The 57,671-nt window shown below is 33.8% G+C and carries 59 protein-coding genes and 1 pseudogene (1 of these 60 running past the window's edge); 31 read left to right on the forward strand and 29 right to left on the reverse strand.

What is annotated here, in order from left to right; genetic code table 11:
• Window positions 1-120: 120 nt before the first annotated feature.
• The 4 genes and pseudogenes from UMM65_RS08055 to UMM65_RS08070 form a co-directional block, all read right to left on the reverse strand.
• Window positions 121-525 (reverse strand): annotated as a pseudogene (locus UMM65_RS08055) (ClpP family protease); the annotation flags it as partial.
• Between the two features lie 50 nt (window positions 526-575).
• Window positions 576-3,497, reverse strand: coding sequence for a glycoside hydrolase family 3 N-terminal domain-containing protein (locus UMM65_RS08060; protein ID WP_321975991.1), 2,922 nt, complete (start codon window positions 3,495-3,497; stop codon window positions 576-578).
• A 143-nt stretch (window positions 3,498-3,640) separates the two neighbouring features.
• Entirely contained in the window at window positions 3,641-4,126 is a 486-nt protein-coding gene (locus UMM65_RS08065) for an ABC transporter ATPase (RefSeq protein ID WP_321975992.1), read from the reverse strand.
• Between the two features lie 2 nt (window positions 4,127-4,128).
• The gene (locus UMM65_RS08070) at window positions 4,129-4,905 is read right to left on the reverse strand and encodes an exonuclease domain-containing protein (RefSeq protein WP_321975993.1); all 777 of its coding nucleotides are present in this window, start codon (window positions 4,903-4,905) and stop codon (window positions 4,129-4,131) included.
• Window positions 4,906-5,102: 197 nt separating this feature from the next.
• On the opposite strand from UMM65_RS08070, the gene UMM65_RS08075 reads away from it, so the two are divergent.
• The 3 genes from UMM65_RS08075 to UMM65_RS08085 are packed head-to-tail and all read left to right on the forward strand — an operon-like array spanning window position 5,103 to window position 7,217.
• Complete coding sequence (locus UMM65_RS08075; RefSeq protein WP_321975994.1) at window positions 5,103-5,483, forward strand: hypothetical protein; 381 nt, start codon at window positions 5,103-5,105, stop codon at window positions 5,481-5,483.
• A gap of 25 nt (window positions 5,484-5,508) precedes the next feature.
• Window positions 5,509-6,429, forward strand: a complete 921-nt coding sequence (locus tag UMM65_RS08080; protein ID WP_321975995.1) for an MvdC/MvdD family ATP grasp protein — start codon at window positions 5,509-5,511, stop codon at window positions 6,427-6,429.
• On the forward strand, window positions 6,426-7,217 hold the full coding sequence (locus tag UMM65_RS08085; RefSeq protein WP_321975996.1) for a hypothetical protein: 792 nt from the start codon (window positions 6,426-6,428) through the stop codon (window positions 7,215-7,217). Before UMM65_RS08080 ends, UMM65_RS08085 begins: the two co-directional genes overlap by 4 nt.
• Window positions 7,218-7,323: 106 nt before the next feature.
• Here the strand turns inward: UMM65_RS08085 and UMM65_RS08090 are convergent, their stop codons facing one another.
• From UMM65_RS08090 to hemA, 11 genes are all read right to left on the reverse strand, one after another.
• Window positions 7,324-8,661 (reverse strand): dihydrolipoamide acetyltransferase family protein, encoded by a 1,338-nt coding sequence (locus UMM65_RS08090; RefSeq protein ID WP_321975997.1) that lies wholly within the window; start codon window positions 8,659-8,661, stop codon window positions 7,324-7,326.
• 110 nt (window positions 8,662-8,771) lie between these two features.
• The gene (gene hemF / locus UMM65_RS08095) at window positions 8,772-9,674 is read right to left on the reverse strand and encodes an oxygen-dependent coproporphyrinogen oxidase (RefSeq protein WP_321975998.1); all 903 of its coding nucleotides are present in this window, start codon (window positions 9,672-9,674) and stop codon (window positions 8,772-8,774) included.
• The gene (locus UMM65_RS08100; protein ID WP_321975999.1) at window positions 9,671-10,300 is read right to left on the reverse strand and encodes a hypothetical protein; all 630 of its coding nucleotides are present in this window, start codon (window positions 10,298-10,300) and stop codon (window positions 9,671-9,673) included. The genes hemF and UMM65_RS08100 overlap by 4 nt, the downstream gene beginning before the upstream one ends.
• 88 nt (window positions 10,301-10,388) lie before the next feature.
• A complete protein-coding gene (locus UMM65_RS08105) occupies window positions 10,389-10,940 on the reverse strand; it encodes a GNAT family N-acetyltransferase (RefSeq protein ID WP_321976000.1) in 552 nt (183 codons plus the stop codon).
• The gene (locus UMM65_RS08110; RefSeq protein WP_321976001.1) at window positions 10,937-11,716 is read right to left on the reverse strand and encodes an EI24 domain-containing protein; all 780 of its coding nucleotides are present in this window, start codon (window positions 11,714-11,716) and stop codon (window positions 10,937-10,939) included. Before UMM65_RS08110 ends, UMM65_RS08105 begins: the two co-directional genes overlap by 4 nt.
• Window positions 11,709-12,206, reverse strand: coding sequence for a DUF6973 domain-containing protein (locus UMM65_RS08115; protein WP_321976002.1), 498 nt, complete (start codon window positions 12,204-12,206; stop codon window positions 11,709-11,711). The genes UMM65_RS08110 and UMM65_RS08115 overlap by 8 nt, the downstream gene beginning before the upstream one ends.
• On the reverse strand, window positions 12,206-13,231 hold the full coding sequence (hemE, locus tag UMM65_RS08120; protein WP_321976003.1) for a uroporphyrinogen decarboxylase: 1,026 nt from the start codon (window positions 13,229-13,231) through the stop codon (window positions 12,206-12,208). The genes UMM65_RS08115 and hemE overlap by 1 nt, the downstream gene beginning before the upstream one ends.
• 27 nt (window positions 13,232-13,258) lie before the next feature.
• Complete coding sequence (hemL, locus tag UMM65_RS08125) at window positions 13,259-14,569, reverse strand: glutamate-1-semialdehyde 2,1-aminomutase (RefSeq protein WP_321976004.1); 1,311 nt, start codon at window positions 14,567-14,569, stop codon at window positions 13,259-13,261.
• A 75-nt stretch (window positions 14,570-14,644) separates the two neighbouring features.
• Window positions 14,645-15,610 (reverse strand): porphobilinogen synthase, encoded by a 966-nt coding sequence (gene hemB / locus UMM65_RS08130; protein WP_321976005.1) that lies wholly within the window; start codon window positions 15,608-15,610, stop codon window positions 14,645-14,647.
• A 108-nt stretch (window positions 15,611-15,718) separates the two neighbouring features.
• On the reverse strand, window positions 15,719-17,302 hold the full coding sequence (gene hemC / locus UMM65_RS08135; protein WP_321976006.1) for a hydroxymethylbilane synthase: 1,584 nt from the start codon (window positions 17,300-17,302) through the stop codon (window positions 15,719-15,721).
• A gap of 2 nt (window positions 17,303-17,304) precedes the next feature.
• Window positions 17,305-18,552 (reverse strand): glutamyl-tRNA reductase, encoded by a 1,248-nt coding sequence (gene hemA, locus UMM65_RS08140; protein ID WP_321976007.1) that lies wholly within the window; start codon window positions 18,550-18,552, stop codon window positions 17,305-17,307.
• Window positions 18,553-18,744: 192 nt separating this feature from the next.
• Between hemA and UMM65_RS08145 the strand changes: the two genes are divergently transcribed.
• Both UMM65_RS08145 and UMM65_RS08150 read left to right on the forward strand, forming a co-directional pair.
• Window positions 18,745-19,638, forward strand: coding sequence for an AraC family transcriptional regulator (locus UMM65_RS08145; RefSeq protein ID WP_321976008.1), 894 nt, complete (start codon window positions 18,745-18,747; stop codon window positions 19,636-19,638).
• Window positions 19,639-19,706: 68 nt separating this feature from the next.
• Window positions 19,707-20,210, forward strand: a complete 504-nt coding sequence (locus UMM65_RS08150) for a TrmH family RNA methyltransferase (RefSeq protein ID WP_321976009.1) — start codon at window positions 19,707-19,709, stop codon at window positions 20,208-20,210.
• Here the strand turns inward: UMM65_RS08150 and UMM65_RS08155 are convergent.
• Complete coding sequence (locus UMM65_RS08155; protein ID WP_321976010.1) at window positions 20,204-23,710, reverse strand: TraB/GumN family protein; 3,507 nt, start codon at window positions 23,708-23,710, stop codon at window positions 20,204-20,206. The two genes, UMM65_RS08150 and UMM65_RS08155, sit on opposite strands and share 7 nt — an antisense overlap.
• Window positions 23,711-24,141: 431 nt before the next feature.
• Between UMM65_RS08155 and hemH the strand changes: the two genes are divergently transcribed.
• Genes hemH through UMM65_RS08175 form a run of 4 tightly spaced genes read left to right on the forward strand, consistent with a single transcriptional unit; the run spans window position 24,142 to window position 27,056 of the window.
• Window positions 24,142-25,173: a ferrochelatase gene (gene hemH, locus UMM65_RS08160; RefSeq protein ID WP_321976011.1), complete on the forward strand. Its 1,032-nt coding sequence runs from the start codon at window positions 24,142-24,144 to the stop codon at window positions 25,171-25,173.
• Window positions 25,174-25,233: 60 nt separating this feature from the next.
• Window positions 25,234-25,611, forward strand: a complete 378-nt coding sequence (locus UMM65_RS08165) for a four helix bundle protein (RefSeq protein WP_321976012.1) — start codon at window positions 25,234-25,236, stop codon at window positions 25,609-25,611.
• A gap of 29 nt (window positions 25,612-25,640) precedes the next feature.
• The gene (locus UMM65_RS08170) at window positions 25,641-26,192 is read left to right on the forward strand and encodes a CopD family protein (protein WP_321976013.1); all 552 of its coding nucleotides are present in this window, start codon (window positions 25,641-25,643) and stop codon (window positions 26,190-26,192) included.
• 60 nt (window positions 26,193-26,252) lie between these two features.
• Complete coding sequence (locus UMM65_RS08175; protein ID WP_321976014.1) at window positions 26,253-27,056, forward strand: 3-keto-disaccharide hydrolase; 804 nt, start codon at window positions 26,253-26,255, stop codon at window positions 27,054-27,056.
• A 32-nt stretch (window positions 27,057-27,088) separates the two neighbouring features.
• On the opposite strand, the gene UMM65_RS08180 is transcribed toward UMM65_RS08175, so the two are convergent.
• The 3 genes from UMM65_RS08180 to recR all read right to left on the reverse strand — a co-directional run bounded on the left by UMM65_RS08180 (window position 27,089) and on the right by recR (window position 28,323).
• Complete coding sequence (locus tag UMM65_RS08180; protein WP_321976015.1) at window positions 27,089-27,256, reverse strand: hypothetical protein; 168 nt, start codon at window positions 27,254-27,256, stop codon at window positions 27,089-27,091.
• A 3-nt stretch (window positions 27,257-27,259) separates the two neighbouring features.
• Window positions 27,260-27,451 carry a hypothetical protein gene (locus UMM65_RS08185; RefSeq protein WP_321976016.1) on the reverse strand — a complete coding sequence of 64 codons (192 nt, stop codon included), beginning with the start codon at window positions 27,449-27,451 and terminating at the stop codon, window positions 27,260-27,262.
• A gap of 251 nt (window positions 27,452-27,702) precedes the next feature.
• Window positions 27,703-28,323, reverse strand: coding sequence for a recombination mediator RecR (gene recR / locus UMM65_RS08190; protein WP_321976017.1), 621 nt, complete (start codon window positions 28,321-28,323; stop codon window positions 27,703-27,705).
• 202 nt (window positions 28,324-28,525) lie between these two features.
• Between recR and UMM65_RS08195 the strand changes: the two genes are divergently transcribed.
• Genes UMM65_RS08195 through UMM65_RS08210 form a run of 4 tightly spaced genes read left to right on the forward strand, consistent with a single transcriptional unit; the run spans window position 28,526 to window position 32,055 of the window.
• A complete protein-coding gene (locus tag UMM65_RS08195; RefSeq protein ID WP_321976018.1) occupies window positions 28,526-29,995 on the forward strand; it encodes a sodium:solute symporter in 1,470 nt (489 codons plus the stop codon).
• Window positions 29,996-29,997: 2 nt separating this feature from the next.
• Complete coding sequence (pdxH, locus tag UMM65_RS08200) at window positions 29,998-30,645, forward strand: pyridoxamine 5'-phosphate oxidase (RefSeq protein WP_321976019.1); 648 nt, start codon at window positions 29,998-30,000, stop codon at window positions 30,643-30,645.
• A gap of 26 nt (window positions 30,646-30,671) precedes the next feature.
• The gene (locus UMM65_RS08205; RefSeq protein ID WP_321976020.1) at window positions 30,672-31,160 is read left to right on the forward strand and encodes a SixA phosphatase family protein; all 489 of its coding nucleotides are present in this window, start codon (window positions 30,672-30,674) and stop codon (window positions 31,158-31,160) included.
• Between the two features lies 1 nt (window position 31,161).
• Window positions 31,162-32,055 carry a Ppx/GppA phosphatase family protein gene (locus UMM65_RS08210; protein WP_321976021.1) on the forward strand — a complete coding sequence of 298 codons (894 nt, stop codon included), beginning with the start codon at window positions 31,162-31,164 and terminating at the stop codon, window positions 32,053-32,055.
• Between the two features lie 329 nt (window positions 32,056-32,384).
• On the opposite strand, the gene UMM65_RS08215 is transcribed toward UMM65_RS08210, so the two are convergent.
• Window positions 32,385-33,200 (reverse strand): sulfite exporter TauE/SafE family protein, encoded by an 816-nt coding sequence (locus tag UMM65_RS08215; RefSeq protein ID WP_321976022.1) that lies wholly within the window; start codon window positions 33,198-33,200, stop codon window positions 32,385-32,387.
• A gap of 44 nt (window positions 33,201-33,244) precedes the next feature.
• Between UMM65_RS08215 and UMM65_RS08220 the strand changes: the two genes are divergently transcribed.
• From UMM65_RS08220 to UMM65_RS08235, 4 genes are all read left to right on the forward strand, one after another.
• Window positions 33,245-33,499 carry a DUF4212 domain-containing protein gene (locus UMM65_RS08220; RefSeq protein ID WP_321976157.1) on the forward strand — a complete coding sequence of 85 codons (255 nt, stop codon included), beginning with the start codon at window positions 33,245-33,247 and terminating at the stop codon, window positions 33,497-33,499.
• A gap of 21 nt (window positions 33,500-33,520) precedes the next feature.
• Entirely contained in the window at window positions 33,521-35,266 is a 1,746-nt protein-coding gene (locus UMM65_RS08225) for a sodium:solute symporter family protein (protein ID WP_321976023.1), read from the forward strand.
• 15 nt (window positions 35,267-35,281) lie between these two features.
• Entirely contained in the window at window positions 35,282-37,189 is a 1,908-nt protein-coding gene (gene acs / locus UMM65_RS08230) for an acetate--CoA ligase (protein WP_321976024.1), read from the forward strand.
• A gap of 107 nt (window positions 37,190-37,296) precedes the next feature.
• Window positions 37,297-37,668 carry a hypothetical protein gene (locus tag UMM65_RS08235; RefSeq protein ID WP_321976025.1) on the forward strand — a complete coding sequence of 124 codons (372 nt, stop codon included), beginning with the start codon at window positions 37,297-37,299 and terminating at the stop codon, window positions 37,666-37,668.
• A 79-nt stretch (window positions 37,669-37,747) separates the two neighbouring features.
• On the opposite strand, the gene mscL is transcribed toward UMM65_RS08235, so the two are convergent.
• The gene (gene mscL / locus UMM65_RS08240; RefSeq protein WP_321976026.1) at window positions 37,748-38,194 is read right to left on the reverse strand and encodes a large conductance mechanosensitive channel protein MscL; all 447 of its coding nucleotides are present in this window, start codon (window positions 38,192-38,194) and stop codon (window positions 37,748-37,750) included.
• Between the two features lie 166 nt (window positions 38,195-38,360).
• Here mscL and UMM65_RS08245 point away from each other — a divergent pair, with 166 nt between their 5' ends.
• The 6 genes from UMM65_RS08245 to UMM65_RS08270 all read left to right on the forward strand — a co-directional run bounded on the left by UMM65_RS08245 (window position 38,361) and on the right by UMM65_RS08270 (window position 42,117).
• The gene (locus UMM65_RS08245; protein WP_321976027.1) at window positions 38,361-38,870 is read left to right on the forward strand and encodes a DUF3124 domain-containing protein; all 510 of its coding nucleotides are present in this window, start codon (window positions 38,361-38,363) and stop codon (window positions 38,868-38,870) included.
• A gap of 104 nt (window positions 38,871-38,974) precedes the next feature.
• Window positions 38,975-39,208: a thioredoxin family protein gene (locus UMM65_RS08250; RefSeq protein ID WP_321976028.1), complete on the forward strand. Its 234-nt coding sequence runs from the start codon at window positions 38,975-38,977 to the stop codon at window positions 39,206-39,208.
• 80 nt (window positions 39,209-39,288) lie between these two features.
• Complete coding sequence (locus UMM65_RS08255; protein ID WP_321976029.1) at window positions 39,289-40,011, forward strand: hypothetical protein; 723 nt, start codon at window positions 39,289-39,291, stop codon at window positions 40,009-40,011.
• 4 nt (window positions 40,012-40,015) lie between these two features.
• Window positions 40,016-40,279, forward strand: coding sequence for a DUF2024 family protein (locus tag UMM65_RS08260; RefSeq protein ID WP_321976030.1), 264 nt, complete (start codon window positions 40,016-40,018; stop codon window positions 40,277-40,279).
• A gap of 85 nt (window positions 40,280-40,364) precedes the next feature.
• Complete coding sequence (locus UMM65_RS08265; RefSeq protein ID WP_321976031.1) at window positions 40,365-40,985, forward strand: MarR family winged helix-turn-helix transcriptional regulator; 621 nt, start codon at window positions 40,365-40,367, stop codon at window positions 40,983-40,985.
• 49 nt (window positions 40,986-41,034) lie between these two features.
• Window positions 41,035-42,117, forward strand: coding sequence for an amidohydrolase family protein (locus UMM65_RS08270; protein WP_321976032.1), 1,083 nt, complete (start codon window positions 41,035-41,037; stop codon window positions 42,115-42,117).
• Between the two features lie 16 nt (window positions 42,118-42,133).
• On the opposite strand, the gene UMM65_RS08275 is transcribed toward UMM65_RS08270, so the two are convergent.
• The 5 genes from UMM65_RS08275 to UMM65_RS08295 all read right to left on the reverse strand — a co-directional run bounded on the left by UMM65_RS08275 (window position 42,134) and on the right by UMM65_RS08295 (window position 46,771).
• Complete coding sequence (locus tag UMM65_RS08275; protein ID WP_321976033.1) at window positions 42,134-42,742, reverse strand: hypothetical protein; 609 nt, start codon at window positions 42,740-42,742, stop codon at window positions 42,134-42,136.
• 156 nt (window positions 42,743-42,898) lie between these two features.
• Window positions 42,899-43,699 carry a hypothetical protein gene (locus tag UMM65_RS08280; RefSeq protein WP_321976034.1) on the reverse strand — a complete coding sequence of 267 codons (801 nt, stop codon included), beginning with the start codon at window positions 43,697-43,699 and terminating at the stop codon, window positions 42,899-42,901.
• A 271-nt stretch (window positions 43,700-43,970) separates the two neighbouring features.
• Window positions 43,971-44,522: a DUF4136 domain-containing protein gene (locus UMM65_RS08285; RefSeq protein WP_321976035.1), complete on the reverse strand. Its 552-nt coding sequence runs from the start codon at window positions 44,520-44,522 to the stop codon at window positions 43,971-43,973.
• 12 nt (window positions 44,523-44,534) lie between these two features.
• On the reverse strand, window positions 44,535-46,607 hold the full coding sequence (locus tag UMM65_RS08290; protein WP_321976036.1) for a urocanate hydratase: 2,073 nt from the start codon (window positions 46,605-46,607) through the stop codon (window positions 44,535-44,537).
• The gene (locus UMM65_RS08295) at window positions 46,604-46,771 is read right to left on the reverse strand and encodes a DUF5522 domain-containing protein (protein WP_321976037.1); all 168 of its coding nucleotides are present in this window, start codon (window positions 46,769-46,771) and stop codon (window positions 46,604-46,606) included. Before UMM65_RS08295 ends, UMM65_RS08290 begins: the two co-directional genes overlap by 4 nt.
• Before the next feature lie 67 nt (window positions 46,772-46,838).
• Here UMM65_RS08295 and UMM65_RS08300 point away from each other — a divergent pair, with 67 nt between their 5' ends.
• Both UMM65_RS08300 and UMM65_RS08305 read left to right on the forward strand, forming a co-directional pair.
• The gene (locus UMM65_RS08300) at window positions 46,839-47,747 is read left to right on the forward strand and encodes a 1-aminocyclopropane-1-carboxylate deaminase/D-cysteine desulfhydrase (protein ID WP_321976038.1); all 909 of its coding nucleotides are present in this window, start codon (window positions 46,839-46,841) and stop codon (window positions 47,745-47,747) included.
• A 1-nt stretch (window position 47,748) separates the two neighbouring features.
• On the forward strand, window positions 47,749-48,603 hold the full coding sequence (locus tag UMM65_RS08305; protein WP_321976039.1) for a glucosaminidase domain-containing protein: 855 nt from the start codon (window positions 47,749-47,751) through the stop codon (window positions 48,601-48,603).
• A 112-nt stretch (window positions 48,604-48,715) separates the two neighbouring features.
• Here UMM65_RS08305 and UMM65_RS08310 read toward each other — a convergent pair whose 3' ends face one another.
• The 3 genes from UMM65_RS08310 to ligA all read right to left on the reverse strand — a co-directional run bounded on the left by UMM65_RS08310 (window position 48,716) and on the right by ligA (window position 52,066).
• On the reverse strand, window positions 48,716-49,267 hold the full coding sequence (locus UMM65_RS08310) for a hypothetical protein (protein WP_321976040.1): 552 nt from the start codon (window positions 49,265-49,267) through the stop codon (window positions 48,716-48,718).
• Between the two features lie 115 nt (window positions 49,268-49,382).
• Window positions 49,383-50,069, reverse strand: a complete 687-nt coding sequence (locus UMM65_RS08315; RefSeq protein ID WP_321976041.1) for a lysoplasmalogenase — start codon at window positions 50,067-50,069, stop codon at window positions 49,383-49,385.
• Complete coding sequence (ligA, locus tag UMM65_RS08320; RefSeq protein WP_321976042.1) at window positions 50,069-52,066, reverse strand: NAD-dependent DNA ligase LigA; 1,998 nt, start codon at window positions 52,064-52,066, stop codon at window positions 50,069-50,071. The genes UMM65_RS08315 and ligA overlap by 1 nt, the downstream gene beginning before the upstream one ends.
• 258 nt (window positions 52,067-52,324) lie before the next feature.
• Here ligA and UMM65_RS08325 point away from each other — a divergent pair, with 258 nt between their 5' ends.
• From UMM65_RS08325 to katG, 6 genes are all read left to right on the forward strand, one after another.
• Complete coding sequence (locus tag UMM65_RS08325; RefSeq protein WP_321976043.1) at window positions 52,325-52,819, forward strand: hypothetical protein; 495 nt, start codon at window positions 52,325-52,327, stop codon at window positions 52,817-52,819.
• A complete protein-coding gene (locus tag UMM65_RS08330) occupies window positions 52,816-53,196 on the forward strand; it encodes a hypothetical protein (RefSeq protein WP_321976044.1) in 381 nt (126 codons plus the stop codon). The genes UMM65_RS08325 and UMM65_RS08330 overlap by 4 nt, the downstream gene beginning before the upstream one ends.
• A 132-nt stretch (window positions 53,197-53,328) precedes the next feature.
• Window positions 53,329-53,826: a hypothetical protein gene (locus UMM65_RS08335; RefSeq protein ID WP_321976045.1), complete on the forward strand. Its 498-nt coding sequence runs from the start codon at window positions 53,329-53,331 to the stop codon at window positions 53,824-53,826.
• Complete coding sequence (locus UMM65_RS08340) at window positions 53,823-54,107, forward strand: hypothetical protein (protein WP_321976046.1); 285 nt, start codon at window positions 53,823-53,825, stop codon at window positions 54,105-54,107. Before UMM65_RS08335 ends, UMM65_RS08340 begins: the two co-directional genes overlap by 4 nt.
• Window positions 54,108-54,514: 407 nt before the next feature.
• The gene (locus UMM65_RS08345) at window positions 54,515-55,639 is read left to right on the forward strand and encodes a hypothetical protein (protein WP_321976047.1); all 1,125 of its coding nucleotides are present in this window, start codon (window positions 54,515-54,517) and stop codon (window positions 55,637-55,639) included.
• Window positions 55,640-55,987: 348 nt separating this feature from the next.
• On the forward strand, window positions 55,988-57,671 hold the 5' portion of the coding sequence (katG, locus tag UMM65_RS08350; protein ID WP_321976048.1) for a catalase/peroxidase HPI. It continues 545 nt past the right edge of the window; only the first 1,684 of its 2,229 coding nucleotides appear in the window; the start codon lies at window positions 55,988-55,990; its stop codon lies off the right edge, out of view.

The raw sequence follows: 57,671 nt of genomic DNA on the forward strand, positions 1-57,671 counted from the left end.
GCTACAAGATAAAATTACTGAGATGGTAAACCAACTAACTCCTGAACTTATAAAATCTATCACCAGTTATCAATTATACACTAAAACATTTTTTGAGTATTTTTAAATCAGAAATGGTATTATAATTTCGTCCATCTGGATTTCAATATCTGAAGCTTGCCCTCTAGCACCTCCGCTGGGTTGGTGAATCATGACCCTAGCGTGAGGCAATACAAACCTTCTGCCCTTTTCGCCAGCTGAAAGTAAAATTGACCCCATAGATGCAGCTAAACCCGAACAAATAGTTGATACAGGACTTGTAATGCTCTTCATGGTATCATAAATTGCAAAACCAGAGGTTACATAACCACCGGGACTATTAATTATCAATTGAATTTCCTTACCCGGTTGGGTCATTTCCAAATACATCAACCTGTCAATAACATGTTTGGCAGAATTGTCATCAACTTGTCCCCACAAGAACACTTTTCTCTCGTTTAATATTTTAGAATCTATAATATCTTGAAGCTTTACATCATTGCTCATTTGTTATATTTTTATAGTTAGTTATTTGAATCTTTTTGAAATTTATTGAACTATTTATCTACAATAGCATCTTGAATAATCTGTTGAGCTACTGTTCTGATATTATATTTTACCAATCCTGAATTGGTTGCTGTAGGATAGACCCTATTGGACAAGAAAACATAAACGAGTTCCGTTTCTGGATCTGCCCAAGTATAAGTACCTGTGTAACCGCTATGCCCGAAACTTTTGGGTGATACACAACCACAGGTGGCCTTCTCTCTGGGGTTTATCTGAGGTTTATCAAAACCTAAACCTCTACGTACATTATTTTTCGAATAGTATCTTTTATTAAATTTCCTGATGGTTTCCCCTTTAAAATATCGCTTACCACCATAATAGCCCTCTTGCATGTACATTTGCATCATCTTGGCCACATCATTTGCATTGGCGAATAATCCGGCATTACCGTTAACACCGCCAAACATGGCTGCACCTTGGTCGTGCACATAACCGTGCAACAATTGATTTCGGAAATATAAATCGCGTTCCGTTGGCACAATTATTTGTTTTGGAAATTTTTCCAAAGGCTTATAGGTTAACGTAGTAGCACCTAAAGGCTTGTAAAAAAATGAATTATTGGAAACATCCATAGTCTGTTTATATTCCTTTTCAAAGTAATCTTTAAAAAGATAGAAAATAAGACCACTATATTTATATCGCTTTCTGTTTAACAAAGGAGCATCAGCAATGGCTTGATACATACTATCTTTATAATCCGTTCTTAAGTAGAGTTTGTTGGCAACCTGAATTGAAAATTCTTTTGAAGGGCTATGTCTGTAATATTTTTCAGAAGCTTTTTGGGTAGCACTGTCTATAGTACGCAAATAATAGGGTATCCACGACTGTAGCCTTGCATAATGAGATAAGGCTTCCTTTACGGTTATATCCTTTTTATCGGTTGTATCTAAAACCTTAAATAGTTTTCCAATAGGCGTATTTAGTGAAATTTTACCTTCTTCTTCGGCTTTCATAATCAATGGCAGACCTCCTAAAATTTTGGTAATCGATGCCAAATCGTATATATGATTGTTCTGAACCCTTGTTTCTTTTTTATCCGTATGGTAACCAAAACTTTTTCTGTAAATTACCTTTCCTTTTTTGGCAACCAACAACTGCAAACCTGGAGCCATTTTGGCTTTGACTACTTCTTGAGCCAATGAATCTAGACGCTCTAGTTTTTTGCTATCCATGCCCACTTCTTCGGGTACACCATAGGATAGTCTAAATAAATTGGTAGAATTTAATCCAGAACCGACGGCAAAATCATTATTTATGGAAACTGGTAATCTTCCTTTGGCACTTAACGCTCCAAAAATTTGTTGTGCCGAAACGTCTTGTGATATTTTACTATTCTGATAAGAGACCAAAATACTTTCTATATTTGTAAAAGTTTTTACATCCAATAAACTGTAAGCACTCGCAAAAACATCTAAAATAACACGGTTGTTCCTTGCAATTTCTTGCAACCAAACCAATTCTTTATTGGTGAATTTAAAACCTTTCCATGCACTGGCATTTGATTTGTGATAGCCAATAATCACCAAATTATAGGCTTTTAATTTTTTGATAACATCATCAAGGTTTTTTCCGGATATGACATCAACTTGGGTATAATCGTTAAGTCTGTTAATGAATGTAGTATTGTCATCATCACCCAATTTTACATAGGCTATTTTAGCTTCGGCTAAATCCTTTACGGGAAACAAATCCAGTTCGTTCTTTAACAATGTTGTGGCGTTTTCAACCAATTTGTAATGTAACATTTCAGCATCTTGTCCGTTGATGTCTTCATGTAAATTATTGAGTTCAATGGGTTTAAAATGCTTTAGTCCTGCCCAATATTTGGCTTTTAGTATTTTTTTGACCGATTCGTCCAATCGTTTTACCGATATGATACTATCTGCAACCGCCTGTTGCAGCTTTGCGAAAGAGGCCGGAATATCTTCTGGCATCAATAAAATATCATTACCTGCTTTAATTACTTCCAAATTGATTTCAGCAGAGCTGGAAAAATTTGCCGCCCCTTTCATATTTAGGGCATCGGTAAAAATTAAGCCTTTAAAACCCATTTTTTCTTTAAGCAGATCAGTTACAATATTTTTAGATAAAGAAGAGGGTAATTTTGCATTAGGCTCATATTCTGGTACGCTCAAATGTGCTACCATAACACTTGCCAAGCCGTTTTTAAACAATTCTTTGTAAGGGTATAATTCTACAGAATCCAATCGCTGTTTTGAAAATGGAATAGTGGGTAATGTTAAATGTGAATCAGCATCAGTATCTCCATGACCGGGAAAATGTTTAGCATTTGCCAATACATTTTGACTTTGCATACCTTTTGTAAATGCGATTGCTTTTGAGGCCACATTTTTTGGATCTTCACCAAAAGAACGGTTACCTATAATCGGATTAGCGGGATTGATATTTACATCGACCACAGGAGCAAAATTTACATGAATTCCGATACGACTGTGATGTTTACCCAACATTTCGCCAAATTCTTCAATTAAACTCTCGTCTTGAATTGCACCAAGCGTCATATTCCATGGAAAACGATAGGTATTGTCCAATCGCATATCTAAGCCCCATTCGCCATCAAAACCCACCAACAACGGAATCTTTGAGGTATTCTGGAAAACATTGGTCATCTGAATCTGTTTTTCGGGTGTACCCTGAAAAAATACGAGTCCGCCAATATGATATTTCTTTATCAAAGCATTTACATCCGCCTCATGTTGTGCATCTCTGTTGGAATAAGCAGGTATCATAAAAAGTTGGCCAATTTTTTCGTCAATGGTCAAAGTTTTCATAATACTATCTACCCAAACATTTTGACCATAAGTATCTAATTTATCCAAAGGATCTGCTACTTGTGCAAAACTAATAGTGGTTATAAAAAGAAAAATAACGGAGAGAATTCTGGTATTCATAAAAGAATAATATGTTTTTTATTTATTTTTTTAACCTCACCCGAAACTGCTGAAAAATGCAGTTTCGACCTCTCCCAAGTCCGCCTGCCGGACGGGCAGGGAGAGGTAATTTCAGAGGTCTTAAGGCAAAGCCTCAATAATTTTTAGTTTAAAAACTTAGCATGCCAACTTTTACTCGCTTCTACTTCCCAAGCGGATTGCAATTCCGCTTTAGAATTTATCATATTATTAAAAACGATAGTGTCAGCATTTATTTTATTTTGGGCAGCATATTTTTTAAAATCACTTAGATTGACTGTATTTATGTTTGAACCGTCTTTAAACGAAACCTTCATTTTATTTAACAAATCAACATCAAAAGCCTTTTCTATTTCTTTTATAATGTGTACCGAACTATCAATGGAACAACCCGAAACACCATTTTGATCTTCATCGACTGCCAGTATGATAAACTGATTGTATTCAATTTTATAGGAAGCTGTTAAATCGTCACCATGGCGTTTCCAAGAATTTACAAAATTTCTTAAATACTCAGAAATTTGTTTAACTTCTGGCTCGGTCAATGTTCTATCCGCTTGATAAACCCAAACTCTTGAAGTATTGGGCAACGCATTAAAATCTACATACATAATTAACTTAATTTATTATTAAAACTGCGTAATTTAATTGCAGTCAGCACTTTTTTGGTATATAATGGAAAATCGGCATTTTGTATCCAAGAATAATAACCTTTATCTTTTTCCAACACATCGGCTACCTTTTTGCCTTTGTACTTACCAAAAGTGAAAATTTCTTCTTTTTTTTCGTTAAACATTATAAACCCAGCAAAATCCGCTCTTTTTTTATGCGAAGAAAATTCATGTAAAAATTTAACATCATTTTCTAAATCGTCATATTTAGCCAATTGAGCTTTTAAAATCTCATAGGTTGCATTGGTGTCCGCTTCCGCTGAATGTGCATCTTCCAAGTCTTTATCGCAATAAAATTTGTACGCTGCACTTAAGGTACGTTGTTCTTTTTTATGATAAATTACCTGCACATCAATACCTACCCTATTTTTCATATCAAAATCAATACCAACCCGTAAAAATTCTTCTGCTAATAGTGGAATATCAAAACGATTGGAGTTAAAACCCGCTAAATCACACCCCTCTATTAATTGATTAATTTCTTTAGCCAGTTCAGCAAAAGTAGGTTCGGTTACTACTTTTTCGTTAGTAATACCGTGAATAGCAACCACCTCAGCGGGAATTTCAATTTCGGGATTTACCAACCAAGTTTTACTTTCTTTATTACCGTTTGGGTATACTTTTAATATGGAAATTTCTACAATACGGTCTTTGGCAATATTAATACCGGTAGTTTCCAGATCAAAAAATACAATAGGTTTATTTAGCTTTAATTCCATAGTTTCTGTTAGCAATTTTATGGCGTATAGTTACGTGAAAATTTTAAAACCCAAAGATACAATTTGTAACAAGATATTTTATTATTTAACATTTTGTTTGTTAGGAGATATTAACTAAATTTATGGATTCTACGAGTCGCTATATGTTATTTTAAAATAAGTTTAGACTCTTAGATGGATACAAAAAAATCAGAACTATGAGACCACTAATATTGGAATTTCAAGAAAACCCTAATTACATTGAATTTGATGAATCATTATTTGAATATTCGGAAAATAAAAACCTATCTGTAATGCGTGGCACTGACATACCTGCAATTTCATATTTAAATATGGGAACTGAAACGCACACAAGAGTAAATAACGAAGTTTCTGATTCAGATTCAGTTTTGAAAACTCTAATGGGAACTGAAACATTTACAAAAGTTCTAAATGAGAATACGGATAGTGATGATGATTTTAGAATGTTAATGGGAACTGAAACGCATACTTTTGTCTCAAATGAGCCAACAGATTCGGATATGAATTCCCAATCTTTAAAGCTTCTAATGGCAACACAATCCGTTGACAACCCCTAGAAAATATGATTCTGACAAATAAGATATGATATTAATTGTAACGCATAAAAATGATTTTACAGTTGATTATGTTATAGAAAAACTAAATAAAAAAGGAATTGACTACTATCGCTTTAATTGTGAAAACATTGACTCAAAGGAATATATAATTGAAATAGGAAGCCAAAATACATTTTCAATAAATAGCCTCGACAATATTACTTCCGTTTGGTTTAGACGAACCATGTTACCAGAAATAAACAACGTAAACAATGGAGAGAAAATATTTCTACTAAGAGAATATGATGCGTTGTTATCAAACATTTTCAACCTGTTCAAACTAGAAAAATGGTTAAGTAATCCAAAGTATATTTATATAGCTGAAAACAAACTAATTCAATTAAAAAAAGCACAAGAAATAGGTTTTAAAATACCTGACACATTGGTGTCGAATAGTAAAATTGCTCTTAAGAAATTTATCAAAAATCATAATAGTAACGTAATTATAAAACCCTTAAATCAAGGTAGAATAAATAATGGTAAAAATGTAAGAAATATATTCACAAACAAAATAGATAAAAATACAATTGATAAAATTAAAGAATACACATTAACGCCATCAATAATTCAGTCGTATATAGAGAAAGAATATGAATTAAGAGTTACAGTGGTTAATGATAAAGTTTTTTCAGCTAAAATAGATTCTCAGACAAATGAAAATACAAAAATTGATTGGAGAAGGGAAAAAATTAAATTTACTATATATAGTTTGCCAAATGCTATTTCCCAAATGTGTGTTCAATTGGTAAAAGAGCTAAATCTTTCTTTCGGAGCAATTGATTTAATAAAAACCAAAAACGGCTCTTACATTTTTTTAGAAATTAATCCAAACGGGCAGTGGGCTTGGATTGAATTTGATACTGGTTTAAAAATTTCCGATGAAATAATAAAATTCTTAACTTCATGAACTATTTTGAAAAATATTGGGGTTACATCGGGCTTATAAAACAAGATAAGCACAAGCCTAAGAAACATGTCTATACTTCAACAGACAAAAAAGCCCTTTTAATTAAACATTTAGATTACTTAAAAGAATTAAATGAACTTCACAGAGGTAGAATGTTAAATATTGAGAATAAGAATTCTCAACTTGTAGGTCAAGCAAGTATTGTAATTTCAATTTTCGCTTTATTTATCCCGTTATTGGCAACTTTTATTAACGACTTAAACGATTGGTTCTTAATTATATTGGTATTGTTTTTTGTTTTTGTTTTATTTCATTACATTTTAACTATTCATCACTCTATTAAAACTCTTATAATTAACAAATACCCATATTCCATGGGAACTGTCTCAAATATAACTGATGACAAAAGAGCTAAATCCGAAAAAGCGTTCATTAAAATGGAAATCATTGATTTAGTGAGTTCGATAGAACAAAATATTTCTGTTACAAGTAATAAAGGAGAAAATTTAATCTACGCTTCTCGTAATTTTAAATTAGCAAATATTCTTTTTGCTGTTTTTGCATTTGTGATAATAATATTAAGTTTTTTTATAAATCCCAAGCCCCAAGAGATAAGAATCGATGAAATTAATCCTAAAATAATAAATATAATAAAAAATAAGATCATTGAACAAAATACTAATAGATTAATGATAGACAGTATTATATTGGAAAATAAAAGAATTAATCTTGAAGTTGACTCTATAAAAAAGCTATATTCAACAAAGGTTGTAAACAATAAGAAATAATTACTTGTATAAAAGTTAGTTTCGTTTTCAAATAAAACCAAAACCTTTTTATTCATGTAGCAAACGATTAGGTGTAAAAATATTTTTATATTAAAAAATGGTTAAGTTAAAACTCCCTATTTACATCAAAACCTTCCAAATACTCGGCAACCCGTTTTATAAACATTCCACCCAATGCACCGTTCACCACTCTGTGGTCATAAGAATGAGATAAAAACATTTTATGGCGTATGCCAATAAAATCACCTTCTGAAGTTTCAATAACGGCAGGCACTTTACGTATAGCACCCAAGGCTAAAATAGCTACTTGCGGTTGGTTTATAATGGGCGTGCCCATTACGCTTCCAAAACCACCTACGTTGGTTACGGTATAGGTACCGCCTTGTGTATCGTCGGGTTTTAGTTTTCCTGTTCTGGCACGTAAAGCTAAATCGTTAACGGCTTTGGTCATGCCCATTAAATTCAATTGGTCGGCATTTTTAATTACAGGCACAATCAGGTTACCATCTGCCAATGCCGTAGCCATCCCTAAATTGATATTTTTCTTTTTAATCACTTTGTCACCATCAACCGAAATATTTATCATCGGATAATCTTTTATGGTCTTGGCTACCGCTTCCATAAATATTGGGGTAAAAGTTATTTTTTCGCCTTCCCTTTTTTCAAAACTGTCTTTTATCTTGTTACGCCAATTTACAATTTTGGTAACATCCACTTCAATAAAAGACTGTACATGTGCCGAAGTTTGTACAGAATGTACCATGTGCTGGGCAACCAATTTGCCCATTCTGGTCATTTCAATAATTTCATCATGTCCGTTTACAGAAACTGAAGCTACTGGTGCCTGTTTTTGAGATTGAACAGGTGACGAAGTCTCAACCTTTTTAGGCTTAACTGCTTTTTGAGATGTATTACCTCTATTGGCAACATAATCTAAAATATCATTTTTAGTAACCCTACCATCTTTTCCAGTTCCAGAAATGGCTTCCAATTCCTCCATTGAAATATTTTCTTTTTGAGCAATGGTCTTTACTAGTGGCGAATAAAACTTGTCAGAGTCTGTATTACTTACTTTTACTACAGGTTCTTTAATAGCTGTTACTTCTGCTATGGAATTTTCAATGGCCTTAACTTCTTGTCGTTTCTCTATTTTTTCTTCAACTTCTGGAGCTTCAACATTCGCTTCTTCTACTTCTCCATTACCTGAAGTTTCAATAATGGCCAGTGTTTCTCCAACTTTTACAACGGCATCAACATCATGTAATTTTTCAACTAAAATCCCTTCCACCTCACTTGGTACTTCAGAGTCCACTTTATCAGTAGCAATCTCAACAATTGCTTCATCCAGTTCAATAGTATCCCCTACTTCTTTTAACCAAGAAGTGATGGTTGCTTCTGCAACACTTTCGCCCATTTTAGGCAATTTCAGTTCAAATTTAGCCATCTGATTAACAAATTTAGAGTCTTGCAAATGTATAAAATAATAAAGTGTAATTTATCAAATTGATAAATTATTGATTTTTTTAAACCATAAAATTATTAAAAAATCAGCTGTTAGACCCAATCTTTGGGATTTTCTAACACATTGAGCAATTTTTCTTCTTCACTACCCTTTTCAGGATAATGATTGTACACCCATTGCACATGTGGTGGTAAACTCATTAAAATACTTTCAATCCGTCCGTTGGTTTTTAAGCCAAACAAAGTGCCTTTATCATGCACCAAGTTGAATTCCACATACCTACCCCTTCTAATTTCTTGCCAATTCCGTTGAGCTTCCGTATAAGTTAGTGCTTTTCGTTTTTCTACAATGGGTACGTAAGCCTCTAAAAAACTATCACCCACTTCGGTAACAAAATTATACCAGTTTTGCATAGATATTTGGTCCGTTTCTTTACAATAATCAAAGAATAAACCGCCCACACCCCTAGCCTCGTTACGGTGCGTATTATAAAAATATTCATCACAACGTTCTTTATATTTTTGATAAAACTCCTGGTTATAATTATCACAAGCCCTTTTGCAAATTCGGTGAAAATGCTTAGCATCTTCTTCAAACAGATAATAAGGTGTAAGGTCTTGCCCTCCGCCAAACCATGAATCGACTATTTCACCTTGTTTATTGTACATTTCAAAATACCGCCAGTTTGCGTGTACCGTGGGTACAAAAGGATTTTTAGGATGTAGTACCAAACTCAATCCGCAAGCAAAGAAATTGGCCTCCTTTACACCAAAATGTTGTTGCATGGTTTTGGGAAGTTCGCCATGGACGGCTGAGATGTTTACTCCGCCTTTTTCGAAAACGGTTCCATTTTCAATTACACGAGTTCTTCCTCCACCACCTTCCGGTCGTTCCCAAAGATCTTCTTTGAATTTGGCTTTGCCATCAACTTCTTCAAGTCTAGAAGTAATGGTATTTTGTAGGTTTTGTATGTAGTTGTAAAATTTATCTTTCATGTTATTGTCAGACTGATTTGTGAATTCTTCCGAAATATTCTTTGTTCTTCCTGCAAGGTCTCCAAGACCTTGTAGGTATTTATCATCAATTCTACCAGCTTTTTCTGATGTACATACATCAAATTTTCAATCGAATTAAATAAATTTATTGCCTCTTCTTTAGACAAAGAAAAATTATTCGGCATCGTTCCATCGACATAATAGCTGTAAGATGAATACGGATAATTTGTAAAATCTTGAGAAATACCATGATGCATCGGATTTGTATGAATATAAATAATTAAGTTTGTCAAATATTCTTCATTTTTTATCCTTTTTCTCCTGAAATGTTTTTCGAAAAGACTACCTGTTCTTGAATTTTGTTTATTGAAAGCCTTCGCATAAGCATTGAATAAATTTGAAAACGCTTGCGTGACTTTTTTTTCATCATCATCAACTCTCACAATAAAATGAAAATGATTATTCATTAAACAATATGAAAGGATACTAACTTTTGTAATCAAGTATTTATTGACCAACCTCAAGAAATAATCCATGTTTTCGGAATTATTAAAAATAGTACAACCATCAATTCCTCGATTATAAATATGATAATAATGTCCCTTTTCTAATATTTCCAGTTCCATTTATGTTATTGTTATGATTAAAGATTTTAGACCTACCAGGTTTTGAAAACCTTGCAGGTTAGGTCGGTTCAATTTACCTTTTTAAAACCTAAAAGGTCTTGGATACCTTGCAAGTTTTTTTATATAACTCCATATCTAGGGGTTCTTCGCCTGTAGGAGTAAATTCGTTTTTAAGCGTTTTAGTCCAGCTAAACCCACATTTTTCAGCCACTTTTACACTTGCTATATTATCTTTATGAGCAATAATTTGAAAATTTTTTAAGCCAAAAGTTTCAAAAGCATAATTTGACAAAATCTTTACAGCTTTGGATGTTAAGCCTTTACCTTCAAATGGATAACCTATACAGTAGCCAAATTCCGCTTGATGTATCTTCCAATCTAATTCTTTGATATATATAATTCCTGCGAGTTCTCGTGTTTCCGAATGTTTTAATGTAAAAAGAAATTCCTCTTTATTTTCGAATTGTTTTACTTTCTTTTCTACAAAGAGTTGTGATAACGTGGGATTCAAGTTTTGCTCTAATGTTTTTGGGAAGAAACGCTTTAATCGGTCAGTATTTGTAACAATAAAATCACATAGCTTCCAAGCATCTCCAGAATGTATTGGATTTATTTCGAAACCATCAAATTGAGCAATCATTCAGCTATGGTTTTATTATCTTTTAGTAGATTTTTGCTGGTTATTCGCTCAACGGTTCCAATAGAAGCTGCCGTAACCGAAAATGGCAATACCAATATAACACCAACAATGGGAATCATTAAAAATAGCATAAACACGATACCGTTACCGATAGCCAGGCCTTTATTTTGCTTTACAAAATTAAGACTTTCATTATAATTATAATGTCGCTCCAAGGTATAATCCATATTTCCAAACCCCGCGTAATAAGCCTGGATTAGAAATAACACAGTAGTAGTGAAAATATTGAAAACAGGAATAAAACTCAATAATAAAATTGGAATAGTAAATAATAATTCTTTCCCTAAATTCCGAACGTTAATTCTTATACCTCGCCAAAGTTGGTTACTGAAGGTTGTATTCCTATGATTATGATTTTTTGACAAAGAATATCCTGAAAAATGAGCTTCTATTTTTTCAGAAACAGGACTCATAAAAGGTGCTGACAATGCCATAATAATGTGTTTGTACAATATCAAACCCAACACAATAATTGACAAACCACCAATAATGCTGCTTATAGTTGTAAATGTTTCCTTACCCCATTCCCATCTCCAAATTTTTGCAATATAATATCCAATATTATCCGATAGTCCGTAAGCTAAAAAACCAATAATAATTGCGGTGATGATGCTGATTAAAATAGGAATGAAAAAATACTTCCAGAGTTTTAATTTTGAGATTAATCCAAAGGATTGAGTGTAGGCTTGTATGCTTTTTAATACATTCTTAATCATTTAGGTGCTCAATAAATACCAAATCGTTACTATATTTTTTAATATCCTCAACTGAATACACCATTTTCGCTTCTGCTACTTTTTCAATGAGAACATCTATAAATTGCTGTGTTGCTCTTTCGTCATTTTGAATAAAAATTTTTCTACCCACATGATTATTATGTGAGTCCATTTCTCTTTCCAACGGTTCATTTGGTGAAAATTCTTCGTGCCAGTCTGTAACTTGTTGGGCAAATCGGATCGCTTTTCTTGTATTGCCCCTCCATCTTGAACATTTTTTAGCGATTAAAATGTTCCAAAGTGCGTGCCTAAAGGCATTAGTAACATTGTTTTTATGATGCAATTTTCCATAGAGTTGATCGGAAATTTTCACAGTTTCGTAAGTAGCCAAAAACGTTGGAATCAAATTTAAAGGATGCCTTATAAACAAAAGGATAAATGACCAGGCATTACCCTTATTAATCAATTTAACAAAACCTAACTTATCCATTAACTATTATATTCTTTAACGGCATCGATAAATGCCTTCGCATTATCTAGCGGAATATTGGGCAAAATACCATGCCCTAAATTAACAATATACTTGTCTTTGCCAAAATCATTTATCATTTGGTGCACCATTTTCTTTATGATAGATGGTGGCGATAATAATCTTGACGGGTCAAAATTACCTTGTAACGTTATATTTCCACCCGATAAATAACGTGCGTTTTTCGGAGTAATTGTCCAATCAACCCCCAACGCACTAGCATTAGATTTTGACATCTCTTGCAATGCAAACCAACATCCTTTACCAAAAGCAATTACAGGTACATCGTCTTTCAACGCCTCAATAATCTGATTTATATATTGCCAAGAAAATTCTTGATAATCAGTTGGTGACAGCATACCACCCCAAGAATCAAAAATCTGGACTACATCAACTCCAGCTTTAACTTTAGCTTTTAAATACGCAATAGTTGTGTCTGTTATTTTTTGCAATAACTGATGAGCTGCTAAAGGTTGAGTAAAACAAAATGCTTTTGCTTTATCGAAATTTTTACTCCCTTGACCTTGCACCACATAGCACAAAATTGTCCACGGAGAACCCGCAAAACCAATTAAAGGAATATCATTATTTAATAATTCTTTAGTCGCTTTTATGGCTTGATATACATAGTCTAGTTCCACATTTACATCGGGTACAATTACGGCATCTACCCCTTTTTGATCTCTTACCGGATTTGGTAAATAAGGCCCAAAATTCGGTTTCATTTGTACTTCGATATTCATAGCTTGCGGAATTACCAAAATATCACAAAACAAAATTGCGGCATCCATTCCGTATCTTCTGATGGGTTGTACCGTAATTTCACTTGCCAATTCGGGTGTACGGCATCTTGTAAAGAAATCGTATTTCTCTCGGATTGCTATAAATTCTGGTAAATATCTACCTGCTTGACGCATCATCCAAACGGGTGGACGGTCAACAGTTTCTCCTTTTAAAGCTCTTAAAAATAGGTCGTTTTTTATCATAATTCAGTTTGGCTTGAATACTAAAACCTACAAGGTTTTGGAAACCTTGCAGGTCTTCGCCACTGCTTCCATGGCGTTATCAATTGCTTTTTCTGTTTTTTCTAGGTCTTTTTCGCTTAAAGCAGATGATAAAAACCATGCTTCAAATTGCGAGGGTGGTAAAAATATACCATTTTTAATCATTTCCCAGAAAAAAACAGCGAATTTTTTTGTATCTGATTGTTGAGCCTCTTCAAAATTAACAACGCTTCCTTTTTTAAAGAAAGGGTTAATCATTGAACCAAAACGATTGACAACAATGTCAACATTATGTTTTTCAGCTTTTTCAATTAACATGTGTTCCAACTTTTCAGCTACCTCAACAAATTGTTGATAAGGGTTTTGCTTCTTTAATTCCCTCAAAGTTGCAATTCCAGCTGCCATTGCTATCGGGTTTCCACTCAACGTTCCTGCCTGATACATAGCACCTAAAGGGGCAATCATTTCCATAATTTCATTCCTAGCTCCGTAGGCACCCACGGGAAAACCACCTCCAATTACTTTACCAAGACATGTAATATCAGCTTCAACACCTAATAATTCCTGAGCTCCACCAAATTTTGAACGGAAACCAGTCATAACCTCATCAACAATGAGTAAAGCATTTTTGCTTTCTAAATACGCTTTTAATTCTTTTAAAAAATCGCCTTCTGGCAATACTACACCCATATTACCAGCAATAGGTTCTATGATTACTCCAGCAATATCATCGTGTTTTTCAAAATGCTTTTTTACACTATCTAAATCATTATAATTGGCAATCAACGTATTTTTAACTGCACCTTCGGGTACTCCTTTACTTCCCGGCAAACTCAATGTTGCTAATCCTGAACCTGCAGCAACTAGCAAAGCATCAGAATGACCATGATAACAACCTGAAAATTTAATAATCTTATCTTTGCCAGTAAATGCTCTTGCTAAACGTAATGCACTCAACACCGCTTCGGTACCCGAGTTTACAAAACGTACTTTATCCATTCCAGGAAATGCATCACAAACAATTTTAGCGAGTTTAATTTCATTTTTGGTTGATGCTCCAAATGTATAACCGTTTTTTAAAGCCTTTTTTATGGCCTTTTGTACTTTTTCGTGTTTATGCCCTAAAATCATTGGTCCGTAAGACAAAACATAATCTATATAGCTATTTCCATCAACGTCGGTAATTTTTGTGCCTTTCGCCTTTTTAATAAAGAGTGGATTCCCTCCTACTGATGCAAATGCACGTACTGGTGAATTTACTGCACCGACTAAATGTTTAAGACCTTTTGTGTATAGTTTATTTGATTTTTTAAAGCTCATGCTTCGCTAGTATTAAGTATTAAGATATGAGTATTAAGACTGACGTTTAAAATTACGATTACACGATTCAACAAATCAACGATTCAACAAAAGCCTTGCCACTTCCTTCGCAAAATAAGTAATAATAATATCTGCACCTGCCCTTTTCATTGAGAGCAGACTTTCCATCATTACTTTTTCTTCGTCAATCCAACCTTTTTGTCCCGCTGCTTTTATCATGGCGTATTCGCCGCTAACGTTATAACAAGCTATCGGTCTGTCAAAGTTATTTTTTAAATCGCGAATAATATCCAAATAGGACAATGCTGGTTTTACCATTAAAATATCCGCTCCTTCTGTATCATCGAAAGTAGCTTTTCGTAGAGCTTCGTCTCTGTTGGCAGTATCCATTTGATAGGTTTTTCTATCACCGAAACTTGGTGCTGAATCTGCAGCATCTCTAAAAGGCCCATAATATGCCGAAGCATATTTTACAGAATAAGCCATAATAGGCAAATTAGAAAATTCTGAATTATCAAGTGATTCTCGCACCATGGCGACTGTACCGTCCATCATTCCTGATGGAGCTATCATATCTGCTCCAGCTTTGGCATGAGAGATGGCTTGTTTGGCAATATTTACCAACGTTGCATCATTATCAACATCGTTATCGTGTAAAATTCCACAGTGTCCATGTGAAGTATATTCGCAAAAGCAAACATCGGTTATTACATATAATTGAGGGTATTTTTTTTTGATAAACCGAACTGCTTTCTGAATTATACCATTATCGTTCCATGTTTCCGTACCTTCATCATCTTTTTCTGATGGAATACCAAATAACAAAACAGCGGGAATATTAAGCGAAACCACCTCATCCAATTCTTTTGAAATTCTATCCAATGAGAAACGTTTTATGCCTGGCATGGAAACAATTTCAGTTTCAATATTTTTACCTTCTTCAATAAATAATGGGTAAATTAAATCGTCAACCGACAGTTTGGTTTCCCTAACCAATCTGCGAATGTTTTCTGATTTTCTGAGTCGTCGGGTTCTGTACATTGTTAACGTTTTTTACTTCTCTTTAATAAGCTAAACTAGATCTACAAGATTTTACTTGTCCGCCGAAGCTTTTGCGTAGGAGGAAAAACCTTGCAGGTCGAGTCAATTCTATTTTTCTATGAAATGTAAATTTGCCAGTTCAATAACACTTTCAACAGTCGGTACCTGTGCAACTTTCACTTCTTTAAAATGTTTTTTTGCTTCTAAAGCGGTTGTTTCGCCAATACAAAAAGCAGTACCAATGGGTTTGTTAACCTGAATATAACTTTGTACTGTAGATGGACTGTAAAATAAAATTCCATCAGTATTTTCATCAACTACCAGCGGACTAAACATTGTTTTATAGGCCTCTACTTCATTGACTTCCACATCATTTTCTGCTAAAAAGTTTGGCAACTCATCTAAACGTAAACTACTTGTAAAACAGGTAACTTCTTTGTTTTTAAGATCTTTAAGTAAAAGCGGTGCCAATTTCTTTGCATTTTTAGCAACTAACTTTACAGGGCCAATTTTCTTCTCGACCAGTGCTTTAGTTCTACGGCCCACACAATAGATATTTTTAAACTGTAATTCAGGCAATGAAAAATTAGTTGCCAAAGATTCTACTGTATTTTTACTGGTAATAATAACATTTTCTAATTTACTTTTTAATACTGGTTGTGGTATTCTGCTAAATCTTATTTTTATAAAATCGCTATCTTCAATACTAATATCTTCGTGAACCAATTTAGACTGACTTACCGTTAATTTTTTAGTGGAATATATCTTGAATTTCTTATCAAAACTAACATGGTTAGACATTAATTTCTTACCACCTCTATCTATAATAATTTTAGCAGCATCTTCAGCTAAATATCTGTGCTTTCTAAGTTTTACAGTTTTGTTTACTTCTTTTTTGCTTGTACCGTCCTCGCTCAAAATGATGCCTTTTAGTGTGATTTCATCATCATTGATATAGCACAATGCTCCAATTGGTGCCGAACAACCACCTTCTAATAAATTCAAGAATTTTCGTTCTACGGAAGTACAAATCTCTGTTTCTTCGTGGTTTAATTTTGCACATGCCTCTTTAGAAAACTCATCCTCATCTAAAGCGGCAATCATTATTGCACCCTGGGCAGGAGCAGAAATCATCCAACTTAAGGTTACCATATTTGCAGGTTTTATTCCTATTCGCTGCAATCCCGCGGCAGCGAAAATGGCACCGTTCCAATCTTCATTATCCTTTATTTTTTGGAGTCGGGTATTTACATTTCCGCGTAAGCCGACTACCTTATGAGATGGATAACGATGCAACCACTGAGCCTTACGGCGTAAACTTCCCGTTGCAATAATGGCATCTTTTTGAGCCAAAAACTCTTCATTGTCTTTAAAAACCAATACATCTTCTGATGCACCTCTTTTTAATACGGCAGCTTGTACAATGCCTTCCGGTAAAACTGTAGGCACATCTTTAAGGGAGTGTACAGCAATGTCAATTTCGTTATTGAGCAAAGCAATATCTAAATTACGGGTAAAAACACCTGTAATCCCGAGTTCGTAAATGGGTTTGTTCAAGACCAGATCTCCCGTTGCTTTTACTGGGACTAGCTCTGTTTTATACCCTAAATATTCTAGTTGATTTTGTACGGTTTTTGCTTGCCACATGGCCAACTCACTATCGCGAGTGCCTATTCTAATTGTCTTCTCCATTCTTATTCATTCAGCTGAAAAACCTTTGAGATAAGTTTGATACTTTCATCAGAAGAAATATCATTATCTTTTAAGTGATTGGCAAATTGTTTAGTGATTTTCTGAACAATTCGATTAGAAATCAGTAGAGCTTGGTCTTCATTAAAATCGACTATTTTTTTACGTTGATAGTCTATTTCTTCCAATTTAATCGCTTCCAATTTCGATTTTAATGCTTTTATCGTTGGGGCAAACTTACGGGTTTCCAACCACGTCTTAAATTCTTTTTCAAATTCAATTATTATAGACTCAGCTTGTGGAACTTGTGCTTTTCTTTTTTGAAGTGTATCATCAGTAATCTGGGAAAGGTCATCTAAATGTATTAAACTAACATTTTCTAAGTCCTGCACATTATTTGATACATTTTTGGGAATTGAAAGATCGAGGATTAACAAAGGCTTATCATTCAAAATAATATCCTTATCCACCGTTGGCAATTGAGCACCAGTAGCGACAATTAAAATATCAGCCTTTTTTATTTCAGCCTGTAAATCTGCATAATCGGCTACGGTTACATCAAACTTTCCGGCCACCTCCAAGGCTTTGTCTTTGGTTCTATTTACCAAAGTGATATATTTATTGTTTGTATGCTTTACGAGGTTATCACAAGTATTTCTACCAATTTTACCCGTTCCAAACAAGAGTATATTCTTATTGGAAACTTGCTCAACATTATTTAAAATATATTGAACTGACGCAAAAGATACCGATGTAGCACCTGAACTAATTTCAGTTTCAGTCTTAACACGTTTACTTGCAGTAATTACATTATTTGTTAATCTTTCTAAAAAGGCATTTAATAAATTCAACTTTTTAGATGCCAACACGCTTTTCTTTAATTGCCCGATAATCTCAAAATCACCCAATATTTGACTTTCCAATCCCGTTCCTACACGAAACATATGATGGATAGCCTCGTTATTTTTATAAATAGATGCAACTTTTTCAAACTCTTCAACCGTTCCGTTAGAATGTTTACAAAGTAATTTGATAAGCTGAAAAGGATGCTCGGCAAAACCGTAAATTTCAGTTCTGTTACAAGTAGAAATAACAATAATTTCCTCAATACCTACGGAGGTAGCGTCATTCAATAGATGCTGTCTTGCAGTGTTGTTCAAACTAAAACGACCACGAATTTCGGCATTGGCTTTTTCGTAGCTAAGGCCGATACAGTAAAAAGAATGATGTTTGGAAATATGATAACGTTGCATAATCTTTCAATCGAAGCAAAAATAGTTTTAGTATTTGAATAAAAACAACGCTTAAAGGGTTAATTATGTCGCTTTAGGTTTTTTTGATGTTTTTTAGAGTAATAAGTTCATTAAAACCCTTATATTTGCTGATATTATTAATATTTTAAAATAATAATTTAGAACAGTTCTAAATAACAAAAATCATATTTAATGCCCGAAATAATGTTAAAAAGTAACGCGGAAAGTCCAATATTAAAAAATGAATTGGAACCTGGAATTATTTTGCTAAAATCTTTAAATGAAAGTAATGATAATCAAACGATTACGCATGATATTGATAGTAGTTATATTCAATTTCATTTCTGTTTAAAAGGCGATTCAAAGTTTTTATTTAACAATGGAAATTATAGTTTTGATGTAGCGGATGAACATTCGCTACTCCTCTATAATCCGCAAACGAATCTGCCCTTGCATTTAGAATTATCTGCAAAATCTTGGGTAATATCGTTATTTATCTCGATTAAAAAATTCCATTCCTTATTTTCAGAAGAAGCGGATTATATCCATTTTTTAACGGATGATAACAAGGATAAAAAGTATTATGACACTAAAGAAATAACACCAGCAATTTCCGTCGTTTTAAACCAAATGATTAACTATAATATTCATCGATCCATAGAAAAACTATATCTACAAGGAAAAGTTTATGAACTATTGAGCTTAAGCTTCAATCACGGTGGGGAGGCTGATGTTGAGCAATGCCCTTTTTTAGTTGACGAACAAAACGTACTCAAAATCAGAAGAGCTAAAGACATTATTATTGCAAATATGACCGAACCACCCAGCTTGAAAGACTTGGCAAATGAAGTAGATCTCAATCTAAAGAAACTAAAAACGGGATTTAAACAAATTTATGGCGATACCGTCTATAGTTTTTTATTTGATTACAAAATGGAGGTAGCCCGTAAACTATTGGAAACCAATCAATATAATGTGAATGAAGTAGGTTTAAAAGTTGGGTATAGCACTTCAAGTCATTTTATTTCTGCCTTTAAGAAAAAATACGGAACTACTCCTAAGAAATATAAAGGAAGCCCATCCTAAAAAGCCCTCCCGATAGCTATCGGAACTAAACCCCTCCCTCGGGGGAAGGACTTTCACTCAGACTTTAAATGAAACAATTGACTCACAACGAAATAGAAAATAAAAAACGAAAATTTCCGATTACCGTTGTTTGTGATGCCTTAAGAACTCCTGAAAATGTTGGAATGTGCTTTCGGGTTGCAGAGTCTTTTGGTGTACAAAAAATTTATCTGCACGAAAATTATGTCGATTTGGAAAATAGGAAAGTCCAAAAAACTTCAAGAAATACTATTCCGCAAATTTTACATGATAGGTATGCCGACTTTTCGGAATTAATAAAACAACTTAAAGCAGAAGATAACACTATAATAGGTTTGGAAATTACAGACAACAGTAAAGCTATACAAGATTATGATTTTAAAAAATATCAAAAAATAGTTTTAGTATTAGGCAGTGAACGGAATGGAATTTCTGATATAAATTTGCTTGATAACAGTGTAAAAATACCTATGTACGGTACAAACTCGTCAATGAATGTTATTCATAGCTTAGCAATAGCTTTGTATGAAATTACAAATCAAATCAATCAATAACCAATTCCCATGGTATTAACATCATGATAATTACCGCTCAAACGCTTTCTATCTTTATATCGTACAAAATTCAATCCTTCTTCTACCAATTCAACTTCTGTTTTAGTGTCGTTTAACATAAAACCTCGGCTACTGTCAGATAAAAAATAGGATTTAACTTTTATTTGGTTTCCGTTTTTTTCAAAGGCAATATAATGTAACCATTCTGTATTTGCATACTCGTTTATGTTTTTCAACTTAAAGAAATAAACGTTAATGTCCTTTCCGTCAACTTTCAGCTCCTCTTTTTTAAAGAAAGAAACTTCATCTCTCTCTTTGTCACGATAAATATTGGCAAATAATTTTGATTGTGCATATTTTTGCTGAAATTCTTCGGTTTTAAAAGAATCTAATAAAATTTTATTTTGTGCCAACCTTTCAACTACAAAGCTAATATTATCAACCTCATTTAAGGTTTTGTCCTTTAATTTTTTAGGTACTTGCAGGCCGTTCTTTTCCAGTAAAACATAGTATGTAATCAGAGCATTTACATCATTGCTCTCTAACAATTTTGAATAAAATTGAGCAATACTTTTATCCTCCTTATATGGATATAATAAATTTACATAATAGCCTAACAAAGACTCTTCTACCGCAGCACTTCCGTAAGACCTGCTATTATCCATCAAGCTACGTTTTAATTCGATTTTTGCATCGTTAAGCAGTTGTTCTTTGTACTTTTTATAGATTTTTGGCTTTACCAAACTGCTGTCTTTAAGTCTTGATAGCAAACTGTAAATAGGTGTTTTATATTCTTGAATGGTAGAATATTTTAATAATTCCGGGAATAAATCCTTTTTTAATCGAAGGGAATCCTTTCTGGAATTATTATCAAAAATAGTTTTCATGGCATAATTTCCTATCGGAAAATCATCTTCCAATAAATCTAGAACCAACTGTTGTGCTTGAATATTCTTTTTAGCGATTAAGGCTTTGATAATGTCAATTTGCGTTTCAGGTTCGTTGTACGATTTAATGTACAGTTGCTTTAAAAACGGCATCACCTTTTTACTTTTTAAATCAGATAGCTCCCTTATAATATAGCCCTTAGTATATTTTTTATCACTAGAGAATTTGTGAGTATTTAGCATTTTAATCATTGTATCAACATCTTTTTCAGTAAAATCTATCAAATATGTGGCATTATCTGCAATACTATCGTTATTTTTTAATGCGGTAAAATAATCATTCACTTTATTTTCAAATACATCTCTGCCTAAAAGGGTGTCCAAAGGTGTGAAGGTTTTGTAAAAAGTCTCCACAAATTTTGACGAAGTACTTAAACTATCTTCCATGGTCTTTAACTCGAACAGCACGCCTTTTTTAAGAATATTTTTTACTCTAACCCGCTTGGCACTTAAACTGTCTTTTGCCAAAAAGGAATAGGTATATAATCCATTTTCTTTCTGTTTTTGTTTGTTTGTTAGGTTAAATCTGTACGCATAAGATCTATCTACCTGATTCCATAAACTGTCAATATTGGCATACATTTGCAAATCGTGATATTTGGTTCTGGTTATCTTAATGCTCTCATTGGTTTTAGAGTTGTATTGTGTATTTTTAGTCTTTGTTTCGTACGATTTCTGTTTTATGCCACCACCATAGTAATTCATAGGAAATGGCTGTTTGGTATTGGTTTTCACCGTAAAGTACAATGAAGTATCTCGTACTATTTTAAACTCGTCTTTATATACAATGTCTTTAAGTTTAAAAGAATTAAAATAATTGTTAGCCGTGGCAGTATCTTTACCAACATAACCCAATAAATAATACGTTTCATCCTTTACTATACTTTTTAATGCTAGTTCTTTCTGGCTTGTAGCATCTAAAATGGTATGAGATTGATACGAAGCGTATTTATCTTTAACTACTTTACCTTTTTCCTGTTTTAGTTTTAAATTTTTATAAAAAGCTTTGTGGATATATTCCGCTTCGAACTGGTCTTCTTCAATATAATTAACGTCGTGGATCGGTACTTCCTGCAAAAAATAATATCCTTTATTATCATAGGCTTCGATTAAATTCTTACCAGCTAAATCAAAACTTGCTGTACTATAATTTTGCGGGATTTTAACTGAATATTTACCGAATTTGGGTGTAAACTCTTCGTGTTTATTCGAATTTGGTTTGAAAGAAATAGAATTAAAAATTTTATCTTCATGGTTTAAGGCATATTCTCCTTTACCACCTAATTTAATGATAACAATTTCTAAAGGCGTTTTATAAATATGATACTTTTGATAATCGTTTTTCTTGGTTTTGTTGAGAATACTAATGCCTGGATAAGGTGTTGCCAACATTTCTTTCTTAATGATTTTGCCTGGAATATCCTCGTACAGTAAATGATCTATATCATCCAAACTTATTTTGGAACTTCCATTAGTGTTCAAATAATCGAAGGTGCTGATTCTAGTTATCGCCAAATATCCACCATTAGCCATATCTGTAGCGATATAATATTTTTGATTAGAATAATTAAGTTCCAACAACTTCTCAAAACTCTGAATAGATAAAAATCCGTCTGGTGTAGATTCTTTATTTAGTTTTGGTGCTACAAAAGTAGATTCCAATTCGCTTTTCTTTTGGCTGGCAAATGAAGTCCGTTTAGAAGTTAATGCTGTTACAGTATAACCTTCCCTTCTTAACATCTCTATAACGCCGTTTTCACCGGGTAAGTGGGCTGCACCAATACCAGTAAAAACAGACTTTTTCTGCATTAAAGTATCCAGTACGTCAACCATATTCTGGTTGCGTTGGTATAGCATAAATTTTCTAAAATGCTCTGTATTTGTAGCTTCGCCTATGGAATCCAACAAATCTAAATTTCTGTCACGATAAGCATCTTCCGTTAAAGTGTACATTGGTTTTTCTTCATACAATTTTCTAAGCCAAGTATCCTGTTGCTTTTTCATGGCATTATAGCTCGCCTTAGTAACCAAATAACGCGATTCGTTAAAATCTTCTAGCCCAACAACAGGTTTATGATTCTTTTTACCGGCTTGATAGATAAACATATCCAAATAAGTTTCTTCTTCAAAATTATCAGAACCCATTTGTTTTCTATACAAATAACTGTTAACTAAAGAATTATCAACACGAATAGCATTTCTAATAGCCAATTTTTTCGGAAACGACAATTCAAACAAAGCCCCATAAAAGTCTGTGTTGTAGTAGTTGTACCCACCATAATATGACATGCTCGTGTTTATCATTTCATAACTGTTGGCTAACCATTCGGTTGGATCTGACTCTAAAGCAATCACTTCACTTTTTTCCAATGATTTATAAAAAACATCATCCAATCGAAAAGCCACCTTACTACTTACATGCATGGTTCCATATAAATAAGAATCTTTTTCAAGGTTATTGCCAGATATTTTCCAAAGCAAACTCTGATATTTCTGTTGTGCGGTTAATATTGTACAAGTCAATAATAAAAGTATCAGGATAATTTTTTTCATCTAAATAAATTTGACCAACCCGCCAAAATTTTAATTATTTATGAAGGTTGGTATTCGTTTTGTTACACATCAATGCCCATTACCATTTTTATATGTTCAGTTTGGACATATATAAATTTAAGCAATAACTTGACAAACATATTAATTGTAACTACTAAACCACCCCCTGTTTTAAGGGGAAATTATTAATGTGGTCTTTTTAAGCTATTTAGTAATCACACCATATTTAGTCTTAATACTAAAACAACTCATAGTAACTAATTCCTAATATCACGATAAATATATTTATTAATTTGAAAATGATAAATTCAAATTGAGCAAAACCCACTTATCAATTAGTAAACGTTAATTTTTGTAAAATCTTTTTGATTTATATTTTTAAGATAAAAATTTAACTAATAATTGTATTTTTGCTGACCAATTTGTAGCATATGAACAAAGGAGTATTACTTGTTAATCTTGGTTCTCCAGATAGCACCAAAGTAAAGGATGTTAGAAAGTACTTAGATGAATTTTTAATGGACGAACGTGTGATTGACATACCACGCTGGAAAAGATATTTACTGATAAAAGGTATTATTTTAAATACACGTCCAAAAAAATCTGCTAAAGCCTATAAAAAAATCTGGTGGAAAGAAGGCTCTCCTTTAGTAGTAATTTCCGAGCGATTTACGAAAAAAGTGGCCGACAAACTTAATATTCCCGTTGCTTTAGGGATGCGATATGGTTCTATGAGCATTGAAAAAGGAATTGCAAAACTTGAGAAGAAAGGTGTTGAAGAAATTTTGCTGGTTCCGTTATATCCACATTATGCCATGTCTTCTTTTGAAACTGTGGTTGAAAAAGCTAAAGAAATTAATCGGAAAAAATATCCGACCATAAAAATGGATGTGATGCCCCCTTTTTACAATCATCCAGATTATATCAAAGTGATGAGTGACAATTTAAAACAACATTTAGTTGATTTTAAACACGACTATATTCTATTTTCCTATCATGGCATTCCTGAAAGGCATATTTACAAATCTGACACCACCAATTCGCATTGTAAAATTGACGAGTCTTGTTGTAATAGTCCTTCAAAAGCACACAGAACGTGTTATAGGCATCAATGTTTTGAGACCACAAAAGGAATTGTAAAAACATTGGGGTTACAAGAAGGGACATATAGCGATTCCTTTCAATCGAGATTGTTAAAAGACCCGTGGTTAAAACCTTACACCGATTTTGAATTGGAGCGTTTGGGTAAAGAAGGTATTAAAAATTTAGCCGTTATTACGCCCGCTTTTGTAGCTGATTGTTTAGAGACCTTAGAAGAAATTGCCATGGAAGGTGAGCATCAGTTTAAAACTGCTGGTGGAGAAAACTATAAACACATCCCATGTCTTAATGATAATGATAATTGGGTAGATGTTATGGTAAATTGGGTTAATGAATGGGTTGGGGAGCCGGTTACGCTTTGATTGAAGAGCAACGATTAACGATTTTTGATTAACGAATTTAATGATTTAAGAATAAGCATTATGAAAACTAGTGATTTAGAGGAGAGATTAATTGATTTTGCTGTACTAGTTATTGAAATTTGTGAGAATCTTAAAATTAGTTATGCGAGTAATTATTATGGAAATCAATTAATTAGGTCTTCTGGGGCATCGGCGTTAAATTATGGCGAAGCAAGAAGTGCAGAATCCCCGAAAGATTTTGTGCACAAAATGGGTATCTGTTTAAAAGAACTCCGAGAAAGTTTTAATTCTTTGAAAATTATAAATCGGGCAAAACTTTATAATGGCAACCTAGAGAATTTAGAAAAAGCACTAGATGAAAATAATCAGTTAATTTCAATTTTTGTTTCAAGTATAAAAACTTCAAAAAATAACAATTCAAAAATCGTTAATCGTTAATCGTTGTTCGTTAATCAAACTTTCTAGAAGTGAACTACCTCTACCTAAAATCTTTACACATCATATTCGTAACCACTTGGTTTGCAGGACTTTTTTACATTATAAGGTTGTTTATTTACTTTAAGGAAGCGGAAAACAAACCTGAGCTAGAAAAAAACATTCTACAAAAGCAGTATCAATTGATGATTAAAAGGCTTTGGTATATTATAACCTGGCCATCTGCAATACTTACTTTTATTTTTGCAACTTGGTTATTGTACACACAACCAATTTGGTTATCTACCAAATGGATGTGGATTAAATTAGGCTTTGTTCTATTATTGTACCTATATCATTTTTCTTGTCAACACATGGTCAATCAAATTGAAAAAGGGTATTTAAAATATTCCGCTTTTAAATTACGAATCTGGAACGAAGTTGCCACTATTCTACTTTTTGCTATTGTATTTTTAGTGGTGCTAAAGAATTCTTTAGGTTGGATTTTTGGAACTTTAGGAATAATCGGTGTTTCCGTTCTATTGATGTTGGGAATTAAATTGTACAAAAGAATTCGAGATAAGAGAAGTTGGGATAATAAATAAGAAACGAGATTCAAAAAAATAACTCAACAGTTTGATAAAATCATTTAAAATAATAATGGTATGAGTAAATTAAAAAGTCTGATAATTATTATAATCGTTTTAATATTTATTTCGTGTGGAAATAAAAATGCCAAAACTGGAGAAGTTAAAACAGAACCACAATGGCAATCACTATTTAATGGTAAAGATTTAGAAGGTTGGGTTCCTAAATTTTATCATCACGAATTAGGAGATAATTATGCCAATACATTTCGAGTAAAAAATGGTGTTATTCAGGTGAACTATGATGACTATACCGAATTTAATGATCGTTATGGACATCTCTTTTTTAATAAATCGTTCTCATCGTACCATTTAAAGTTCGAATATCGTTTTACAGACCAATGGATGAAAGATGCTCCATCTTACACCTATAGAAATAGTGGTGTAATGTTTCATTCGCAAGATCCTAAAACCATTTTAAAAGAGCAGAATTGGCCTATTTCTGTGGAGTATCAAACCTTAGCCGAAGAAAAAGAAGGAGTAAGCAGACCCACTGGCAATATGTGTTCCCCTGGCACTGAAGTTTTTGTTAATGATGAAATGGATCCAAGACATTGTGTAAATTCCACCTCTAAAACATATCAATGGAACGAATGGGTTAAAGGAGAATTAATAGTGTACGGCGACTCATTAGTGATTCATAAAGTAAATGGTAAAGAGGTATTAAAGTATACCAAGCCTCAAATTGGTGGTGGCACTGCTGAAGGCTTTGACCCTGCAATTAAAATTGATGGTAAACGCTTAACTGAAGGTTATATTGGGCTACAAGCGGAAGGACAAGGAGTAGAGTTTAGAGAAATAAAAATAAAGGAGTTTTTGTAGCGTTTCATCACATAATATGAACGAGATAAATGTTACACCTCTTTCCTTTTTGCTAAAGCTTTAATAATAAATTCTATTAGAAAATACAACAATCCGCCATATAAGATTATTCCTCTACCCATAAAATCAATATGCATAATACCGAGAATCGCTGAAACAATGACGAGTATAGAAATTAATCCACTAATTATATTTTTCATTTTTTAATAATTATTATAATGCGACTCCTTCTTTTCTCTTATAAACGCACGTTTAATCGCCTTGATTCTTATTTTTTTAGTTGTTGCTTTTAGCAATTTACTATTTTTAATTGTTTCTATTTTTTTATCAACTTGATTTTTAACTTTATCTAAGTAATCACTTTGACCTTTATGGTGTATTTCTAAATTCATCATAGTATAAATTAACAATTACCAGTGGTTCTGCCCACCATATAAGCTATTTCGCCAACCACTAAAATAAATATTACTAAAGATATTATTGTTCTTGAGACTTTATTTACCAAAATTGTATTATTTAAATTTTAACTAAAATATAAAAAACTAATTAATTTTCACGAGTTACCATATATTATCAATTCGTACAACATCTTGTGTCTATAAGTGTTGACACTTGGAATTTAGAGTTTGAAATTTTGTTTTTATTTCTACCCCTGCTTCAAACTGCCTTCAAACGGAATCCTATTTAAAATACTTCTGCCCAAAGTGATTTCATCAGCATATTCCAACTCATTGCCCACGGAAATTCCCCTAGCTATGGTAGAAACATTAATATCTAAATCTTCCAATTGTTTGTAGATATAAAAATTGGTGGTATCACCTTCCATAGTGGGGCTTAATGCAAAAATTATTTCTTTTATTTCACCCTCTCTAACTTTGGCAACTAAACTTTCTATGGTTAAATTTTGAGGGCCAACTCCTTCAATTGGTGATATTTTTCCGCCCAACACATGGTACATCCCTCTAAATTGGGCAGTACTTTCAATAGCCATTACATCTCTAATATCCTCAACTACGCAAATCAACTCTTGATTTCTGTTTTTATTTGCACAAATCTCACAAATTTCAACATCCGAAATATTATGACAGCTTTTGCACAACTTAACGTTCTGTTTTAAACTTTGCAGAGCTTCGGTTAAATAAGTAGTCCTTTCATTAGGTTGTTTTAACAAATGTAATACCAAACGTAAGGCGGTTCGTTTGCCAATTCCTGGTAATTGAGAAACCTCGTTTACCGCGTTTTCCAATAGTTTTGAAGAAAAATTCATGGTGGCTAATTTATGAAAATTTAAGATTTAAAATTCAAGATTCGAAATTTTCACAAAAGTGTTATTAGAAATTCCGACCACCTCTCCTTTGGAGAGGTCGAAATTTTCATTTTAGAAAATTTTGGGAGAAGAAAAACTCAAAACGTGAAACTAAAAAATCCTTATATTCGTAACCTATAATAGAACCGACTTAAACTAATTTATGCAACCTTTTCACATCCTTTTATTAATCGCTGGATACTTTGGCGTATTGATATTAATTTCTTTCCTTACCGGAAAATCGGCTACCAACGAAACCTTTTTTAAAGCAAACAATAAATCGCCTTGGTATGTTGTAGCGTTTGGAATGATTGGGGCTTCATTATCTGGTGTAACTTTTATATCTGTTCCAGGTATGGTTGGTGGAGAGCAATTTGCCTATATGCAAGGTGTTTTCGGATTCTTAGTCGGTTACTTACTTATTGCATTTATATTATTACCTATTTATTATAAAATGAATGTTACTTCAATTTATCAATATTTAGAACAGCGTTTTGGCAAAGTAAGTTATAAAACTGGTGCGTTTTTCTTCTTGTTATCAAGAGTTACCGGAGCATCATTTAGATTGTTTTTAGTTGCTCTAGCCATGCAATACATAGTTTTTGAGCAAATGGGTGTGCCTTTTTGGCTGACTGTGGTTATTTCAATTGTACTTATTTGGGTTTATACTTTTAAGGGAGGTATTAAAACCATTGTTTGGACCGATACGTTGCAAACGTTAACAATGTTAACTGCCGTGGGATTGGCTATCTACCTTATTAACGATAAGATGGATTGGACCTATTTGGAATTCTTAAAAACTGATGCCTTTGCAGAAAAAGGTAAAATTTTCTTTTTTGACGACCCTAATAGCACTACTTACTTTTGGAAATATTTTATTGGTGGTATTTTTATAACCATAGCTATGACAGGTTTAGATCAGGATATGATGCAAAAAAATCTTACCTGCAAAAACAATAGTGATGCCCAAAAGAATATGATTTCCATGTCCATATTACTGGTTATTGTCAACTTTTTCTTTTTGTCATTAGGTGCGTTACTATTTATTTATGCAGAGAAATTGGGAATTGATATTCCCGTTGTAGATGGTAGAACCAGAACCGATTTATTGTTTCCTGAAATTGCCATGAACCAAGACTTGGGTACACCACTCTCCGTTGTATTTATTATAGGTCTCATTGCGGCTGCATATTCTAGTGCAGATAGTGCGTTGACTTCATTAACTACTTCGGTTTCAGTAGATTTTTTAGGTATAGAAAAGAGACAGGCAGAAAAACAAATGCCTCTGCGTAAAAAAGTACATATCGGTGTTTCGCTATTGCTGATCGTAGTCGTAATTATTTTTAATTATCTTCCCGGAAATGTGGTCAGCAACCTCTTTAAATTTGCTACCTTTACTTATGGGCCATTATTAGGGCTGTTTGTGTTCGGAATATTTACAAAACATCAAATTATAGATAAATATGCTTGGATAGTGGGGTTATTGGCAATAACGATAAGTTTTGGAATCACTTACCTGCCCGAAAGCATCATTGGAAAATATCAGTTCCATTGGGAGATTTTACCGTTAAATGGATTGATAACTTTTATAGGATTATGGCTAATTAGGAAAAAAGAAAAGGCAATTGCATAATGATGGAAAAAGACCTTAGTAACTATAGGAAAACCTATCAAAAGGATGATTTACTGGAAGAAAACACACCAGAAAACCCTATTGAATTATTCAGGGACTGGTTTTATGTTGCAGATAATGACGACAGTGTGCACGAAGCCAACGCAATGAATATTGCTACCATGGGTTTGGACGGGTTTCCTAAAAACCGTATAGTCCTTCTGAAAAAATTCACTTGGGAAGGTTTTATATTTTACACCAATTACAATTCTGAAAAAGGGAAGGCCATTTTAAACAATCCTAATATGTGTTTGTCCTTTTTTTGGCCAGCGTTGGAACGACAGATCATCATCAAGGGAAAAGCAGAAAAACTAGCTGAAAACTTATCGGACGGGTATTTTGAATCGCGTCCAGAAGGAAGCAAATTGGGAGCTTGGGCATCCAATCAAAGTGAAGTGGTATCTTCGAGAACTGAACTGGACAAAAAGTTAAAAAAATACGAAGAAAAATTTAAAGACAAGGAAATTCCACGTCCCGATTATTGGGGTGGTTTTCTTGTAAAACCAGTTAGTATAGAATTTTGGCAAGGCCGGCCCAACCGCATGCACGATAGAATTAGATATATCTTGGACAACGATTTTAACTGGAAAAAAGAACGATTGGCACCATAAAATAATTAATAGTTTCAAAAAAGAAAATGAAAACACTATACATAGTACGTCACGCAAAATCGTCTTGGACATATCCTTCTGTTCAGGACATTGACAGGCCCTTAAAAGAAAGAGGTATAAACGACGCCTATTTAATATCTGAAATTTTGCTTAAAAAAATAAAATGCCCAAGTGTATTTTTATCAAGTTGTGCCGCTAGGGCATTGCATACTGCAATGATATTTAGTTATACATTCAACTATCCGTTATCAAACTTAAAAATCAGTAAATCTTTATACAGTTTTAGTGATGGATATTTAATAAAAACGGTCAAAGCTTTGGACGACGGTTTCAAATCTGCTATTGTATTTAGCCATGACCACGGTATCAATACTTTTGTAAACAAATTTGGAGATGCTCCTATCAGCCACGTACCTACCTGTGGCGTTATCGGAATAAGATTCGATATAAAACATTGGAAAAATATGAAAAAAGGAAATACTTTTTTGCAAGAATTCCCTAAACATTACAAATAAAATGGGTTTGGAAATAAAAAAATATGCAGCCATAGATATTGGTTCTAACGCTGTCAGATTGTTAGTCGCTAACGTAATTGAAAAAGAAAATTCAACTACCCAGTTCAGAAAATCTTCGTTAGTACGTGTCCCGGTCAGATTGGGTGCCGATTCATTTACCGTTGGTATTATTTCTGAAAATAGTCAAAAACGAATGATAAATACCATGAAAGCCTTTAAACTATTGATGGATGTTCATGGTGTGGAAAAATTTAAGGCTTGTGCCACTTCCGCTATGCGTGAAGCAAAAAATGGTCAAGAAGTTGTTGAAAACATTTTTAAAGCAACTGGGGTGCAAATTGACATAATTGATGGCGAAACTGAGGCAGCTATTATTTCTTCAACAGAATTAAACCAGCTAATTCTTGGTAAAAAATCCTATTTATATGTGGATGTTGGCGGTGGCAGTACCGAACTGACTCTTTTTAGCAAAGGTAAAATTGTGGGTTCAAAATCATTTAAAATAGGTACGGTACGAGTAATTGACAAGGAAACTCATAAAGCTACCAACAAACAAATGAAAAGCTGGATTAAAGAAAGTACCATTGGCTTATCCAAAATTTCACTTATCGGATCTGGTGGAAACATTAATAAAATATTTAAAATGTCTATGAGACCCGAAGGTAAGCCACTTTCTTATGTATATATGAAAGCTCATTATAAATTTTTAAAACAAATGACCTATGAGCAAAGAATTACGGAACTCGGTCTGAATCCCGATCGTGCAGATGTAATTATTCCCGCCAGTAAAATATACATCAATGCCATGAAATGGAGCGGAGCAACAAATATCTTTGTCCCACAAATTGGATTGGCAGATGGTATTGTTAAAGCATTACATTTAGGTAAGATTTGATAGGAAAATTGATTAACGAACAACGATTAACGAGTTTTGAATTTTGAATTTAAAAACAAAATTTAATCGCTTACGATTGTCCCCTTGTGCCTCCGCTAAAGCTTTAGCGACACGCGGTGAGGAGAGCATAGGGGTGTTTTATGGTAGATTTAAAACTTAAAATATTGGTGAATCTTCTGTGGAAGCTATTTCGCAGAGATACACCGAGGAAAGAAGAAAATGACTAACGTATATTAAATTTAAAACAAGATTTAATCGCTTATGATTGTCCCCTTGAGGGGACTTTAGGGGTGTCCACGCACAGAATAATCCTGTCAAATCGTTAATCGTTAATCAACAAGGCTCTTCCACAAAATTCTCAATCCTACAATCGCTATCAAAATTGCTGTCATTCTTTTTATAACAAATGGGGAAAGTTTTGAAGTACTTAAACGTGAGCCTATTTGCCCACCAATCAACACTGTAATCATTAAAAGTAAAGCCAAATTAGTATCAAAATTAAAATCCGTGTTGTCGAAATGGGTTAGATACTGGCCAAATAATCCTGCAATTGAATTTACCAAAATAAAAAAACTAGAAGTGGCTGCAATTTTCTTAGGCGTATCCCAATGTGTTAAATGTAATAATGGTGATAAAAAAACACCTCCTCCAATACCAACCATTCCTGAAATAAAACCGATGAAACCACCTAAAACACTATTTTTTGCAACAGATATTGGCTTTATATTACCAGAGCTTTTCACCAAATAGTTGGAAATCCACATCAAAACAGCTGCCACAACTAAAGTTAGTCCCAATAAAATAAAAAAGAAGGTCTGACTAATTTTTAAATATCCACCCAAAAAAGCCAATGGAACACTCATTAATGTGAGCGGAACAATCTTTTTCCAGTTAAAATATCCATTTTTTATATAAATTAACGTCCCACCAGTTACCACTACAATATTACATAGCAAAGCAATGGCTCTAAATTGAATAAAACTTAACCCTGTTAAAGCTAAAATGGCTAAATAACTCGAACCTCCACCAAAACCTATCGAGGCATAGAGTATCGCCACCATAAAAAAGAGTAAAATAATCTCCCAATACTGAAAAAATACTGTCGAAAGTTCAGAAAATTCAACCATACGTCTAAATAATGTCACAAAATAAAGATTATATATTTATATTGCTACATATTTTACCGATTATGGCTTTAGAAAATCACAAAAAATACTGGAAAGAAAACTTAAAATACCTGGCTATACTATTATCTATATGGTTTTTAGTCTCTTACGTTTTCGGAATTTTACTAGTTGACCAATTGAATACTATAAGATTAGGTGGATTTAAACTAGGATTCTGGTTTGCTCAACAAGGTTCCATTTATGTTTTTGTAATTCTAATATTTGTGTATGTTAGATTGATGAATAGATTGGATAAAAAATATGGCTACAACGATTAATTTTTAAGATCAACCAAACTTATGACCGTACAAACTTGGACTTTAATTATTGTAATTACCACATTCGGACTTTATATTGCTATTGCTATTTGGGCAAGAGCAGGTTCAACCAAAGATTTTTATGTTGCTGGCGGTGGGGTTTCACCATTGGCTAATGGATTAGCAACCGCCGCCGATTGGATGTCGGCCGCATCGTTTTTGGGTATGGCAGGCCTTATCTCATTTAATGGTTATGATGGTTCGGTATATTTAATGGGGTGGACAGGCGGTTATGTTTTACTAGCCCTACTTTTAGCACCTTATCTCAGAAAGTTCGGTAAATTTACCGTGCCTGATTTTATTGGCGACCGATACTATTCTAACGTTGCCCGAACTGTTGCCGTTTTTTGTGCATTAATAGTTTCCTTTACCTATGTAGCGGGGCAAATGCGGGGTGTGGGATTGGTCTTTTCCAGATTTTTAGAAGTTGACATCAATACAGGGGTCATTATCGGGGTGATTATCGTGTTATTTTATGCCGTTTTAGGAGGTATGAAAGGTATAACCTACACACAAGTAGCTCAATATTGCGTACTGATATTTGCCTTTATGGTACCCGCAATTTTTATTTCCATTCAAATGACAGGAAATCCTATTCCTCAAATTGGAATGGGCGGAAAAGTAATAGGTGAAAGCACTTATTTATTGGACAAATTGGATGGGCTTTCAACCGAACTGGGCTTTGCCGCATACACCGACGGAAAAAAATCAATAATCGATGTCTTTTTTATAACGGCAGCACTTATGGTGGGCACTGCAGGCTTGCCACATGTAATCGTTCGTTTCTTTACTGTACCTAAAGTAAAAGATGCCAGAAAATCCGCAGGTTATGCCTTATTATTCATAGCTATTTTATATACAACCGCCCCAGCAATAGCTGTATTTGCCAGAACCAATTTGATTGAAACTGTTAGTGAAAAAGAGTATAAGAAACTTCCGGAATGGTTTAATAATTGGGAAAAAACAGAACTAATTCATTGGGTCGATAAAAATAACGATGGAAAAGTTCAATACTTAAATGGAGATGCTTTTTTAAAAAAAGAGAATGGGAAACCTGATTTTACCAAACCTAATCTAAAAACCAAAAATGAATTAAATGTTGATCCCGACATTACGGTATTGGCAAACCCAGAAATTGCCAACTTGCCCAATTGGGTAATTGCACTGGTTGCCGCTGGTGGATTGGCAGCTGCCCTATCAACAGCAGCGGGATTGTTATTGGTAATTTCCACATCCGTTTCGCACGATTTAATCAAAAAGCAGATTAAACCTAATATTTCGGATAAGGGAGAACTCATAGCGGCTCGTCTATCAGCAGTAGTTGCCGTAATTATTGCAGGCTATTTTGGAATCAATCCCCCTGATTTTGTCGCCGCAACAGTCGCTCTGGCATTTGGTTTGGCAGCAGCCTCGTTTTTCCCAGCCATAATCCTCGGTATTTTTAATAAACGTATGAACAAAGAAGGTGCTATTGCTGGTATGGTTGTAGGTATTTTATCCATGCTATTTTATATGCTAAAATTCAAATTCGACTGGTTTGGTGGCGGAACGGAAAAAGATTGGTGGTTTGGTATATCGCCCGAAGGCTTTGGTACCGTGGCAATGCTAATAAATTTTACAGTATCAATTATAATTTCTAAATTTACTCCTGCTCCTCCAACAGAAGTTCAAGAAATTGTAGAAAATATCAGAATTCCATCAGGGGCCGGAGAAGCTTCAGATCATTAAAAAATATATTTATCCATGAGTAATTATCACATTAAACATTTAGAAGAATATTATCAAGTTTATAGAAAATCGGTCAGAGACCCTGAAAATTTTTGGGCTGAAATAGCCGAAGAGCATTTTATGTGGCGTAAAAAATGGGATGATGTCTTGAGTTGGGATTTTTCTAAACCTGAAATAAAATGGTTCGAGGGTGCAAAACTCAACATTACCGAAAACTGTATTGATCGGCATTTGGCTACAAAAGGAGATAAAACCGCTATACTTTTTGAACCCAACAATCCAGAGGAAGAAGCTCAGCATATAACTTATAAACGATTATACGAACGTGTAAATCAACTTGCCAATGTGTTAAAAGACCATGGTATTAAAAAAGGGGACAGAGTGTGTATTTATTTGCCCATGATACCAGAACTGGCCATTTCACTTTTGGCTTGTGCAAGGATTGGTGCGGTACATTCAGTTGTATTTGCAGGATTTTCTTCAAATGCACTTTCTACTAGAATTAATGACAGTGATTGTAAAATGGTACTTACTTCTGATGGTTCTTACAGAGGTGCAAAAACTATAGATTTAAAAGGAATTGTAGATGTGGCATTAGAGGATTGCCCTTCGGTTAAAGATGTTCTAGTAGTAAATAGAATTAACTCTGAAATTAAAATGAAAGAAGGGCGTGATAAATGGTTGCAACCTTTATTGGACGACGCTTCGACCGAATGTGCTGCTGAAATTATGGATGCTGAAGACCCATTATTTATTCTTTACACCTCGGGCTCAACGGGAATGCCAAAAGGGATGGTGCACACTACAGCCGGTTATATGGTTTACACCGCTTACACATTTAAAAATGTATTTCAGTATAAAGAAAATGATGTGTATTGGTGTACCGCAGATATTGGCTGGATAACTGGCCATAGTTACATTGTTTACGGACCGCTAGCCAATGGAGCCACTACCGTAATGTTTGAAGGGGTACCCAGTTATCCTGATTTTGGACGATTTTGGGAAGTCGTTGAAAAACATAGAATAAATCAATTTTATACAGCACCAACAGCCATCAGAGCTTTGGCAAAACAACATATAGATTTTGCCGAAAAGCATGATCTCTCATCTCTAAAAGTGTTAGGTTCGGTTGGTGAACCTATTAACGAAGAAGCTTGGCACTGGTATAACGATATTATCGGCAAAAAGAAAAGCCCTATTGTTGACACATGGTGGCAAACAGAAACTGGTGGCATTATGATAACACCTTTACCTTATGTAACGCCAACAAAACCAACATATGCTACTTTGCCATTCCCGGGAATTCAGCCTGCATTGATGGATGAAAGCGGAGATGAAATAAAGGGCAATCAAGTAGATGGACGACTGTGTATTAAATTTCCTTGGCCATCCATGGCGAGAACAATTTGGGGAAATCATCAACGCTATAAAGAAACTTATTTTACGGCCTTTAAGGACAAATATTTTACAGGTGATGGAGCTTTACGTGATGAAGTTGGCTATTATAGAATTACCGGTCGTGTAGATGATGTCATTATCGTTTCTGGTCATAATTTAGGTACAGCACCAATTGAAGATGCCGTTAATGAACATCCCGCAGTGGCCGAATCAGCCATTGTAGGTTTTCCTCACGATGTTAAAGGAAATGCCCTATACGGATATGTGATTTTAAAAGAAACCGGAGAAAGCCGAAATCATGAAAACTTAAAAAAAGAAATCAATCAAATTATTACCGAACATATTGGCCCTATCGCAAAATTGGACAAAATTCAATTTACCAGTGGTTTGCCTAAAACACGTTCAGGTAAAATTATGCGTAGAATTTTAAGGAAAATAGCAAGTAGGGATATGAGTAATTTAGGAGACACTTCTACCCTATTGAACCCTGAAGTAGTTCAGGAAATTAAGGACAATGTTTTGTAATTTACCATCGGTATTTTTTTATTAAAATACTGATTTTCAAACTCTTCAACAAGCTTTTTAAAATATTTTATTTGGTTTTCTCCTCAAAAAATCGTATATTGCGAGTTATGATAGCAATAGACAAAACAGAAAATCAAGAATTATTAAAAGAATCAGTCAACTATGTCGAGAATTTAGGCTTTGAGAACATTAAAGCCGACATTGAAGGTTATGAAACACCGAAATCTTATCACCAAAAAGGTACAGATTTTAAAGTAACACCAGACATTGTTGGTGAAAAAGCGGGAAGAAAACATTATTTTGAAGTAAGTTTAAAATCAGCCGAACCCAAGAAATTAAAATCTAAATGGCGTTTTTTAGAAGTATTGACCCGCATGAAAGATAATCGCTTTAAGATTATTGCCTACAGAGGTCATTATAAATTTACCGAAGATATGTTGCAAGACATCAACCTAGACAAAAACCTTATTAAACTTTAATTTAATCATTAAATTATAATTGTTATTATAAACCCCAAGATTTCGGGGTTTCTTTTGTTTGTTTTAAACGAACTATTTTTTAATCTATTTTTCTTTTCAACAACTCATTTTGTTCTTTCATCAGTTCTGTCAAGTCATTTAACAACTCAATATCTTTAGGAGTTACAACCGTTTTATCCTTTGTGTCTTGTGCTTTGTTACGAAGTCTGTTCATAAATTTTACAACAATAAAAACGGTAAAACCGATTATCATAAAATCAAGGAAAGCTTCAAAAAGTGCTCCATAACCCAAAGCAATTTGTTCATTTATAACTTCTCCCGCACTATTCTTTTCAGCTTCTTTTAAAACTAGAACCTTATCTTGAAAATTAATACCATTCGTCAAGTAAGATAATGGAGGCATAAGCACTTTTTTAACTAAAACATCAATTATTTTATTGAATGATACCCCTATAATAACACCAATGGCCATATCCATCATATTGCCCTTGACCGCAAATTCTTTAAATTCTTTTAGTAAACCCATTTTATTATGTTTGTTGTTTTTTGATGTCAAAGATATTTATATTTTTTAACCCAGAAAGAGTTTAAAACCGTTTCTGGGTTTTCTGTTTGTTTTAAAAATGGTATTCAGAATAGTACAATATATTTATTTACCTTTGTTTAAATTGTTCATTTAACCTAATTCAAGAATGAAAAAATTAGTGTACCTATTTCTTATAATAATGGTGGTTATTACTTGTGCTAAAAAAGAAAAAACAAGCGAAATTGAAAAGGTAGATTGGAAAAAGAGAACAGCAAATATTAACCCAAAAGATTCTCTTTCATTTGGAAGGACCTATCTTTCTATCTATTCTCAAATATATAGTTTTACCGAGCATAAAACCCATAATTTGACCGCTATGGTCAGTTTAAGAAATACTAGTTTTAGTGACACTATCTACATTATAAAGGCAGACTACTACCACACCAAAGGACATTTGGTAAGAACCTATGTTAAACAACCTATTTATCTAGCACCATTGGAAACCGTTGAAATAATTATTGACGAAGCAGACATTGAAGGTGGTACTGGCTCTAATTTTATTTTTGATTGGAATATTCCAAAATCCTCTCCCGAACCTCTTTTTGAGGGAATTATGAGTTCCACAATGAGCCAACAAGGACTTTCTTTTACCACACAAGGAAAACGTATTGAGTAAATTTATAAACTAATTTCCAAAAAAAAATATCAAAATAATTTTTTTAGTTAGGATTCCTTACTATATTTGTATCAGCATTTTGCTTTAACCTTAAAACTATTATTATGAGTAAATCAACTTTTTATCACGCAGGTTGTCCTGTATGCGTAAGTGCAGAGCATGACATTATCGATTTAGTAGGTGCATCTAACATTGACATTGTACATTTAGGCGAAGACAGATCTAAAATTTCCAATGCCGAAAATGCTGGCGTAAAATCAGTACCGGCTTTGGTTACGCCAAACGGAAACGTATTGCACATTAATTTTGGAGCCTCTATGGCCGATGTTAAGGGATAATTTTTTAATCTACAAAGTTAGGATTCCTAATTTTAACGAATCCTAACTTTTTTTCAATTTAAAACTATAAAAATAAACACATGAAAAAAACAACAGCAATACTCGTATTTACATTTCTTTTTGGAATCACATTATCTTCTTTTGCACAAAAAACCGAATATAATAATGACAACTTCTCCATTCAAGGAGTAACGGTAATCCATCAAGAAGATTTGGGTTTAACCATTTGGGAAATTAATGTAAAAGGCTTGGCGGGAAAAACAACACCTACCCCTGCGGGACAAATGGATGGAGCTCCCGTTTTGGGTTATGTGTTTCCAACTTCCTTAAAATCAACAGATGTTGGTTTTGGAGAAACGGAAGGTATAGTTGCTCTCGCTTTAACTTCACATCCTGATTTTGACGATACTCCTTTATGGGATGAAAACACAGATAATATATTTGACAATGATGGTGTAATATGGCATCCGCATTGGGTAATTCTAGTTGAAGACAAGCGTGTTGAAGGTGGTTTAGCCGTAAAACAATTTAAAAAAGACGATAAAACAGTAGTTTTACCACCTACCAATCCTGACATGCCAATGTACATGGATTCTCCTGGTTATCCCGTAAAGACAATCAACAATACTATAAAGGTAATTGTTCCAGATTATCGTATCAACAATAAAACAGATTTTAGTTATGATGGTGTTGCAGCATTTATGAAAGTAAATACTTCCAATACTGAATTACCCATGCTCGGTGTTTATAAAGTTTATAGCGTCGCTAGTGGCGATTTATCATTACCTTACAAAGTAAAATAAAACTATGGAAGTATCAGTCTGGGACACCTATGTGAATAGAGAAAATGGCAAACGCATGCACTTTGACATTTTAGTACCATCTTCGTTGAATGATGAAAATATCATTTTCGGATATGGCATTTCTTATTTAAAAAGTAAACCTTTTAAAACTGGTAAACTAACCGCAAATGAATGTAAGTTTTGTCATTTAGAAAATGCTCCAACAAATGTTGTTGATGTCATTTCTAAACAGGGTTATTATATTATAGAAATGCAAAACTGCGATTAGACATTATTTATTTAATAAGGATTACTAACTTTGCCTATCTGGAAAAGTGCAGATTATACTTTTCCAGATAAGCAATTAATTGTATATGGACAAAAGCATTTTCAATACCAAAACCCAGCAAGAAAACCTTAGTAACAAAATTGTGGTGGGTTTAGAACGCATTTCTGAGGCATTTAAGGCTTTACTTTGGGAGCAAGCTAAAGTATTGGGATTAAGCCCTATACAAATACAAATTCTCATATTTATTGCTTACCATAAACAGGAATTGTGTAATGTAAGTCACTTAGCTAAAGAGTTTAACGTAACTAAACCAACGGTTAGTGATGCCATAAAAGTGTTGGAAAAGAAAGGTTTTATAAAAAAAGTACCCTCCAGTACTGATAGTAGAAGTTATAGTATTTCTCTATCCGTTCATGGCAAAAAAATTGTAAAAAAAACAAACAGCTTTGCCAACCCCATCAAAAACGAAGTTGACAAAATTAAAAATGCCGATCTAGAAATACTTTATAATTCACTTAACAAATTGATTTATAATTTAAACAAAGTTGGTATTTTAAATGTACAACGAACTTGCTATGCCTGTATTTTTTACGAAAAGAAAGACAAACAACATTTCTGCAATTTTTTAGAAAAACCGCTTGCCAATAAAGAAATCAGAATTGATTGTCCTGAATTTGACGAAAGATTAGTTGGGAGTAATACTTGATACAATTCATAAATTATATCTATATTCGAAAATAAATTTAAAATAACATATGAGTTTTTTAAAATCAACTTTATTACTATTTCTGATCACTTTAACAAGTCAAGCCCAAGACCTAACTTTTGAAGAATATAATCCTAAATCAACATTGGTTGTACCGGGTAAAATCATCAACAAAGCAAAATTTAAGTTTATAGATGTACATGGACATCAATACAGAATGCCCGAGCAAGACTTAACACCAGTCGTTGCTGCAATGGATACGCTAAATATGGGCATCATGGTGAATTTGAGCGGGCGTTCAGGCAAAGATTTGCAAATGTCTGTTGAAAATATTGCTAATAATTTTCCTAATCGTTTTGTGGTTTTTGCCAATGTAAATTTTGATGGCGTTGGAAAGAAAGATTGGGCTGAAAAAACGGTTAATCAACTTAGAGAAGATGTCAAGAACGGAGCTAAAGGTTTAAAAATTTATAAAAGTTTAGGTTTACGAAATAAAGATACCGACGGTAATAGAATTGCTATTGATGATGCCAGGCTAGACCCAGTTTGGGATGTTTGTGGCGAATTGGGTATCCCAGTTTTAATCCATGCTGCTGATCCTAAATCGTTTTGGGATAAATTTGATGGAGATAACGAACGTTGGTTAGAACTTAAAACACATCCCCGTAGAAAACGTGAAGCCAATGACCCCGTGCCATGGGAACAAATAATTGCCGAACAACACAACATGTTTAAAAGGCATCCAAAAACCACTTTTATTAATGCACACATGGGCTGGTTTGCAAATGATTTAGGAAAATTAGGAGAATTATTAGACGAAATGCCCAATATGAATGTGGGTATCGGTGCCATTATTGCCGAGTTGGGAAGGCAACCTCGTTTCGCAAAGGCGTTTTTTATAAAATATCAGGACAGAATTTTATTTGGAAAAGACAGTTGGAAACCTGAAGAATTTCCAACTTATTTTAGAGTGTTGGAATCTGCTGATGAATACTTTCCTTACCATAAAAAATACCATGCCTTTTGGCCTATGTACGGACTGGATTTACCCGATGATGTATTAAAAAAAGTATATTACAAAAATGCCCTGCGGATTGTACCTGGGTTGGATAAGAGTTTGTTCGAGGAGTAGAAAAAATGTTGCTTCTTTAATAAATTTCCGTTTGAAACGGAATAAAATCTTGAATTTTAGGCAATGGCTTAATCGTAATTATCTTTTTATTTTTTTCGAAAATTTCATCTGAACCCAACATTTGATATTCTTCAATATAGTTACCAGTTAAAAGATTAAATTTTGTTTGCGTAGTAGTTTCTTTACCATCCCAATTAATCTTGGAAAAATGAATTAGTTCAAAGTTGCCGTTTCTAAATTTAAAAGTATGTCTGGATTTGTCATTTATGTAACTTTCCATAATTAAATTTCCTTTTTCTATATAGAAATCGGGGATTGTATTTCCGCTGTGCTTACCTTCTAAGCGAATTGGATATTGAGCCTCTATAATTTTAGTTGATGAAACTACTAATTCAGGCTTTCCACTGGATTGGGCAAAGAATATTTGCAATCTCAACGGTCTGGTTTTGCTTATGGTATCCATATTTACCTCAACGCTATCTTTTAAACCGTCTTTGTTTAAGTCGCCTTTTACCTGTCTTATTTTTACCGTAAAATTATCATTCTCATAACTATCAGATTCGTGTACATTCTGCGAGTAAATAGTAGTACTAACGAAAAGCACAATTAAAAATAATTTTTTCATTTTATTTAATATCTCGATTATTGCAAACTAACGGTCTCGGCTATGAGTAGTTGCGTGGTTTAGCACTTAATTTTGCAAGTACACACCAAGTTGGAAATTCCTGCGGAATTTCCAAAGTAGGCGAGAACAAGCAATTACTTATAGCCATTGTTGTGGTTAGTTTTTATCGAAATTTTCGTTAAAATAATCTCTAAACATATGTTCTCCTTTCCAGCTTAATTTATAAAGCTGTTCGTTTTCAAAATCATCATATTCATCATCTTCGGCAATTCCATTTATTAGATAATACTCTTTAATTTCTTCAGGTAAGTTTTCTGGAAACTTAAACTTTTTTCTTAAGCTCTTTGCTATATTTTCAAAATATTTAAAAGCCTTTTTATTATTTTTAAATTTTATAAAATCACTATTGGAATATGAACCTGAACCACTATTATTAGATTTAACTCTGACTGGTTTGGTAATACTTTCCAATTCTTTATCTTTTTCAGAAATAGTTTTTTCCATTTCCTTAATCATACTTTGAAGAGTGGTAATTTCTTTAGTCTTATTTTCTAAAATTTTTTCAAAATCAATCTCTTTTTCTCTTAATTCTCTCCTCAAACTAATAGCTTGCTCCAATGATATTAATTGCTTTTTTTCAATTTTCAGTTTTTGATTACTTCTCCAATTTTTAAAATTTAAACTTACCCAGAAGGCACCATTTGAGATAAAAGGAATTATTGTTATTAAGATAATTGTAGAAACAATTGGATAGGTTACAAGAAGTTTAAATTCCCATAAATTATTTGTGATATATTCCAGTTTATTTTGGTCAATTTCTGATTCACTAATAAATAATGTTAGATAAATTATTTTCCAATTCCAGATCATCCAAGTGGCAAAAAAAGTTCCAAAGAGTGGACTTGTTACTCTCTCGAATAAAATTGCATTTATAGATTTTCTAAATTCAGATATCATTTTTTTTTCAAATTAACCACAACAATTGTATAAACGCAGTTCTATTGCGTTTATATATCTTATGGCAATAAAGGTAATTATTTTTTTAAAATTAAGCTGCATCCGCATTACTTATTGGACTTTATAGAAAACGCTGTACTCGTTAATCGTTTATTAACCGTTACTCCATAGGCGAACAAGTAAAAAACGGCTATGTCAATTTCTCCCAAAAGAAAAACCCAAATTAAGCAAAACTCAATTTGGGTTTTTCCAATTAAAAACAGAAAAATTGCTATTCTGCCATTGGCGGATATTTCGCCATTATTTCTGTTACAAATTCTTTAATACGTGCTTCTTTTTTAGAAATGTCATTGGACGAAGCTAATGCACCAGTACCCATTCCTTGCCATGCCAACTCTTTTTTATTGGCATCTATCAAATCTATAAACAATGTTCCTTCTGTAGATCGGGTAACGTTGTTATAGGCTCCCATTCCAAAACCGTAAGGACCAAATCCGCCGTAGTACCAAGGATACCAACCCATATAATTATTGTTATAAACATTAATCTTTTCTCTTGATTTGGTAAAGATATTTACCAACAAATCAGGATTTTCAGATTTAGTAAAGCCTTTAGCCAATAAATCAGCCTCTACGGCACGTAATATTCTACGTTTGTCCAAATCGGAAATATCCACTTTATCAATTCCCTTCTTATAAAAAGCAAAAGTTTTGTATTGGTTAAAATCTTTCTCCTTATCGTAATCAGAAGAGACCCTAACCGAAGCACAAGAGGACACTAAAAAAAGTACCACAACAACTGAAAGTAATTTTACGTATTTCATTTTTTTCTTATTTTAATTTTTATCAAAACTATCTAATAAATTTTTATCTACCATATTTGGAAGTGTAACTTTTAAATTGGGTTCTGCTTCCATTGCTCGTTTAATAGCAAATATGGCTTCTTTGTTCCTTGCCCAACTTCGTCTTCCAATACCATTGTTAACATCCCAAAATAGCATTGACCGTAAACGTTGTTCGGCTTCTTTACTACCATCAAGAACCATGCCGAAACCACCGTTAATAACCTCTCCCCAACCTACTCCACCTCCGTTGTGAATGGAAATCCAAGTTGCACCTCTAAAACCATCACCTATTACATTTTGTATGGCCATATCTGCTGTGAACTGCGATCCATCATAAATATTTGAGGTTTCCCTGAAGGGAGAATCCGTTCCCGAGACATCGTGATGGTCTCGCCCCAAAACAACTGGTCCTATTTCATCATTGGCAATGGCATCATTAAAAGCTTTCGCAATTTTAATACGGCCTTCGGCATCTGCATATAATATTCTGGCTTGTGAGCCTACCACCAATTTATTTAGTTGTGCCCCTTTTATCCATTTAATATTGTCAGCCATTTGCTGCTTAATTTCCTGGGGAGCTTTTTGCATTATTTCTTCCAACACCTGACAAGCAATGGCATCCGTTTTGTCCAAATCTTCTGGTTTAGCCGATACACAAACCCAACGAAAAGGACCAAAACCGTAATCGAAACACATGGGTCCCATAATGTCTTGTACATAACTTTTATAAGCCCATCCTCCAACTCCTTCCCTCAAGGAAGGAGCGTTTTTATCAACAAAATCACCTTTGTCGTCTTTATAAATTTTAGCTCCAGCTCTAGATGCCTCCAATAAAAAAGCGTTACCATAATCGAAAAAATAAGTGCCTTTTGCCGTGTGCTTGTTAATTGCATCTGTTTGGCGTCGTAAACTCTCTTGTACTTTATCTTTAAATAACTCCGGCTGATTAGCCATCATCTTATTGGCATCCTCAAATGAAATACCTACGGGATAATACCCACCTGCCCAAGGATTGTGCAATGAGGTTTGGTCAGAACCTAAGTCTATATATACATTGTCTTTGTCAAATTTTTCCCACACCTCAACAACATTTCCGTGATAGGCTATGGAAACCACTTCTTTATTCCTTTTTGCTTTTTGAACGCGTTCTACCAAATCATCCAAATCATCAATAACCTCATCTACCCAACCTTGCGAATGTCTTGTTTCAACGGCCTTTAAATTAACTTCAGCACATACGGTAATACACCCTGCAATGTTTCCTGCTTTAGGTTGTGCTCCGCTCATTCCACCAAGACCGGAAGTAACAAACAAATAGGCCTCACTCCCTAACCCCCTCTCCGAAGGAAAGGGGGAATCACTCTGCCGAATTTTTCTAATGGCGTTTAAAATGGTAATTGTTGTTCCATGAACGATGCCTTGTGGACCAATATACATAAAACTGCCTGCGGTCATTTGTCCGTATTGGGTTACGCCCAAGGCATTAAATTTTTCCCAATCGTCTTGTTTTGAGTAATTAGGAATCATCATACCATTAGTAACCACAACTCTTGGTGCGTTTTTATGAGATGGGAATAATCCCATCGGATGACCAGAATACAGAGCCAAAGTTTGTTCATCAGTCATTTCAGCCAAATACTGCATTGTCAATAAATATTGAGCCCAATTTTGAAAAACAGCACCGTTGCCACCATAGGTTATCAACTCATGAGGGTGTTGTGCTACGGCATAATCCAAATTATTTTGAATCATGTGCATTATAGCTTTGGCTTGTAATGATTTTCCTGGGTATTCTTCAAAAGGTCTGGCATACATTTTATATTCTGGTCGAAACCTGTACATGTAAATCCGACCATAAGTGTCTAATTCATTCTTAAATTCAGGTAATAATACTGCATGGAATTTGGAATCAAAATAACGTAGGGCATTTTTTAGAGCCAATTTTTTTTCTTCATCCGTTAAAATATCTTTTCTTTTTGGGGCATGATTTATTTCCGAATCATAAGGTTTTTGATTTGGCAATTGGTTTGGAATACCTTGAAGAATTTGCTCTTTAAAAGTCATTTCTTAATAGAATTCGTCTTTTTATCATAACCATAGGGGCAGTGTCGGCAACCGCTTTTACAACAATACCCTCTTTTTAAATGGTACTTTTCCGTAAATACTTTATAACCTTCTTCGGTAAGGTAAAAATCATCAGGTTCTAGTTCCTGTGGCTTTTCAAACATTCAATATCTTTTATCATGTAAATTTACCATAAATATCATTAAATAAAATCACTATTTTCGCCACAATATGGATTTTAATCTAAATAGTAGAAATCAACCCGTTCAATTTCCCTTGTTGAACAATGTTGAACTGGTTATAAAACGAGAAGATGAAATCCATCCCTATATTTCAGGAAATAAGTATAGAAAACTCAAGTACAATTTATTAGCAGCTAAGGAGCAAGGTTTAGACACTTTACTCACTTTTGGTGGTGCGTACTCCAATCATATTGCTGCAACTGCCTCCGCAGGAGAAAAATTTGGGTTCAAAACTATAGGCATTGTTAGAGGTGAAGAATTGATCAATAAATTTAAAGAAAACCCGACATTGTCCTTCGCTGAAAAATGCGGCATGCAATTCAAATTTATTACAAGAAATTTGTATCGCAATAAGGAAAAGACTGATTTTATAGATGGTCTAAAAAAAGAATTTGGTAATTTTTATTTAATTCCCGAAGGTGGCACAAATAGTTTAGCGATAAAAGGATGTGAAGAAATTTTAACAAAACAAGACCAACGCTTTGATTATATTTGCACATCAGTAGGTACTGGTGGTACAATTGCTGGTATTATAAATAGTGCTGAACCTCATCAAAAGATAATTGGGTTTTCGTCATTAAAAGGTGATTTTTTAAATGATGAAATTGCCAGATGGACAAAAAAGAAAAATTGGGAGCTAAAAACAGACTATCATTTTGGCGGTTATGGTAAAATAAATAACGAACTAGTTACGTTAATAAATAAATTTAAGGAAAAAACCGGTATCCCCCTAGATCCTATTTATACTGGAAAAATGCTTTTTGGAATTATTGATTTGGTTCAAAAACAACAATTTAAAAAAGGAAGTAAAATGCTAGCCATCCATACTGGCGGTTTACAGGGAATTAAAGGTATAAACAACATATTAAAACAAAAAAGTCATCTTCAAATAATTTAAAATGAGATATTTAAAAATATTTCTATGCATAAGCATTATTAGCTTTTTGGTAAGTTGTGGTTCTCATAAAAGAACTACAAGTCAAAAATACCCTACCAAAGCACCAACAAATTCACCTACAAAAGTGGCTAAAAAAACGCCTACGCCGGTAACGATTCAAAAAATTGATGAGGCTGATATAATTCATGCTGATTTGGTAAAACGTAAACCTAATTTGAACGAAAGTACGTTGGCTTATATTGATGAATACAACGATATTGCCATTTTAGAAATGATAGCTTATAAAATTCCTGCTAGTATTACTTTGGCACAAGGTATTTTAGAATCTAACAGCGGTAGAAGTCGCTTATCGGTGAAAGGAAACAACCATTTTGGAATAAAGTGCCATAGTAGTTGGAACGGTAAACGCATGTACCATGACGATGATGCCAGACAAGAATGTTTTAGAAAATACGAACATCCGTTAACCTCTTTTAGAGACCATTCATTATTTTTGTTTGATAGAAAGCGATATGCAGGTTTGTTTGAGCTTAGAAAGAAAGATTATAAAGGCTGGTCTAAAGGATTAAAAAAAGCGGGATACGCAACAGATCCTAAATATCCTGCAAAACTCATCACGCTGATTGAAACCTATGAACTAGATAAATACGACGATTTTGACGAGAGTTTCTTGTACAACGGTAAGGTGATAAAAAAAACAGAAGATAACATAAGTGCAAAATTTGTTATAGTTGCCAAAGGCGATACGCTATATTCTTTGGCTAGAAACAATAATTTAACTGTAGATAAATTAAAGTGGTTGAACGGACTGAAAAACAATGACCTCTCTGTAGGTCAAAAAATTTATATTGAATAATTTTAGCATTGAGTTTAAGCTAAAACTATGACAAGTGACAACATAAAAAAATCGCCACAAGTATTAAATTCTTGTGGCGATTTAACCAAACTCAAACCAAATCTAATCTAAATTATTCTTCAGGCTCCTGTCCTCGCTTCTCTTTTCTCTTTTTTCCTTTTTGGTGCTTCTTCATCTTTCCATCCTTTCGCATTTTTTTCATTTTGTGTGCTTTATGTTTTTTAGACTTTTTCCAAGTTTCAAATTGGCTATCGTTTAAAATCTTTTTTAATTCATTCTGGTGTTCTAATTGTGCGACTAATCTTGTCTTTTTTCTTTCAAACGAATTTTTGTCGTCTGGTTTTTCTCCTTTTTCACGTAAAGCCATCATTTCTTTTCTTTTTGCTTCGCGTTCAATAGCTTGCTCTTTGTTTAAATCGTACACTTTTTTTTGCTGAGCTTCTGTTAAATCTAAATCGAGAGCCATTTTTTTAGTTTGCAATTCAGCCATTTGATCTGGGGTCAAATCCGACATTTTTCCTCCTCTACGCTCCTTTTGAGCAAAAGCTCCAACCGTTAAAAGTAACATCAGGCAACCAACTACTAATTTTTTACTCATAAATTTTTTATTTTCTACTGAGTTCCGATAGCTATCGGGATTGTTTTTTTTCTTCGAAATTTTCATGATATTTAATTTTAATATTTGCCTCTTTGACTCTAGCAAAATTATAAGGTTTAACACTAAATTAGATTTTAACAGTAGATTAACATTCATCACTAAAACCTATGACCATTAACTATTATAAAGGCTCAATTATTTTCTGTTTCTCTGTGATTACAGCTTTAAATATTAAATACTGTGCTGTTACATAGGTTGACATAATAACTATTGGAAAAAATTGATTAGCACTATAAAACTTATTTATTGCTAATATGGAATCAGAAAGAATAAAAAGGGAAGCACCTATTAACATAAATAAGGCCGAATTACCTCTATCATTTAAGTAATAGATCAATGAAACCGAACCCATAACTGATATAGTTATTCCATAAACCACAACAGGAACAAACAAATCGTTCAAACTATCTTTTAACAAATTAATGAGTGCAAAAAATAAAATCAAGAATGGTACAATTGCAATCGCTATCGTTTTTAAAGTAGGCTTATTAAGCCAGCCCATAACAATTTTAATGAAAATAATATGTGCCATAAAAAATGAAACCAATCCCAGCAAAAAGAACACTTCACCTTCAAACAACAACAAAACATCACCAAAAAATGAAAACACCAATGCAGCAACATATGATTTATTATATTTCCTATTCGAAATCTGATAAATCAACAATAAAGTTGCTATTATCAAAGGTTTGAAAATTAACCGAAGAAGATTTACATCAAATAATATTCCGACTATATCACATAAAGAAACGATTACAAAAAGTGCAGTTATAATTTTGACTTTGTTATTATGTTTAGTTAGCATCATTATAACATTGCTAAATAATCATCTTCAGAGATTATAGCGATTCCCAACTCCTCCGCTTTTGTGCGTTTGCTAGGCCCCATGTTTTCTCCAGCAATTATGTAGTTGGTCTTTTTAGAAATAGAGCTTGACACTTTTCCGCCATTATCTTCAATGGATTTTTTAAGTTCGTTTCTGCTCATTTTTGTAAAAACACCTGAAACTACAAAAATTTGTCCTTGTAGTTTATCGGTCTGGTTTTCCATTGCCTTAGCGGATAATTCCAATTGTACGCCATAATTTTTTAGTCTGTTAACCAAGTCGATATTCAATGGGTTGTTGGCAAAGTCAATAATACTTTGGGCAATTCTATCACCTATTTCGTCAACAGCAATCAATTCCTCAAAAGTGGCATTTAACAAGTGGTCTATGCTTTTAAAATGTTTTGCCAATTTTTTGGCTACGGTTTCTCCAACAAATCTGATTCCCAAAGCAAACAGAACACGTTCAAAAGGGATTTCTTTGGACTTTTCAATGCCTTTAATCATATTCTCGGCTGATTTTTCCGCCATGCGTTCTAACGGAATAATTTGTTCGGTTTTTAACTCGTACAAATCGGCATAATTAGTAATCAAATTTTCTTTAAACAACAGTTCAACCGTTTCTCCGCCCAAGCCTTCAATATCCATTGCCTTTCTACTGATAAAATGCTGAATTCTGCCCGTAATCTGAGTAGGGCAACCATACTCATTAGGGCAATAATGTTTGGCATCGCCTTCAGTTCTAACTAGCTCTGTATTGCATTCTGGGCAATGGGTGGCGTAAAAAGTTGGTTGAGAATCAGCAGATCTTTTTTCAAAATCCACGCCAATAACTTTTGGGATAATTTCCCCTCCTTTTTCTACAAAAACGGTATCATTTACGCGAATATCAAGCTTTTCAATTTGGTCGGCATTATGCAAGGAAGCACGTTTTACAATGGTACCCGCCAGCTCCACGGGTTCTAAATTAGCTACAGGTGTTATTGCTCCAGTTCTGCCCACTTGATACGAAATACTATTCAAAACCGTACTTTTTTGTTCCGCTTTAAACTTATAAGCTATTGCCCAACGTGGAGCCTTGGCTGTATAACCCAGTTCATCTTGGTGTTGCAAAGAATTTATTTTTATTACTACACCATCTGTTTCGTACGGTAATTTAAAACGTTCGGTGTCCCAATAATTTACATAATCTAAAATCTCATCTGTAGTTTTAGCAATTTTAATGGTTTCTGGAATTTTGAATCCAATTTTTTTAGCTTTTTCCAAAACTTCAGCATGGGTTTTATAAGGCAATCGTTCTGCTACCACATGATAGAGCAAACAGTCCAAAGGGCGTTTGGCCACCTCGGCACTATCCTGTAATTTTAAGCTACCACTTGCCGTATTTCTCGGATTCATATATGGATCCTCTCCAGCCTCTACCCTCGCCTTGTTCATTTGAGCAAATCCGTCCAACGGCAATATAATTTCACCCCTAATTTCAAAATTATCCACAAAATTATGCTTCAATTTTAAAGGAATGGATTTAATGGTTTTAATATTTGCAGTAACATCATCGCCCTGAAAACCATCGCCTCTGGTAACCGCTTTTTTAAGTTGACCATTTTCATAGGTTAGGTTTATGGAAGCCCCGTCGTATTTTAGTTCGCAAGTGTATTCAATGGTATCGGTACCCAATATTTTTTGAACTCGTTTTTCCCAATCCAACAAATCTTCTTTAGAATAACTGTTACTTAGTGAATACATTCTATTTTTATGCGTAACCGTTTTAAAATTTTTAGTTATTTCTCCACCCACACGTTGCGTTGGCGAATTTTCATCAAAAAATTCCGGATGTTTTTCTTCCAATTGCTGTAATGCTTTGAGTTTCATATCAAAGTCATAATCAGAAATTGTAGCATTATCCAACACATAATAGTTGTAATTGTGCTGACGCAATTCTTCACGAAGTTGTATAATTTGTTCTTTAACCGAAGACATTTGTTTATTGTTTTTAAGAAGCTAAAAATAATGAAATAAATTGGTAATATCTGAATATAAATCAATGTAAACATTAGTCGTTTTTACTTGTCCGCCTTTGGAGGAACGGTTAACAAACGGATAACTGTTTTGACAAATTACATAAAGCATGAATTTCAGTGCTAGAATAGAGTGTTCTATCAAAAAATAATTACATTTACAACCATAACAGATATAAACGTAATACGTTTATACAATTGTTGTACCCAATTTGAGAAAATGCAGAAATGGAATAAAATTTTCGGATTCTTAATTTTGACAATTATTTTAAGTTGTCAATATGACCCATATGCTCACAAATACACAACGACCGAACCAAAAGAATCTGACTTAATTGGAACTTACGTCTTCGAGAAACAAACTGTCGATTATGAAATAACGGAATTTAAAGATTCATTAAATAAACGAACAGTCATACCGAAAATAGAAATCAATTCAAATGGAACTTATAAAGTCTTGAATTTACCTGTTTTTGAAACTTTTGACCCAACTTATATCGGAATGATTACTCAAACTGGTAAATGGAAAATTTCAACTGTTGGCTCAATTGGAGACGGAAATGGAAATTTAAAAAAGCATTGGGGAATTTACCTTCTTGGACTTCCAAGTGATGTGCAAAACGCTGGACTAATGAACGATGAAAGTCCGTACGGAATAATTTTTGGATTTGGAGACCCTGATGCTGGACAAGTAATGATTTTTAAAAAGGAATGAAAAAAGAGAAAGTCGTAAAAATAATTTCTTTAATCTCATATTCATTAATCATCTTAATGGGAGATATGATTGGACTTCCCTTTTTATTCTGGCTAATTTGGACAAGCTTTGAATTTGGGAATAACGACCAAATATTTGCAGTTTTTGGACTAATTGGATTTATTATGGTGTTCACGAAACTATACAGACAAAGGATTTTAAAGGTTTTGATATTTCTATTAATGTTTGTACCAATAGCAAGACGGTTAACAGAAGTTCCTTTTGAAAAATTTAATTATTTGGCTTTTCAAATACCGTTATTGATTTTTATAACAACAAGCTTGATTTTAATTTTTAAACCAAAAAAAGAAGAAAAAACTGAGTACAACACCGTATAAAATTAATTGCTAGTGCAAGATTACATACGAAAATTCTAGTGGATTTTAACTTCGGTTAGTATTTGCTAAATTAGGTGTTTAAACCACGCAACTAATCTTATACAATCACGTTGTAGGTAATTTAAACGAACTGTGATAATACGAAAGGAAATAAAAGACGACAATGAACTTTACTTGTTTTTCAATGGAAAATTGATTTACAAAAGATGGCTGAATTTAGGCTATGGAAAAGTTTTTGACATTCACGCTTTCGGAAAATATACTGATTATAGCATTACTGATTTTGACCTTGACGAAACACCTGAATTGATTCACGTTAAAGCAAAATTAAAAATCATTTCGACAGAAAATGGCGGAAGAAAAACTGGGATAAAAAGTGGATACAGACCAAACCACGTTTTCGAATACCAATCCAATGGACAATTCAAATATGCATATATGGGAGATATTCAATTTGACCAGAATGAATGGATTATGCCTGGAGAAACTAAAGAAGTTTTAGTCCGATTTTTATCGAGACAACCGATTGATGAATATATGGATATCGGAAGAAAATGGTGGATTCACGAAGGACCAAATAAAATTGGAGAGGCGGAAATAACTGGAATTGAATTACCAAAATCTGAATGAAAAAATTATTTAAATACTTAAAGGTTTTGGTTTTAATCATTGTGATTAATCAAATCATCATTTTGATTTCTAACGACTCAATTCGAAACGGATGGTGGAAAAGCAACAGCGAAAACCGATTTAATGAACACGACTTTCTGGAATTTGATTCAAATCTGAACTGGAATATTATTACGGAAAAAGGAAAGAAAAGCGGAATTGTACAATTATACATCGGAAAAAAATTATTGATATCTAATCTGACATTGACGGAATGGTATTTATATGAAAATAAAGGATAAAAACTACCTACAACAACGTGTATAATTCATTGCTGGTTATAGCCTGCTTACGAAAGTCCTCGCGGACTTTCTATCTGTGATTTATTTGCTAACTTTAGTGCTTAAACCAAGCAACGAAATCATACACAAAACCGTTGGAATTCATTCAGCTATCGCTGACTGAAGTTGCTACGTGCTATCGCACTCTCGCCCCTTTAGATATGAATTCCAATGACCTGCTAAACCAAATTGCATCCAGCGACTTTCATTATCTACAGCGGTAGCTGCCCATCGAGGGAAAACGCATTCCAACATAAGCTAAATGCAATTTGGCTCTACTTTTCGACCTCTCAATACAATAAAGTGGCTCGCCATCAAATTTTAAAAAAAATTCGCTAAGCGAGACGGATAATGGCTATCGCACTTCCGTGCGACTTAACGCCCCATCATCTTCCACTTTTTTGTATCTTCGTTCTCAAAGCAGAACTGCGTTTAGCAGGTCATTGGCAATAATTGACAAAATCATGAATACAATAAGCACATCATTAGAATTAATTAGAGCAATTAATAACGCACCTGATTTCGAAGGAAGAACTTTATTAAAATTGACACCAAATACAATTTTTGAAATTGACCAAACACTATGGATAAGGAAAAGACTCATAATTGATGGCCAAGGTTCAGTAATTAAATTCAAAGGAGATATAACCGGAATTAAAATAGGGGAAGATTATACTATAGATGACGAGTTTAGGCCTGAAACTAAATATGATTCCACCTATACTATAATTAAGGATTTAGATTTAATTGGAGATTCCACTTTATCTAATCGTTCTGGTATAGGAATATTATGTTGGAGTCATGGTTTAAGGTTGAACAATATTCGTTTTTCTTATTGGAGAGAAGGCATATTATGTGATGGCGAATTACATAAGCGAAATGTTAATAATACTTCTTTTCGAGACTTACTATTTCGTTTATGCGATACAGCTATTTACTTTTCTGGAAGAGATGCAGATGCTGGAATTATTGATGGATGTGAGATTGTTGGATGTGAAACAGGTATAAAAATGACAAATATTACATATCAAAATTTTAGTAATGTATATTTCGAAGCAGTAAAGCATCCTATAGATAATTCTTCAACTTCCGACTACTCTACTTGGGTAGGTTGTGGAACAGAAGGAGCAGCCATCTCAAATAAGTTTAAAGGAGCAGGAACAATAGCAGGAGGTAATTTAGTAAGTGCAGCAAGAAAAGTAAATGCTTCTGGAGAAAGAATAGGAAGAGGAGATTCTCGATTGTCTTTTACAGTCTTGGATAGAAATGATTCCAAGAAAGGAGTTAGAGTCTTTATTCCAGGTAATTTTTATGGAGTTCCAAGTCCTATGCAGTTTATTCAATTAGAGAATATTTTTCCCGATGATACAAATCGCCCTAGAAATGAACTTCATGGGATTTCTTATGATTCTCGTGAACAAAAATATCGTTTAGGTACACGAGCATGGAAAATCAAGCCCAATAGCGTAGGATGTGAATGGAAAGTAGAATAAAACAACTATTGCCAACAATTGTAATCGTTGCACAAGCACCAAAAAACGGATATTGGAGTGATTAATGATCGGTTTTTAGCTATTTTAAGAAACACCCTAATTTCTTGCGTTACAAGTTTCGATATTTTTTCGGTTTTTTTAATTAAACATGCTATTGAAAAATTGAAATGAAAAAATATTTTTTAGCTATAATTAGATTCCATCTCTTTTTTTTATAAACATCTTATACTTTTCAATCAAAAATAAATTTTATCTATTGTTAAATAAATTATTAAAATATGATTATGCTATTTTTTTCAATAGTAATTATTAACTTTAGAAAATTGATAATCACTTAAAATCTTTAGCATGGAAAACAACAAAACTAACAAAGGCGATATAAGCAAATGCCCATTTATGGGAGGACCATTAAAGCAAACCGCTGGTGGAGGCACAACAAACAGAGACTGGTGGCCCAATGAATTAAAATTAAATATTTTAAGACAAAATGCAGCTAAATCCAATCCTTTGGGAGATGATTTTGACTATGCCGCTGCCTTTAACAGTATTGATTTTAAAGTGTTAAAGCAGGAGGTTATCGATTTAATGACAGACTCACAAGATTGGTGGCCAGCTGATTATGGTCATTACGGTCCGTTTATGATTCGTATGGCTTGGCATAGTGCAGGCACCTATAGGGTTGGTGATGGCCGCGGCGGTGCAGGTTCTGGCAACCAGCGTTTTGCACCCTTAAATAGTTGGCCCGATAATGGCAACCTTGACAAGGCACGGTTACTTTTATGGCCGATTAAAAAGAAATATGGAAATAAACTTTCTTGGGGAGATCTCATGATTCTTGCAGGAAATTGTGCTATAGAATCTATGGGATTAAAACCTTTTGGTTTTGCCGGTGGTAGAGAAGATGTATGGGAACCCGAACAAGACGTGTATTGGGGTTCTGAAACCCAATGGATGGGAGAAGACAAACGTTATGAAGGTTCAAGTGAGCGTTACCTTGAGGGACATCTTGGAGCTACGCACATGGGCTTGATTTACGTGAATCCTGAAGGTCCAAGCGGTAATCCTGACCCCATTGGATCGGCTCATGATATTAGAGAAACTTTTGGTCGAATGGCCATGAACGATGAAGAAACAGTAGCACTTACCGCTGGTGGACACACCTTTGGCAAGGCCCACGGAGCAGCAGACCCCAATGAGTATGTTGCGGCAGAACCAGCAGGAGCTATGATTGAAGAAATGGGTACAGGTTGGAAAAATTCCTATGGCACAGGGGTTTTGGATGATACCATTACTAGTGGTTTAGAAGGTCCGTGGACGCCCAACCCAACGAAATGGGATTACGATTATTTTGATGTATTGTTGAATTATGACTGGGAATTGACTAAAAGTCCCGCAGGTGCACATCAGTGGACACCTACTGCAGAATCTAATGCTAGAATGGCACCTAGAGCCGGAGATCCATCCAAAAAACAAGCATTGATGATGACTACTGCTGATATGGCTATGAAAGCGGATCCCGAGTATTTAAAAATATCTAAACATTTCCATGAAAATCCGAAAGAATTTGAGGAGGCTTTTGTTAGAGCCTGGTACAAATTAACACACCGAGATATGGGGCCTATTACAAGATATTTGGGTCCAGATGTTCCGAAAGAAGAATTACTATGGCAAGATCCTATTCCTGAGGTTACCGACGTTATTGATTCAATTGAAGTGGCTAAATTAAAAAACAGTATTGCAGCATCTGGTCTTTCTGTTTCTGAACTGGTTTCTACAGCATGGGCTTCTGCATCAACATATAGAAATTCTGATAAACGGGGTGGAGCCAATGGAGGTAGAATCCGATTAGCCCCACAAAATAATTGGGAAGTTAACAACCCTGCTCAATTGGCTAAAGTTTTAGATAGATATGGTCAAATTCAAAACCAATTTAATAGTACTTCCTCTAAAGAAGTTTCAATGGCCGATATTATTGTTTTGGGTGGCTCTGTTGGCGTTGAGAAAGCGGCAAAAAATGCTGGTTATGATATAA

This window comes from Aureibaculum koreense, assembly GCF_034296135.1.
In the GTDB taxonomy this organism is placed as follows: domain Bacteria; phylum Bacteroidota; class Bacteroidia; order Flavobacteriales; family Flavobacteriaceae; genus Aureibaculum.

What these genes read in the sequence shown, in the direction of transcription:
- UMM65_RS08260 (WP_321976030.1), top strand. Translation starts at nt 40,016, where the DNA reads ATGGAAGTATCAGTCTGGGACACCTATGTGAATAGAGAAAATGGCAAA.
- UMM65_RS08100 (WP_321975999.1), bottom strand. Translation starts at nt 10,300, where the DNA reads ATGGAACTGGAAATATTAGAAAAGGGACATTATTATCATATTTATAAT.
- UMM65_RS08085 (WP_321975996.1), top strand. Translation starts at nt 6,426, where the DNA reads ATGAACTATTTTGAAAAATATTGGGGTTACATCGGGCTTATAAAACAA.
- UMM65_RS08285 (WP_321976035.1), bottom strand. Translation starts at nt 44,522, where the DNA reads ATGAAATACGTAAAATTACTTTCAGTTGTTGTGGTACTTTTTTTAGTG.
- pdxH (WP_321976019.1), top strand. Translation starts at nt 29,998, where the DNA reads ATGGAAAAAGACCTTAGTAACTATAGGAAAACCTATCAAAAGGATGAT.
- UMM65_RS08080 (WP_321975995.1), top strand. Translation starts at nt 5,509, where the DNA reads ATGATATTAATTGTAACGCATAAAAATGATTTTACAGTTGATTATGTT.
- UMM65_RS08090 (WP_321975997.1), bottom strand. Translation starts at nt 8,661, where the DNA reads ATGGCTAAATTTGAACTGAAATTGCCTAAAATGGGCGAAAGTGTTGCA.
- UMM65_RS08270 (WP_321976032.1), top strand. Translation starts at nt 41,035, where the DNA reads ATGAGTTTTTTAAAATCAACTTTATTACTATTTCTGATCACTTTAACA.
- hemC (WP_321976006.1), bottom strand. Translation starts at nt 17,302, where the DNA reads ATGGAGAAGACAATTAGAATAGGCACTCGCGATAGTGAGTTGGCCATG.
- UMM65_RS08265 (WP_321976031.1), top strand. Translation starts at nt 40,365, where the DNA reads ATGGACAAAAGCATTTTCAATACCAAAACCCAGCAAGAAAACCTTAGT.
- UMM65_RS08340 (WP_321976046.1), top strand. Translation starts at nt 53,823, where the DNA reads ATGAAAAAATTATTTAAATACTTAAAGGTTTTGGTTTTAATCATTGTG.
- UMM65_RS08065 (WP_321975992.1), bottom strand. Translation starts at nt 4,126, where the DNA reads ATGTATGTAGATTTTAATGCGTTGCCCAATACTTCAAGAGTTTGGGTT.
- UMM65_RS08060 (WP_321975991.1), bottom strand. Translation starts at nt 3,497, where the DNA reads ATGAATACCAGAATTCTCTCCGTTATTTTTCTTTTTATAACCACTATT.
- UMM65_RS08180 (WP_321976015.1), bottom strand. Translation starts at nt 27,256, where the DNA reads ATGAAAAATATAATTAGTGGATTAATTTCTATACTCGTCATTGTTTCA.
- UMM65_RS08295 (WP_321976037.1), bottom strand. Translation starts at nt 46,771, where the DNA reads ATGTTTGAAAAGCCACAGGAACTAGAACCTGATGATTTTTACCTTACC.
- hemA (WP_321976007.1), bottom strand. Translation starts at nt 18,552, where the DNA reads ATGCAACGTTATCATATTTCCAAACATCATTCTTTTTACTGTATCGGC.
- UMM65_RS08115 (WP_321976002.1), bottom strand. Translation starts at nt 12,206, where the DNA reads ATGGATAAGTTAGGTTTTGTTAAATTGATTAATAAGGGTAATGCCTGG.
- hemF (WP_321975998.1), bottom strand. Translation starts at nt 9,674, where the DNA reads ATGAAAGATAAATTTTACAACTACATACAAAACCTACAAAATACCATT.
- acs (WP_321976024.1), top strand. Translation starts at nt 35,282, where the DNA reads ATGAGTAATTATCACATTAAACATTTAGAAGAATATTATCAAGTTTAT.
- UMM65_RS08110 (WP_321976001.1), bottom strand. Translation starts at nt 11,716, where the DNA reads ATGATTAAGAATGTATTAAAAAGCATACAAGCCTACACTCAATCCTTT.
- UMM65_RS08275 (WP_321976033.1), bottom strand. Translation starts at nt 42,742, where the DNA reads ATGAAAAAATTATTTTTAATTGTGCTTTTCGTTAGTACTACTATTTAC.
- UMM65_RS08290 (WP_321976036.1), bottom strand. Translation starts at nt 46,607, where the DNA reads ATGACTTTTAAAGAGCAAATTCTTCAAGGTATTCCAAACCAATTGCCA.
- UMM65_RS08155 (WP_321976010.1), bottom strand. Translation starts at nt 23,710, where the DNA reads ATGAAAAAAATTATCCTGATACTTTTATTATTGACTTGTACAATATTA.
- UMM65_RS08310 (WP_321976040.1), bottom strand. Translation starts at nt 49,267, where the DNA reads ATGAAAATTTCGAAGAAAAAAAACAATCCCGATAGCTATCGGAACTCA.
- UMM65_RS08330 (WP_321976044.1), top strand. Translation starts at nt 52,816, where the DNA reads ATGAAAAAAGAGAAAGTCGTAAAAATAATTTCTTTAATCTCATATTCA.
- UMM65_RS08250 (WP_321976028.1), top strand. Translation starts at nt 38,975, where the DNA reads ATGAGTAAATCAACTTTTTATCACGCAGGTTGTCCTGTATGCGTAAGT.
- UMM65_RS08280 (WP_321976034.1), bottom strand. Translation starts at nt 43,699, where the DNA reads ATGATATCTGAATTTAGAAAATCTATAAATGCAATTTTATTCGAGAGA.
- UMM65_RS08145 (WP_321976008.1), top strand. Translation starts at nt 18,745, where the DNA reads ATGCCCGAAATAATGTTAAAAAGTAACGCGGAAAGTCCAATATTAAAA.
- UMM65_RS08255 (WP_321976029.1), top strand. Translation starts at nt 39,289, where the DNA reads ATGAAAAAAACAACAGCAATACTCGTATTTACATTTCTTTTTGGAATC.
- UMM65_RS08150 (WP_321976009.1), top strand. Translation starts at nt 19,707, where the DNA reads ATGAAACAATTGACTCACAACGAAATAGAAAATAAAAAACGAAAATTT.
- mscL (WP_321976026.1), bottom strand. Translation starts at nt 38,194, where the DNA reads ATGGGTTTACTAAAAGAATTTAAAGAATTTGCGGTCAAGGGCAATATG.
- UMM65_RS08175 (WP_321976014.1), top strand. Translation starts at nt 26,253, where the DNA reads ATGAGTAAATTAAAAAGTCTGATAATTATTATAATCGTTTTAATATTT.
- UMM65_RS08075 (WP_321975994.1), top strand. Translation starts at nt 5,103, where the DNA reads ATGAGACCACTAATATTGGAATTTCAAGAAAACCCTAATTACATTGAA.
- hemL (WP_321976004.1), bottom strand. Translation starts at nt 14,569, where the DNA reads ATGAGCTTTAAAAAATCAAATAAACTATACACAAAAGGTCTTAAACAT.
- UMM65_RS08325 (WP_321976043.1), top strand. Translation starts at nt 52,325, where the DNA reads ATGCAGAAATGGAATAAAATTTTCGGATTCTTAATTTTGACAATTATT.
- UMM65_RS08105 (WP_321976000.1), bottom strand. Translation starts at nt 10,940, where the DNA reads ATGATTGCTCAATTTGATGGTTTCGAAATAAATCCAATACATTCTGGA.
- hemH (WP_321976011.1), top strand. Translation starts at nt 24,142, where the DNA reads ATGAACAAAGGAGTATTACTTGTTAATCTTGGTTCTCCAGATAGCACC.
- UMM65_RS08315 (WP_321976041.1), bottom strand. Translation starts at nt 50,069, where the DNA reads ATGATGCTAACTAAACATAATAACAAAGTCAAAATTATAACTGCACTT.
- hemE (WP_321976003.1), bottom strand. Translation starts at nt 13,231, where the DNA reads ATGATAAAAAACGACCTATTTTTAAGAGCTTTAAAAGGAGAAACTGTT.
- UMM65_RS08195 (WP_321976018.1), top strand. Translation starts at nt 28,526, where the DNA reads ATGCAACCTTTTCACATCCTTTTATTAATCGCTGGATACTTTGGCGTA.
- recR (WP_321976017.1), bottom strand. Translation starts at nt 28,323, where the DNA reads ATGAATTTTTCTTCAAAACTATTGGAAAACGCGGTAAACGAGGTTTCT.
- UMM65_RS08185 (WP_321976016.1), bottom strand. Translation starts at nt 27,451, where the DNA reads ATGATGAATTTAGAAATACACCATAAAGGTCAAAGTGATTACTTAGAT.
- UMM65_RS08225 (WP_321976023.1), top strand. Translation starts at nt 33,521, where the DNA reads ATGACCGTACAAACTTGGACTTTAATTATTGTAATTACCACATTCGGA.
- UMM65_RS08245 (WP_321976027.1), top strand. Translation starts at nt 38,361, where the DNA reads ATGAAAAAATTAGTGTACCTATTTCTTATAATAATGGTGGTTATTACT.
- UMM65_RS08220 (WP_321976157.1), top strand. Translation starts at nt 33,245, where the DNA reads ATGGCTTTAGAAAATCACAAAAAATACTGGAAAGAAAACTTAAAATAC.
- UMM65_RS08070 (WP_321975993.1), bottom strand. Translation starts at nt 4,905, where the DNA reads ATGGAATTAAAGCTAAATAAACCTATTGTATTTTTTGATCTGGAAACT.
- UMM65_RS08305 (WP_321976039.1), top strand. Translation starts at nt 47,749, where the DNA reads ATGAGATATTTAAAAATATTTCTATGCATAAGCATTATTAGCTTTTTG.
- UMM65_RS08300 (WP_321976038.1), top strand. Translation starts at nt 46,839, where the DNA reads ATGGATTTTAATCTAAATAGTAGAAATCAACCCGTTCAATTTCCCTTG.
- ligA (WP_321976042.1), bottom strand. Translation starts at nt 52,066, where the DNA reads ATGTCTTCGGTTAAAGAACAAATTATACAACTTCGTGAAGAATTGCGT.
- hemB (WP_321976005.1), bottom strand. Translation starts at nt 15,610, where the DNA reads ATGTACAGAACCCGACGACTCAGAAAATCAGAAAACATTCGCAGATTG.
- UMM65_RS08235 (WP_321976025.1), top strand. Translation starts at nt 37,297, where the DNA reads ATGATAGCAATAGACAAAACAGAAAATCAAGAATTATTAAAAGAATCA.
- UMM65_RS08205 (WP_321976020.1), top strand. Translation starts at nt 30,672, where the DNA reads ATGAAAACACTATACATAGTACGTCACGCAAAATCGTCTTGGACATAT.
- UMM65_RS08165 (WP_321976012.1), top strand. Translation starts at nt 25,234, where the DNA reads ATGAAAACTAGTGATTTAGAGGAGAGATTAATTGATTTTGCTGTACTA.
- UMM65_RS08210 (WP_321976021.1), top strand. Translation starts at nt 31,162, where the DNA reads ATGGGTTTGGAAATAAAAAAATATGCAGCCATAGATATTGGTTCTAAC.